At 69.8% G+C, this 57671-nt stretch carries 48 protein-coding genes and 1 riboswitch (1 of these 49 running past the window's edge); of the genes, 12 read left to right on the top strand and 36 right to left on the bottom strand.

Annotation, left to right across the window (positions count from 1 at the left end):
• The 11 genes from ACFVX4_RS31050 to ACFVX4_RS31000 form a co-directional block, all read right to left on the bottom strand.
• On the bottom strand, nucleotides 1-1819 hold the 5' portion of the coding sequence (locus ACFVX4_RS31050; RefSeq protein ID WP_389983504.1) for an MMPL family transporter. Its footprint begins 425 nt before the window's first position; the window shows 1819 of its 2244 coding nt (coding positions 1-1819); it begins with the start codon at nucleotides 1817-1819; its stop codon lies beyond the left edge, outside the window.
• Nucleotides 1820-2030: 211 nt separating this feature from the next.
• Nucleotides 2031-4151, bottom strand: a complete 2121-nt coding sequence (locus tag ACFVX4_RS31045; protein WP_389983501.1) for a phosphocholine-specific phospholipase C — start codon at nucleotides 4149-4151, stop codon at nucleotides 2031-2033.
• A 204-nt stretch (nucleotides 4152-4355) separates the two neighbouring features.
• Nucleotides 4356-5864 (bottom strand): Asp-tRNA(Asn)/Glu-tRNA(Gln) amidotransferase subunit GatB, encoded by a 1509-nt coding sequence (gatB, locus tag ACFVX4_RS31040; protein WP_266426874.1) that lies wholly within the window; start codon nucleotides 5862-5864, stop codon nucleotides 4356-4358.
• A 15-nt stretch (nucleotides 5865-5879) separates the two neighbouring features.
• Complete coding sequence (locus ACFVX4_RS31035) at nucleotides 5880-6119, bottom strand: hypothetical protein (RefSeq protein ID WP_124716236.1); 240 nt, start codon at nucleotides 6117-6119, stop codon at nucleotides 5880-5882.
• Nucleotides 6116-7618 (bottom strand): Asp-tRNA(Asn)/Glu-tRNA(Gln) amidotransferase subunit GatA, encoded by a 1503-nt coding sequence (gene gatA / locus ACFVX4_RS31030; RefSeq protein WP_266426870.1) that lies wholly within the window; start codon nucleotides 7616-7618, stop codon nucleotides 6116-6118. Before gatA ends, ACFVX4_RS31035 begins: the two co-directional genes overlap by 4 nt.
• 5 nt (nucleotides 7619-7623) lie before the next feature.
• Nucleotides 7624-7920 (bottom strand): Asp-tRNA(Asn)/Glu-tRNA(Gln) amidotransferase subunit GatC, encoded by a 297-nt coding sequence (gene gatC, locus ACFVX4_RS31025; protein WP_015036350.1) that lies wholly within the window; start codon nucleotides 7918-7920, stop codon nucleotides 7624-7626.
• A 204-nt stretch (nucleotides 7921-8124) separates the two neighbouring features.
• Nucleotides 8125-10284 carry a putative bifunctional diguanylate cyclase/phosphodiesterase gene (locus ACFVX4_RS31020; RefSeq protein ID WP_389983496.1) on the bottom strand — a complete coding sequence of 720 codons (2160 nt, stop codon included), beginning with the start codon at nucleotides 10282-10284 and terminating at the stop codon, nucleotides 8125-8127.
• A 343-nt stretch (nucleotides 10285-10627) separates the two neighbouring features.
• Nucleotides 10628-12820, bottom strand: a complete 2193-nt coding sequence (gene ligA, locus ACFVX4_RS31015) for an NAD-dependent DNA ligase LigA (RefSeq protein WP_389983493.1) — start codon at nucleotides 12818-12820, stop codon at nucleotides 10628-10630.
• Between the two features lie 30 nt (nucleotides 12821-12850).
• Nucleotides 12851-13876 (bottom strand): methionine synthase, encoded by a 1026-nt coding sequence (locus tag ACFVX4_RS31010; RefSeq protein ID WP_389983490.1) that lies wholly within the window; start codon nucleotides 13874-13876, stop codon nucleotides 12851-12853.
• A gap of 91 nt (nucleotides 13877-13967) precedes the next feature.
• Nucleotides 13968-14657, bottom strand: a complete 690-nt coding sequence (locus ACFVX4_RS31005; protein ID WP_389983487.1) for an SDR family oxidoreductase — start codon at nucleotides 14655-14657, stop codon at nucleotides 13968-13970.
• A 28-nt stretch (nucleotides 14658-14685) separates the two neighbouring features.
• Complete coding sequence (locus tag ACFVX4_RS31000; RefSeq protein WP_389983484.1) at nucleotides 14686-15225, bottom strand: TIGR00730 family Rossman fold protein; 540 nt, start codon at nucleotides 15223-15225, stop codon at nucleotides 14686-14688.
• 100 nt (nucleotides 15226-15325) lie between these two features.
• Here ACFVX4_RS31000 and ACFVX4_RS30995 point away from each other — a divergent pair, with 100 nt between their 5' ends.
• Nucleotides 15326-15661, top strand: a complete 336-nt coding sequence (locus ACFVX4_RS30995) for a DUF427 domain-containing protein (protein ID WP_389983481.1) — start codon at nucleotides 15326-15328, stop codon at nucleotides 15659-15661.
• 94 nt (nucleotides 15662-15755) lie between these two features.
• Complete coding sequence (locus tag ACFVX4_RS30990; RefSeq protein WP_389983478.1) at nucleotides 15756-16556, top strand: alpha/beta fold hydrolase; 801 nt, start codon at nucleotides 15756-15758, stop codon at nucleotides 16554-16556.
• Between the two features lie 89 nt (nucleotides 16557-16645).
• On the opposite strand, the gene ACFVX4_RS30985 is transcribed toward ACFVX4_RS30990, so the two are convergent.
• The 3 genes from ACFVX4_RS30985 to ACFVX4_RS30975 form a co-directional block, all read right to left on the bottom strand.
• Nucleotides 16646-17380: a M48 family metallopeptidase gene (locus ACFVX4_RS30985; protein ID WP_389983475.1), complete on the bottom strand. Its 735-nt coding sequence runs from the start codon at nucleotides 17378-17380 to the stop codon at nucleotides 16646-16648.
• Nucleotides 17381-17428: 48 nt separating this feature from the next.
• The gene (locus ACFVX4_RS30980; protein ID WP_389983472.1) at nucleotides 17429-20986 is read right to left on the bottom strand and encodes a type I restriction endonuclease subunit R; all 3558 of its coding nucleotides are present in this window, start codon (nucleotides 20984-20986) and stop codon (nucleotides 17429-17431) included.
• Between the two features lie 126 nt (nucleotides 20987-21112).
• Entirely contained in the window at nucleotides 21113-21601 is a 489-nt protein-coding gene (locus ACFVX4_RS30975; RefSeq protein WP_389983470.1) for an ATP-binding protein, read from the bottom strand.
• Between the two features lie 307 nt (nucleotides 21602-21908).
• On the opposite strand from ACFVX4_RS30975, the gene ACFVX4_RS30970 reads away from it, so the two are divergent.
• A complete protein-coding gene (locus ACFVX4_RS30970; RefSeq protein ID WP_389983467.1) occupies nucleotides 21909-22763 on the top strand; it encodes a helix-turn-helix domain-containing protein in 855 nt (284 codons plus the stop codon).
• A gap of 12 nt (nucleotides 22764-22775) precedes the next feature.
• Entirely contained in the window at nucleotides 22776-22961 is a 186-nt protein-coding gene (locus ACFVX4_RS30965; protein WP_389983464.1) for a DUF397 domain-containing protein, read from the top strand.
• An 18-nt stretch (nucleotides 22962-22979) separates the two neighbouring features.
• On the opposite strand, the gene ACFVX4_RS30960 is transcribed toward ACFVX4_RS30965, so the two are convergent.
• The 5 genes from ACFVX4_RS30960 to mnmA all read right to left on the bottom strand — a co-directional run bounded on the left by ACFVX4_RS30960 (nucleotide 22980) and on the right by mnmA (nucleotide 30268).
• Nucleotides 22980-23768, bottom strand: coding sequence for a hypothetical protein (locus ACFVX4_RS30960; protein ID WP_389983461.1), 789 nt, complete (start codon nucleotides 23766-23768; stop codon nucleotides 22980-22982).
• 412 nt (nucleotides 23769-24180) lie between these two features.
• Entirely contained in the window at nucleotides 24181-26775 is a 2595-nt protein-coding gene (locus tag ACFVX4_RS30955) for an N-6 DNA methylase (protein WP_389983458.1), read from the bottom strand.
• Between the two features lie 109 nt (nucleotides 26776-26884).
• Nucleotides 26885-27715 carry an RloB family protein gene (locus tag ACFVX4_RS30950; protein WP_389983455.1) on the bottom strand — a complete coding sequence of 277 codons (831 nt, stop codon included), beginning with the start codon at nucleotides 27713-27715 and terminating at the stop codon, nucleotides 26885-26887.
• Nucleotides 27712-28980 carry an ATP/GTP-binding protein gene (locus ACFVX4_RS30945; protein ID WP_389983452.1) on the bottom strand — a complete coding sequence of 423 codons (1269 nt, stop codon included), beginning with the start codon at nucleotides 28978-28980 and terminating at the stop codon, nucleotides 27712-27714. Before ACFVX4_RS30945 ends, ACFVX4_RS30950 begins: the two co-directional genes overlap by 4 nt.
• A 154-nt stretch (nucleotides 28981-29134) precedes the next feature.
• The gene (mnmA, locus tag ACFVX4_RS30940) at nucleotides 29135-30268 is read right to left on the bottom strand and encodes a tRNA 2-thiouridine(34) synthase MnmA (RefSeq protein WP_389983449.1); all 1134 of its coding nucleotides are present in this window, start codon (nucleotides 30266-30268) and stop codon (nucleotides 29135-29137) included.
• A 61-nt stretch (nucleotides 30269-30329) separates the two neighbouring features.
• Here mnmA and ACFVX4_RS30935 point away from each other — a divergent pair, with 61 nt between their 5' ends.
• On the top strand, nucleotides 30330-31010 hold the full coding sequence (locus tag ACFVX4_RS30935) for an N-acetylmuramoyl-L-alanine amidase (protein WP_389983447.1): 681 nt from the start codon (nucleotides 30330-30332) through the stop codon (nucleotides 31008-31010).
• A 36-nt stretch (nucleotides 31011-31046) separates the two neighbouring features.
• On the opposite strand, the gene ACFVX4_RS30930 is transcribed toward ACFVX4_RS30935, so the two are convergent.
• From ACFVX4_RS30930 to ACFVX4_RS30920, 3 genes are all read right to left on the bottom strand, one after another.
• The gene (locus tag ACFVX4_RS30930) at nucleotides 31047-32216 is read right to left on the bottom strand and encodes a cysteine desulfurase family protein (protein WP_389983444.1); all 1170 of its coding nucleotides are present in this window, start codon (nucleotides 32214-32216) and stop codon (nucleotides 31047-31049) included.
• Between the two features lie 84 nt (nucleotides 32217-32300).
• The gene (locus ACFVX4_RS30925; protein WP_389983441.1) at nucleotides 32301-32651 is read right to left on the bottom strand and encodes a DUF4190 domain-containing protein; all 351 of its coding nucleotides are present in this window, start codon (nucleotides 32649-32651) and stop codon (nucleotides 32301-32303) included.
• Between the two features lie 61 nt (nucleotides 32652-32712).
• Nucleotides 32713-32874, bottom strand: coding sequence for a hypothetical protein (locus ACFVX4_RS30920; protein WP_389983438.1), 162 nt, complete (start codon nucleotides 32872-32874; stop codon nucleotides 32713-32715).
• Between the two features lie 117 nt (nucleotides 32875-32991).
• Between ACFVX4_RS30920 and ACFVX4_RS30915 the strand changes: the two genes are divergently transcribed.
• A complete protein-coding gene (locus ACFVX4_RS30915) occupies nucleotides 32992-33669 on the top strand; it encodes a TetR family transcriptional regulator (protein WP_389983435.1) in 678 nt (225 codons plus the stop codon).
• Here the strand turns inward: ACFVX4_RS30915 and ACFVX4_RS30910 are convergent.
• From ACFVX4_RS30910 to ACFVX4_RS30860, 11 genes are all read right to left on the bottom strand, one after another.
• A complete protein-coding gene (locus tag ACFVX4_RS30910; protein WP_389983432.1) occupies nucleotides 33630-34691 on the bottom strand; it encodes a helix-turn-helix transcriptional regulator in 1062 nt (353 codons plus the stop codon). The two genes, ACFVX4_RS30915 and ACFVX4_RS30910, sit on opposite strands and share 40 nt — an antisense overlap.
• Nucleotides 34692-34741: 50 nt before the next feature.
• Entirely contained in the window at nucleotides 34742-35608 is an 867-nt protein-coding gene (locus ACFVX4_RS30905; protein WP_389983429.1) for a thioesterase family protein, read from the bottom strand.
• 65 nt (nucleotides 35609-35673) lie between these two features.
• Nucleotides 35674-36345 carry a trimeric intracellular cation channel family protein gene (locus ACFVX4_RS30900; protein ID WP_389983426.1) on the bottom strand — a complete coding sequence of 224 codons (672 nt, stop codon included), beginning with the start codon at nucleotides 36343-36345 and terminating at the stop codon, nucleotides 35674-35676.
• Between the two features lie 18 nt (nucleotides 36346-36363).
• A complete protein-coding gene (locus ACFVX4_RS30895; protein ID WP_389983554.1) occupies nucleotides 36364-37593 on the bottom strand; it encodes an ABC transporter ATP-binding protein in 1230 nt (409 codons plus the stop codon).
• A gap of 35 nt (nucleotides 37594-37628) precedes the next feature.
• Complete coding sequence (locus tag ACFVX4_RS30890) at nucleotides 37629-38729, bottom strand: ABC transporter ATP-binding protein (RefSeq protein WP_389983423.1); 1101 nt, start codon at nucleotides 38727-38729, stop codon at nucleotides 37629-37631.
• A complete protein-coding gene (locus ACFVX4_RS30885) occupies nucleotides 38726-39727 on the bottom strand; it encodes an ABC transporter permease (protein ID WP_266431288.1) in 1002 nt (333 codons plus the stop codon). Before ACFVX4_RS30885 ends, ACFVX4_RS30890 begins: the two co-directional genes overlap by 4 nt.
• A 144-nt stretch (nucleotides 39728-39871) precedes the next feature.
• Nucleotides 39872-41641 (bottom strand): ABC transporter substrate-binding protein, encoded by a 1770-nt coding sequence (locus ACFVX4_RS30880; protein WP_389983420.1) that lies wholly within the window; start codon nucleotides 41639-41641, stop codon nucleotides 39872-39874.
• Between the two features lie 95 nt (nucleotides 41642-41736).
• Nucleotides 41737-42741, bottom strand: a complete 1005-nt coding sequence (locus tag ACFVX4_RS30875; protein WP_389983417.1) for an ABC transporter permease — start codon at nucleotides 42739-42741, stop codon at nucleotides 41737-41739.
• Nucleotides 42742-43179: 438 nt separating this feature from the next.
• Entirely contained in the window at nucleotides 43180-43959 is a 780-nt protein-coding gene (locus tag ACFVX4_RS30870) for an enhanced serine sensitivity protein SseB C-terminal domain-containing protein (RefSeq protein WP_266426816.1), read from the bottom strand.
• 178 nt (nucleotides 43960-44137) lie between these two features.
• A complete protein-coding gene (locus ACFVX4_RS30865) occupies nucleotides 44138-44908 on the bottom strand; it encodes an enhanced serine sensitivity protein SseB (protein ID WP_389983414.1) in 771 nt (256 codons plus the stop codon).
• A 70-nt stretch (nucleotides 44909-44978) separates the two neighbouring features.
• Nucleotides 44979-45671: an AAA family ATPase gene (locus ACFVX4_RS30860; protein WP_389983411.1), complete on the bottom strand. Its 693-nt coding sequence runs from the start codon at nucleotides 45669-45671 to the stop codon at nucleotides 44979-44981.
• 159 nt (nucleotides 45672-45830) lie between these two features.
• A riboswitch (glycine riboswitch) is annotated at nucleotides 45831-45928 on the top strand.
• 140 nt (nucleotides 45929-46068) lie between these two features.
• Here ACFVX4_RS30860 and gcvT point away from each other — a divergent pair.
• The 4 genes from gcvT (at nucleotide 46069) to ACFVX4_RS30840 (ending at nucleotide 50481) form a co-directional block, all read left to right on the top strand.
• Nucleotides 46069-47196, top strand: coding sequence for a glycine cleavage system aminomethyltransferase GcvT (gene gcvT / locus ACFVX4_RS30855; protein ID WP_385334593.1), 1128 nt, complete (start codon nucleotides 46069-46071; stop codon nucleotides 47194-47196).
• Nucleotides 47197-47288: 92 nt separating this feature from the next.
• Nucleotides 47289-47666 carry a glycine cleavage system protein GcvH gene (gene gcvH / locus ACFVX4_RS30850; RefSeq protein ID WP_266357740.1) on the top strand — a complete coding sequence of 126 codons (378 nt, stop codon included), beginning with the start codon at nucleotides 47289-47291 and terminating at the stop codon, nucleotides 47664-47666.
• Nucleotides 47667-47686: 20 nt separating this feature from the next.
• The gene (gene glyA / locus ACFVX4_RS30845; protein ID WP_389983407.1) at nucleotides 47687-48946 is read left to right on the top strand and encodes a serine hydroxymethyltransferase; all 1260 of its coding nucleotides are present in this window, start codon (nucleotides 47687-47689) and stop codon (nucleotides 48944-48946) included.
• Between the two features lie 152 nt (nucleotides 48947-49098).
• A complete protein-coding gene (locus ACFVX4_RS30840) occupies nucleotides 49099-50481 on the top strand; it encodes an L-serine ammonia-lyase (protein WP_389983405.1) in 1383 nt (460 codons plus the stop codon).
• 257 nt (nucleotides 50482-50738) lie between these two features.
• Here the strand turns inward: ACFVX4_RS30840 and ACFVX4_RS30835 are convergent, their stop codons facing one another.
• On the bottom strand, nucleotides 50739-51764 hold the full coding sequence (locus ACFVX4_RS30835) for an Lrp/AsnC family transcriptional regulator (protein WP_389983402.1): 1026 nt from the start codon (nucleotides 51762-51764) through the stop codon (nucleotides 50739-50741).
• A 206-nt stretch (nucleotides 51765-51970) separates the two neighbouring features.
• Here ACFVX4_RS30835 and ACFVX4_RS30830 point away from each other — a divergent pair, with 206 nt between their 5' ends.
• Together ACFVX4_RS30830 and ACFVX4_RS30825 are read left to right on the top strand one after the other, a co-directional pair.
• A complete protein-coding gene (locus ACFVX4_RS30830) occupies nucleotides 51971-53302 on the top strand; it encodes an MFS transporter (protein ID WP_389983399.1) in 1332 nt (443 codons plus the stop codon).
• Nucleotides 53299-54528 (top strand): amidohydrolase, encoded by a 1230-nt coding sequence (locus tag ACFVX4_RS30825; RefSeq protein WP_389983396.1) that lies wholly within the window; start codon nucleotides 53299-53301, stop codon nucleotides 54526-54528. Before ACFVX4_RS30830 ends, ACFVX4_RS30825 begins: the two co-directional genes overlap by 4 nt.
• Before the next feature lie 174 nt (nucleotides 54529-54702).
• Here ACFVX4_RS30825 and ACFVX4_RS30820 read toward each other — a convergent pair whose 3' ends face one another.
• Nucleotides 54703-55578 carry a hypothetical protein gene (locus tag ACFVX4_RS30820; RefSeq protein ID WP_389983393.1) on the bottom strand — a complete coding sequence of 292 codons (876 nt, stop codon included), beginning with the start codon at nucleotides 55576-55578 and terminating at the stop codon, nucleotides 54703-54705.
• A gap of 281 nt (nucleotides 55579-55859) precedes the next feature.
• The gene (locus tag ACFVX4_RS30815) at nucleotides 55860-57152 is read right to left on the bottom strand and encodes a cytochrome P450 (RefSeq protein ID WP_389983390.1); all 1293 of its coding nucleotides are present in this window, start codon (nucleotides 57150-57152) and stop codon (nucleotides 55860-55862) included.
• Nucleotides 57153-57671: the final 519 nt, after the last annotated feature.

Here is a 57671-nt window from a genome sequence, read left to right as displayed (position 1 = left end):
CCTGGTAGTCCATGGACAGTCCGAAGAGCACGGACACCATGATCACCGGCAGGAACGGTTCGATGGGCCCCGAGCTGCCCAGCCCCAGCAGTTCGCTCCCCCACCCCCACTGGAAGATCGCGACGACGACCCCGAACGAGGAGGCGACGGCGGCCACATTCATCACCGCGGCCTTCAGCGGAATGCCGATCGACCGGAAGGCCAGCAGCAGAAGCAGACAGCCGAGCCCTATGACCACGCCGACGAAGAGCGGGAGTTTGCCGATGATGATCCGGGCGAAGTCGTCGTAGCTGGCGGTCACTCCCCCGACATGGGCCCGGAGCGAGGTGTTCTGCTCGGCCCGCGGCAGGACGTCCGTACGCAGCCGGTCGACGAGCGCGCTGGTCTCCTGGGACTGCGGCGACGACTTCGGTACGACGGTGACGAAGGCCGTGTCGCCGCTGTTGTTGTACGTGACCGGGCCGACCGAGGCCACGCCCTCGGTGGACCGCAGGGTGGCGGGCAGGCCGTCCATCGCGAGCCGGTCGTCCGCGCCGTCCAGCTGCGCGGCGATCGTCAGCGGCCCGTTGACGCCGGGGCCGAATCCGTCGGCCAGCAGGTCGTACGCCTGCCGGGTGGTCGACGAGGAGGGGTTGTTGCCCTGGTCGGAGCTGCCCAGATGCAGGGAGAAGGTGGGCAGCGCCAGTACCAGCATCACCACGGCGGCCAGCGCCCCGAGCAGCTTGGGGTGGCGTTCGACGAAGGCGGACCAGCGGGCGGCGAAGCCCGTGGGCGATTCGGGCCGCGGGCCGTGCTCGGCGAGCCGTCTGCGCTCGCGCCGGCTCAGCGCCCGCGTGCCGATGAAGGACAGCAGAGCGGGGAGCAGGGTCACGGAGGCGGCCACGGTCAGGACGACGGTGAGCGAGGCGGCGATCGCCACACCGTTGAGGAAGCCGAGCCGCAGGATCAGCATGCCGAGCAGCGCGATGCAGACGGTGGCCCCGGCGAAGACGACGGCGCGGCCGGTCGTCGCGACGGCGTTCTGCGCGGCCTCGGTGACCGACAGGCCCCGGCGCAGTCCTCTGCGGTGTCGGGTGACGATGAACAGCGCGTAGTCGATGCCGACGCCGAGCCCGATCAGCATGCCCAGCATGGGTGCGAAGTCGGCGACGGTCATCACATGGCCGAGCAGCACGGTGCCCGCGTAGGCGGTGCCGACGGAGACGAGCGCGGTGGCGATGGGCAGCATGCTGGCGGCGAGCGAGCCGAAGGCGAGGAACAGGACGACCGCCGCGACGAGGACCCCGACGGCCTCGCTGAGGTGGGCGGAGGGCGCTTCGGTGAGGGCGACGGCGGGGCCGCCCAGTTCCACCTGGAGATGGTCTCCGGCGGCCGCCTTGGCGGTGTCGGCGACGGCCCTGGCCTGCTGCACCGGGATGTCGTCGACCTGCTGGTCGAAGGTGATCGTGGCGTAGGCGGTGTGTCCGTCGCCGCTGATCTGTGCGGTGCCGGACACCCCGTACGGTCCGGTGACCGCGCCGACCCCGGGCAGTTCCTCGACCGCGTGCAGGGTCCGGGTCATCGTCTGCCGGACGTCGGCGGCCCGCACGGTGGAGTCGGAGGTGTGCCAGACGATGGTGTCGGTGTCACCGCCGAGATCCGTGAAGCCGCTCCTGAGGAGCTCGGCGGCACGGCCGGACTCCGTGCCGGGCACCTCGTAGTCATTGGAGTACGCGGAACCCGCGAAGCCCGCCGCGGTGGCCGCGCCGCCGAGGGCGAACAGCCAGACGAGGACGGCGATGAGTCGGTGCCTGATGCACCAGCGGGCAATGGCAGCCAACGGACGTGCTCCCTGCTGGTTCGTGGTCCTTTGCCGGCATAAAACACGAATTACCCGCAGGGAACGCATGACCTGAGAACCGTCACTCTGGCAGCCGAACGTGATCCTTTGTCCCTTTCGTGGCCTTACTCACAGTGGCCTCCGGAATGTGGCTTGCGGCGGGGCGCCGCGCCGTACGACGATCCACGGCGCCCCACCGCCCGGACCCGGGTCAGCCCGAGACGCTCGCCCGGCCGTTCTCGATGTGCCCCATCAGCCGGCGCCGGAAGGCGGTGTCCCCGTCGACGGTGACGTCCAGGTCGTACCAGCCGTGTGCGTCGGCCGCCGAGTGCACCACGGTGCGGCTGCGCCCCGGCTTGACCTTGACGGTCCTGGTCCAGTCCCGCAGGTCCGCCTCGTCGACGTATCCCAGCGGCCGCACGGTGAAGGTGAGCGTCGTCCGCCCCGTGTTGCGCAGCGTGAGGTGCAGATCGCGCTCACGGGCGTCGACCCGCGACGCGACCTCGGCCGGGGCACCGTCCTTCGCGGACCCGGCGAACTCGCGGCGGAAGCCGTTCGGCCCCGTCACCGTGAACCGGTACGCCGCCCCGGTGACGGGCACCGTCCACTGCGCCGTGCCCTTCACGTCCCGGTGCTGCGGTACGGGGAACTCGCCGGCGTACGGATACAGCGCGAAGTGCGCCGACGAGCGCCCCGTGTTGCTGAGGGCCACCCGCACCGCGCCGTCCACCAGTTTCGCCTGCGCGTCCGGCTGGTACGGCAGCGCGCGGGCCGGGCGCGCGCCCGGCTCCTGCACGGGCATGTGCTGGACGAGCGGCGGCTTCGGCGACCAGCGGCCGCTGAACGGCGGAATGGCTCCCGGCTGCTCCACCTCGGGCCGGCGACGCCCGCGCGAGAAGTCGAAGGCGGAGGTCAGGTCGCCGGTGACGGTGCGCCGCCAGTCGCCGATGTTCGGTTCCTTCACCCCGGTCCAGCGCTCCAGGAAGCGGATCACGGAGGTGTGGTCGAAGACCTCGGAACAGACGTAACCGCCGATGGTCCACGGCGACACGACGAGCATCGGCACCCGCATGCCGAGACCGGTGGGCTTGCCCTCCCACTGCTCCTCGGTCACCTCGGGCGAGGCGACCGGCGGCGGCACGTGGTCGAAGAAACCGTCGTTCTCGTCGTAGTTGATGATGACGGCGGTGTGCCGCCACACGTCGGGGTGCTTGCCCAGCGCGTCCAGGACCTTGTAGACGATCGTCGCGCTGTGGATCGGCGAGGAGACGCTCGGGTGCTCGGAGTCGACGGCGGAGGGCACCAGGTAGGAGACCTCCGGCAGCGTGCCCGCCGCCACGTCCTTGGCGAACTCGTCGGCCAGCGTTCCGGTCTCCACCCGGCGCAACGCCCGCTCGAAGAGGCTGCGTTCGGCCTTGTTCAGAGTGGCGACGCCCTCCTCCAGCAGGCCGAACAGCCGCTCCCGCTCGGCTGCGTCCGCGTCCCGCACGGCGGAGTAGAACGACTCCATGTACGTGTGCCCGCCGGTCTTCGCCAGCGCCTTGCGGGCGATGGCCTTGAAGGTGGCGAAGAACTCGATCTGGTTGTCGGTGAAGTTCTCCCACTCGGTGTACGTGCGCCAGCTGCGTCCGGCCCTCTCCAGCCGCTCCGCGTACGTGCCCCAGTCGTAGCCCGGGTGGGTGCCCTCGTCGTACGCGTCGTTGCTGACGGCCCGCTTGCCGTTCGGCTCGTTGCCCGTCTTCCCGCTCCACAGGTGGTTGCGGTTGGGGCTGGTCGAGGAGTGGATGGAGGAGTGGTAGGCGTCGCAGACCGTGAAGGTGTCGGCCAGTTCGTAGTGCAGCGGGATGTCACGGCGGTCGTAGTACGCCATGGTGGCGGCCGTCTTCGCGGTCACCCAGCCGTTCATCCACCCACCGGCCCACGCCTTGCCGCCGCCGCTCCAGGAGTGGTCGAGCGCACCGATGTACTGGAGGTCCTTCTTCTGCGTCTCGGCAGCGCCGCGCACCGGGAACGGCAGCACGGAGGTGCCCAACGGTGCGGGCTGCTCGAAGACCGGCTTGCCCGAGGGCAGCTCGACGGCGTTGCGGTCACCGAAGCCGCGTACGCCCCGGAGCGTCCCGAAGTAGTGGTCGAAGGAACGGTTCTCCTGCATCAGGATCACCACATGTTTGATGGCTCCGAGCCCGTCACGGCCTCCGGACGCCGCCGAGTGTGCCGGCTGCGCGGCTATCGCGGCCTGCAGCGAAGGCGGCAGCAGCGACCCCGCCGCCGCGGCGCCGAGCGCACCGCCACCGAGCGCGAAGAGCCGTCGCCGTGAAATGTCCGTGGTCAAGTTGAGCCTCCCGAGTCCTGTCGTACAGCCGGGAAGCTAATCAAGCCGGGTGGCGCGGGGAAGGATTCCGGACGGCTCGGCGGTGAACGTCCAAGAGGTCGTGCGGGAAGTCCAAGGGGCGGCGCACCCGGCTCACGGGTGCGCCGCCCCTTTTTGGACGCGCGGGAAGCGCCCGACCGTACGGGACGGCCGGGCTCCTCGGGATCAGCCCTCGACGCCGAGCTTCTCCAGGATCAGCTCACGCACCCGGGCGGCGTCCGCCTGGCCCCGGGTGGCCTTCATGACCGCGCCGACGAGCGCGCCCGCCGCCGCGACCTTGCCGCCGCGGATCTTGTCCGCGATGGCCGCGTTGGCCGCGATGGCCTCGTCGACGGCCGTGGACAGCGCGCCCTCGTCGGAGACGACCTTCAGGCCGCGCTTCTCGACGACGGTGTCCGGGTCGCCCTCGCCCGCGAGGACGCCCTCGATGACCTGGCGGGCCAGCTTGTCGTTGAGGTCGCCCGAGGTGACGAGCTCGGCCACCCTGGCGACCTGCACCGGGGTGATCGGCAGCTCGTCGAGGCCGCGGCCGGTCTCGTTGGCGTTACGGGCCAGCTCGCCCATCCACCACTTGCGGGCCTGGTCCGAAGGGGCCCCCGCGTCGGTCGTGGCGACGATCAGGTCGACCGCGCCGGCGTTGAGGATGGACTGCATGTCGTGCTCGGAGACACCCCACTCCTCCTTGAGCCGCGCCCGGCGCAGCCGCGGCAGCTCGGGGAGGCCCTTGCGCAGTTCCTCGACCCACTCGCGGGCCGGGGCGACCGGTACCAGGTCGGGCTCGGGGAAGTAGCGGTAGTCCTCGGCGTTGTCCTTGATGCGGCCGGCCGTGGTCGAGCCGTCCTCCTCGTGGAAGTGCCGGGTCTCCTGCACGATCGTGCCGCCGGAGGACAGCACGGCCGCGTGCCGCTGGATCTCGAAGCGGGCGGCACGCTCGACGGAACGCAGCGAGTTCACGTTCTTCGTCTCGGAGCGCGTACCGAACGTCTCGGTGCCGTTGGGGCGCAGCGACAGGTTGACGTCGCAGCGCATCTGGCCCATCTCCATGCGGGCCTCCGAGACGCCGAGCGCCTTGATGAGCTCGCGGAGCTCGGCGACGTACGCCTTGGCCACCTCGGGTGCGCGTGCGCCCGCGCCCTCGATCGGCTTGGTGACGATCTCGATGAGCGGGATGCCCGCGCGGTTGTAGTCGAGCAGGGAGTGGGACGCGCCGTGGATACGGCCGGTGGCACCGCCGACGTGGGTCGACTTGCCGGTGTCCTCCTCCATGTGGGCGCGCTCGATCTGCACCCGGAAGATCTCCCCGTCCTCCAACTGGACGTCCAGATAGCCGTTGTAGGCGATCGGCTCGTCGTACTGGGAGGTCTGGAAGTTCTTCGGCATGTCCGGATAGAAGTAGTTCTTCCGGGCGAAGCGGCACCACTCGGCGATCTCGCAGTTCAGCGCGAGACCGATCTTGATGGCGGACTCGACGCCGATCTCGTTGACGACCGGCAGGGCGCCGGGCAGGCCGAGACAGACCGGGCAGGTCTGGGAGTTGGCGTCCTGCTTGAGCTCGGTGGAGCAGCCGCAGAACATCTTGGTCTTGGTGCCGAGCTCGACATGGACCTCCAGGCCCATGACGGGGTCGTAGGACGCGAGCGCGTCCTCGTACGACACCAGGTCGATGACAGTCACGGTGAAACTTCCCTCTCAGCCCAGCAGTACGTCGTCATCGCCGAGGCGCTTGAGCTCGCGCAGCAGCAGGGCGACACCGGTGGCGATGGCGGCGGCGGAGACAACGGCGTCGATCAGTCGGAGCGTGTCGTGCTCATAGCGTGCCTTCTTGGCCTGCTTGAGCACGCTGACCGCTCCGAAGGCGGTGGTGCCGATGGACAGGTACGTACCGGTCTTGGACTTCTTGAAGCCCTTGGCCTTGGTCAGTGCGCTCACAACGACGGAGCCTCCTCCAGCAGCGGGTGACCCCACTTTTCCACGAAGGCGGCCTCGACGGCGGCTCCGACCTTGTAGAGACGGTCGTCCTTCATGGCGGGGGCGATGATCTGCAGCCCGACCGGCAGGCCGTCCTCGGGTGCCAGGCCGCAGGGCAGCGACATGGCGGAGTTGCCCGCGAGGTTGGTCGGGATGGTGCACAGGTCCGCGAGGTACATCGCCATCGGGTCGTCGGCGCGCTCGCCGATCGGGAAGGCGGTGGTGGGCGTCGTCGGGGAGACGATGACGTCCACCTGCTCGAAGGCCTTCTCGAAGTCCTGCGTGATCAGGGTGCGGACCTTCTGCGCCGAGCCGTAGTACGCGTCGTAGTAGCCGGAGCTGAGTGCGTACGTACCGAGGATGACGCGGCGCTTGACCTCGTCGCCGAAGCCGGCCTCGCGGGTGAGCGCGGTGACGTCCTCGGCGGACCTCGTGCCGTCGTCGCCGACGCGCAGCCCGTAACGCATGGCGTCGAAGCGGGCCAGGTTGGAGGAGCACTCGGACGGCGCGATCAGGTAGTACGCCGACAGGGCCAGGTCGAAGGACGGGCAGTCCAGCTCGACGATCGTGGCGCCGAGCGACTTCAGCAGCTCGACCGACTCGTTGAAGCGCTGGACGACTCCGGCCTGGTAGCCCTCACCGGAGAACTGCTTGACGACACCGACGCGCATGCCCTCGACGCTGCCGTTGCGCGCGGCCTCGACGACCGGCGGGACCGGGGCGTCGATGGACGTCGAGTCCATCGGGTCGTGCCCGGCGATCGCCTCGTGCAGCAGGGCCGCGTCCAGGACGGTACGGGCGCAGGGCCCGCCCTGGTCCAGGGAGCTGGAGAAGGCCACCATGCCGTAGCGGGAGACGCCGCCGTAGGTGGGCTTGACGCCGACGGTGCCGGTGACGGCGGCGGGCTGGCGGATGGAGCCGCCGGTGTCCGTGCCGATGGCGAGCGGGGCCTCGTACGACGCGAGCGCGGCTGACGAGCCGCCGCCGGAGCCGCCCGGGATGCGGGTGAGGTCCCACGGGTTGCCGGTCGGGCCGTAGGCGCTGTTCTCGGTGGAGGACCCCATGGCGAACTCGTCCATGTTGGTCTTGCCGAGGATGACGACGTCGGCGGCCTTCAGCCGCTTGGTGAGGGTCGCGTCGTACGGCGGGATCCAGCCTTCGAGGATCTTGGAACCGACGGTGGTCGGCATGTCCTCGGTGGTGAAGATGTCCTTGAGCGCGAGCGGGACGCCGGCCAGCGGGCCGAGCTTCTCGCCGGCCGCCTTCTTCGCGTCGACGGCGCGGGCCTGCGCGAGCGCGCCCTCGCGGTCGACGTGCAGGAAGGCGTGGACCTTCTCGTCGACCGCGTCGATCCTGGCCAGGTGGGCCTCGGTGACCTGGACCGCCGTGAGTTCGCCGGAGGCGATCTTCGCGGCGATCTCGGCGGCGGTGAGCTTGATGATGGTGCTGTTGTCCGTCATGGCTGTTAGTCCTCCCCCAGGATCTGCGGCACCTTGAAACGCTGCTGCTCCTGGGCCGGGGCGCCGGAGAGCGCCTGCTCGGGGGTGAGCGACGGACGGACCTCGTCCGCGCGCATGACGTTGGTCAGCGGCAGCGGGTGGGAGGTCGGCGGTACGTCTTGGTCGGCGACCTCGGAGACGCGGGCGACCGCGCCGATGATGTCGTCGAGCTGACCGGCGAAGTGATCGAGCTCTTCGCCCTTCAGCTCCAGACGCGCCAGCCGGGCGAGGTGGGCGACCTCCTCGCGCGTGATGCCAGGCATGCAGCGATCCTCAGGGGTTGGTGTGTGGTTTTGGCCCAATCCTATGGTGTCGCCCGCCACCGCTCCCGCCACCCGGGCGAACGCCCTGGTCGGACGAGGATTTCCGGCTGCTCGGGCCGTTCCCGGCCCCGCCCCGCCCCTGAGTCGTCCCTCGCGTCCGAGGACGGAGAGGCCACCGGGCGCGGGGCCGGTGGCCTCTTCGGCTCAAGTCGTCGCGGGCCGCGAATTGACCGCCCGGCCGGGGGGCCGCTGCTCCAGCTCCGGTGACGTACCGGCCGCTGCCGCCGCGGCGGCGGCCGCGGCCGCCAGCTCGGCCGGCCGCCGCCAGCCGTGCTCGCCCCGTGCCCGGAGCCAGGCCGTGGTCTCCTGTGGCGGCATCGCGGCGGCGACCAGCCATCCCTGCACCGCATCGCAGCGCAGATCCCGCAGCCGCTCCCAGGTCTCGTCGTCCTCGACCCCTTCCGCGACGACCAGCAGGCCGAGCGAGTGGGCCAGGTCGATCGTGCAGCGGACGATCTCCGCGTCCTCGTTGTCCACGGCCAGCCGGGCCACGAACGAGCGGTCGATCTTCAGCTCGCTGACCGGCAGCCGTCGCAGATGGACGAGCGAGGAGTACCCCGTACCGAAGTCGTCGAGGGACATCTTCACACCGTGCCCGGTCAGTCCGGCGAGCGTGTCGGCGGCGCGCTGCGGGTCCTCCAGCAGCACGTGTTCCGTTATTTCCAGCTGCAGTGCCCCGGCCGGGACGCCGTGCCGGGCGAGGCGGGCCGCGACACCACCCGCGAACCCGGGGGTGTGGACGTCGCGCGGGGAGACGTTGACCGCGACCGGGACGAACAGGCCCTGTGCCCGCCACCGGGCGACCTGGGCCAGCGCCGTCTCCAGGACGTACTCCGTGAGGTGCGGCATGAGGCCGGACGACTCGGCGATGGCGATGAACTCGTCCGGGGGGACCCTGCCGCGTTCCGGATGCACCCAGCGCACCAGGGCTTCGAGGCCGGCCACCTGGCCGTCGAAGCGGACCTTCGGCTGGTAGTGGAGCTCGACCTCGCCGGCGTCCAGCGCGCGGCGCAGATCGCCCAGGAGCCCGAGCCGGTCCGGAGTGTTGCTGTCCCGCTTCGACTCGTAGACCTCGACGCCCGTACGGTCGCGCTTGGCCTGGTACATCGCCACGTCCGCACGCCTGAGCAGCCCTTCGGCGTCCAGCGCGTGGTCGGGGTAGACGGCGACTCCGGCGCTGGCCTCCAGCACCAGGGTCAGACCGTCGAGGTCCAGCGGGGAGGACAGCTCGGCGACGAGGTGGCGGGCGACCCGCTGGGCGCTGGTGGTGGAGTCGGCGGTCGGCAGGAGCACCGCGAACTCGTCGCCGCCGAGCCGCGCGGCCTCCGCCCCCCGGGGCAGTGCGAGTCTGAGACGTTCCGCTATCTGCAACAGCAGCCGGTCCCCCGCCAGATGGCCGAGGGTGTCGTTGACCGCGCGGAACCGGTCGAGGTCGATCAGGACCAGAGCGGATCTCGCACCGGCGGATTCGGCGTCCTCCAGAGCCGTCCAGGTGCGCTCCAGCAGCCACTGCCGGTTGGGCAGTCCGGTCAGCGGGTCGCGCAGCTGCTCCTCGGCCCGCGCCCGTGCGATCCAGAGGGCGGAGTCCAGGGCGATCAGCGGGACCGCGAAGAGCGGCAGAAGCAGGGGGGTGGCCATCGCGACGACGCAGATCAGCGGTGCGATGGCGAGCAGGGCGACCGCGACGAGGCCCTGGCGCAGCAGGGCGGTGCGGGCGATGGTCGGCAGCCCGCCGCTCTGGGGTGCCCGTGCGTACCACAGCAGGACCCGGGTGACCAGGAGGTAGGTGGAGGCGGCCAGGAGGACCTCCGGGACGGCGGCGATGCCCCAGTCGAGTGGCTGCCAGGGTGATTCGACGGTCTGCACCTCGCCGAACGCGGCGAGGACCAGGGCCGCCGCGCCTATCCCCAGGATGTCCACCGCGCCGTGCAGGAGCCCCTGCCACCAGCGGTGTCTGCGGGCGACGCCGACGAGGACCACGACGACCAGACTGACCAGTCCGGCGGGCACCCAGCCGTAGAGCATCAGCACGGCCAGGGTGAGAGAGGCCCCGGAACCGGTCCCTCCCCACCAGCGGTCGCGTCCGAGCGCGACGAGATGACCGACGATGATCCCGGTCAGGACGGCGAGGGACCAGCCGGCTCTGCCGTCGGGGAAGAGCGCGTGTCCTTCGCTCACGGTCCGGTAGAAACCGGTCGCGATCTGAACAACGGCGATCGCGATGACAACGGCACCCACTTTTGGCGTGAGGCCGACGAAACCTTGCAGCCGCGACACCGGTGCGGCGCTCTCGGTCGGTTTCATTCCGTCCCTCTCACAGCCGGCGATGCCGATGTCACCTGATGGTTCCGTTCCATGCCGCCACGACCCGGTTTGCCACCCCGCGGCCGGGCACGGCAGGTGCACGTCTCAACAGTAGGCCGCGGAAGGCTTCTACGGGCAGCGCTCTGACGCTCTTGCCCGAATGCGGACCGACCATCCGTCAGCATCTGCTATGCGCCGATCGGGTGAACCGGCCGCAGGGCGAAAACATTGCCCCCGTCTGCCCCCTTACACCCCCTATCCGCCTCCTTGTTCGCCGCTCGCCCACCGGCCTGTCCCGGTCGACGCCCCGCCCCGATCCATCGGTCCGTGACAGGGATCTGTCCTATTCCGTCGGTTCTTCGATCGGCACAGCCGCCTCGCGCGCCACATCCGGACCCTGATCGAGCAGTACGGCGAAGCCGTCCTCGTCCAGCACCGGCACCTTCAGCTGCATGGCCTTTTCGTACTTCGAACCGGGGTTGTCACCGACGACCACGAAGGAGGTCTTCTTCGAAACGGAACCTGTCACCTTCGCTCCACGGCTCTGGAGCGCCTCTTTCGCGCCATCCCTGGTGTGGCCGGTCAGCGTGCCGGTGACGACGACGGTCAGCCCTTCGAGCGGGCGCGGCCCCTCGCCCTCGCCCGTACCCACGTCCTCCATCCGGACCCCGGCCTCGCGCCACTTGCGCAGGATCTCCCGGTGCCAGTCCTCGGCGAGCCACTGCTTCACCGATGCGGCGATGATGTCCCCGACCCTGTCGGCCTCGATCAGCTCCTGTTCGGTCGCCTCGTCGATCCGGTCCATGGAGCGGAACTGACGGGCCAGTTCCGCGGCGGCGACCGGGCCCACATGACGGATGGACAGCCCAGTCAGGATCCGGGCGAGCGGTGCCTCCTTGGCCGCGGCGATGGCGTCGAGCATGGCGAGGGCGTTCTTCTTCGGCTCGCCCTGCTGGTTGGCGAAGACCCAGGCGGTCTTCTCCTCGCCGGTCTTCGGATCGCGCTTGGGCAGTCCGCTGTCCTGGTCCCGGACATAGGCCCGGATCGGCAGCAACTCCTCGACGGTCAGCCCGAAGAGATCGCCCTCGTCGCGCAGCGGCGGATCGGCGGGCTCCAGCGGCTTGGTGAGGGCCGCGGCGGCGACATAGCCGAAGTGGTCGATGTCGAGGCACTTGCGGCCCGCGAGATAGGCGATGCGCTCCCGCAGCTGGGCGGGGCAGGACCGCGCGTTGGGGCAGCGGACATCGACGTCCGCCTCCTTCATGGGCTTCAGTTCCGTGCCGCACTCGGGGCATTCGGCCGGCATGACGAACGCCCGCTCGGTGCCGTCGCGGAGGTCGACGACCGGGCCGAGGATCTCCGGGATCACGTCGCCCGCCTTGCGGAGCACCACCGTGTCCCCGATGAGGACGCCCTTCGCCTTCACCACGTTCTGGTTGTGCAGGGTGGCGAACTCCACCTCGGAGCCTGCCACTTCGACCGGCTCGACCTGGGCGTACGGCGTGACCCGGCCGGTCCGGCCGACACCGACCCGGATGTTGACCAGCTTGGCGTTGACCTCCTCCGGGGCGTACTTCCAGGCAATCGCCCAGCGCGGCGCGCGCGAGGTGGAGCCGAGCCGGCCCTGGAGCGGGATCTCGTCGAGCTTGACGACCACGCCGTCGATCTCGTGCTCCACGGAGTGCCGGTTCTCGCCGAAGTACCTGATGAACTCCCGTACCCCGTCGAGGGAATCCACCACCTTGTTGTACTTGGCGGTGGGCAGACCCCATTCGCGCAGCAGCTCGTAGGCGTGCGAGAGGCAGTCGATGTCGAAGCCCTCGCGGGCGCCGATGCCGTGCACCACCATGTGCAGCGGGCGGGTGCGGGTGACCTTCGGGTCCTTCTGGCGCAGTGAACCCGCCGCCGCGTTGCGCGGATTGGCGAACGGCTTGTCGTCGGCCTCGACGAGCCGGGCGTTGAGCTCCTCGAAGGCCTCCATCGGGAAGAAGACCTCGCCGCGGATCTCGACCAGCGCCGGGATCCGGTCGCCCTTCAGCCGGTGCGGGATCTCGGCGATCGTACGGACATTGGGGGTGATGTCCTCGCCGGTGCGGCCGTCGCCGCGGGTGGCGGCCCGGGTCAGCCGCCCGTGCTCATAGGTGAGGTTGACCGCCAGGCCGTCGACCTTCGGCTCGCACAGGAAGTGGTAGTCGGTGGTGCCGACCTCCTTGGCGATCCGCTCGCCCCAGGCGGCCAGCTCCAGGTCGTCGAAGGCGTTGTCCAGCGAGAGCATCCGCTCGCGGTGCTCGACGGAGGTGAATTCCGTCCGGTACGGGCCCGCGACCTTCTGCGTCGGCGAATCCGGCGTACGCAGCTGCGGGTAGGTCTCCTCCAGCGCCTCCAGCTCGCGCATCAGCCGGTCGAACTCGGCGTCGCTGACGACCGGCTGGTCGTTCACGTAGTACCGGAAGCGGTGCTCCTCGACCTGCTCGGCCAGGAGCGCGTGCTGCTCCTGGACCTGTGCGGGCACGCCCGTCTGCTGTTCGCCGGCCATCGTCTCGTCCTCCCGTTACCCGTTGCCCCGTTACTCAGGGTTGTCTGCGAGCGATCTCGCGGCCCGAGCGCAGTGGGCGAGCGCGGCGCGCGCGTACGCGGGCGAGGCACCCGCGAGCCCGCACGACGGGGTGATCACCACGGACTCCGTAAGAGTCCCCGGATTCAGCCCCAGCCTGCGCCACAGCGTCCTGACACCCATGACGCTACCGCCCGGGTCCGACAATCCGCCCGAGGCCGGGTCGGTGCCCGGCACCACCCCGAGGAAGAGCTGGGTGCCGCCTTCGACGGCCTCCCCGATCGCTTCCTCCTCACGCTCGGTGAGCAACGAGAAATCGAAGGAGATACCGTCGGCCCCGGCCCGGCGCAGCAGCGCGAACGGCACTTCGGGCGCGCAGGTGTGCACGACCGTCGCCGCGTCCCCGCCCGCCGCCAGGACGTCGCGCAGGGTGCCCTCCACGACCTGGCGGTCCACGGCCCGGTAGGTGCGGTAGCCGCTGGCCGTCCCGATCCGCCCGCGCAGTACGCCGGTCAGCGACGGCTCGTCGAGCTGGAGGATCACCTCGGCGCCGGGCACCCTGCGGCGCACCTCCGCGAGGTGGGCGCGCAGCCCCTCCGCCAGTGAGCCCGCCAGGTCACGACAGGCCCCCGGGTCGCCGAGTGCGGCCTCACCGCCCCGGCGTTCCAGTGCGGCGGCCAGCGTCCAGGGGCCGACGGCCTGGACCTTGAGCGGTCCCTCGTACCCCTGGGTGAACTCCTCCAGGGCGTCGAGGTCCTCCCCGAGCCAGGACCTGGCCCGGCGGGTGTCGCGTCCGGGCCGGTCGCTGATCCGCCAGCCGCTGGGCTCGACATGGCCGTACAGGTCGACGAGCAGCCCGATGGTCCGCCCGATCATGTCCGCACCGGGCCCGCGGGCGGGCAGTTCCGCCAGATACGGCAGGCCCTCGCCGTCCCCGAAGGAGCCGGTGACGGTCTTCGCCGCCTCCCGTGCGTCTCCCCCGGGCATGGACCCGATTCCGGTGGCCGGACAACCGCTGAACTTGCTCTTCTCGCTCACACGGGAAGCCTAGGCGGTGACCGCGCGGCGCCGACGCGCCGAGGGCGGTCGGTGGCCGGGGGCCCGGCCGGTATCGGCGGACCTGCGGCGGTCAGCGTCCGGGGCGCACCGTCAGGTCGTTGACCTCGGCGTCGCGCGGCAGGTCGATGGCCATCAGGATCGTGGTGGCCATCGACTCCGGGTCGATCCAGCGGGAGGCGTCGTACTCCTTGCCCTCCTGCTGGTGGACCTTGGCCTGCATCGGGCTGGCGGTACGCCCCGGGTAGACCGAGGTCACGCGGACGCCGTTGGCGTGCTCCTCGTGGCGCAGCGAGTCGGCGAGGGCCTTCAGACCGTGCTTGCTCGCGGCGTACGCGCTCCACTCGGCGTGCGCGGCGAGGCCGGCGCCCGAGTTCACGAAGAGCACATGGCCCTGGGCGACGCGCAGTTGCGGCAGGAGGAGCCGGGTGATCTCGGCGGGCGCGACCAGGTTGGCGTTGAGCTGGAAGTGCCAGGCCTTGGGCGTGAGGTCACCGACCTTGCCGAGCTCCACGACGCCCGCGATGTGCAGCAGCGAGTCGACCCGCTCCGGCATCGCCTGCTGGGCGAACGCCCACGAGAGCCGGTCCGGATTGGAGAGATCACCGACGAGCGTGCGGGCGCCGGGGTGGAGCGCGGCCAGCTCCTTGGCACGGCCCGCGTCGCGGGCGAGCAGCACGGTCTCGTCACCGCGCTCCAGTAGACGGCGGGTGACAGCGGCTCCGATGCCGGAGCCTGCACCGGTGATGACATGAGTGGACATGCCCCCATGATCGCACCCCGCCGCCCCGTCACCGCAGGCCGGACCACTCCTCCAGGTAGGCCAGGGCGCCCACGCCGTCCTTGGCGAAGAACACCAGGTCGGTCAGCGGGACGGGCAGGAAGCCCTCGTCCTCCATGCGCTGGAACTGCTGGCGCAGCCCGTCGTAGAAGCCCGCCGTGTTGAGCAGGACCACCGGCTTGTCGTGCTTGCCGTGCTTCTTCAGCTCCAGGATCTCGGTCGCCTCGTCGAGCGTCCCGGTGCCTCCCACCATGATCACGACCGCGTCGGCCTTCGCCAGGAGCAGCGCCTTGCGCTCGGCGAGATCACGCGCGATCACCATCTCGTCCGCATTGGCCCGCGCCTTGGCCGCCAGGAAGTCCACCGACACCCCCACCAGCCGCCCGCCCGACTCCTGGACCCCGTCGGCGACGACCTTCATCAGCCCGCTCTCCGAGCCTCCCCAGACCAGGGTGTGGCCGCCCTTGCCGAGCAGCTCGGCGAATTCGCGGGCGGGCCGGGTGTAGCGCTCGTCGAGGTCGGCGGCGGAGAGAAAAACACAGATCTTCATGGAGCAACCGTAAAGGCCACCACCGACACGACCGGCCACCGCGGAGGAACGGGGGGAAGGAACCGGGAAGAAACCGACCCACGATTCGGCTGTACCCGACATGACCTCCTCACCAGGACACCTCATCACGGTCGAGCCCGGCACCGAGCATGTGCGTGTGGTCCGCGACGGACAGGTGCTCGCCGAGAGCCGGCGCCCGCTCGTCCTGCGCGAGACGGGCTGTCCGGTCCGCTACTACCTGCCGCCCGAGGACGTCCGTACGGACCTCCTGACCGCTTCGGACACGCACACCCACTGCCCGTTCAAGGGCGATGCCTCCTACTGGTCGCTGACGGACGCGGCCGATCTCGTCTGGGCGTATCCGGATCCCAAGCCCGAAGTCGCCGCGATCAAGGACCACTTCTGCTTCTACGACACCGAGACAGTCACCGACTGATCGTCAGGAGCGCCCCCGAGCTGGGAGTTTGAAGAACTTCAAAAAACTTCGGCTGGAGCGATGAGTTTCTCCGGGCCCGGCGGTCCACCCTCGCATGGACAAGATTCTCTCCCGCGACGGCAGCATGATCGCGTACCGGCACCGGGGTGAAGGGCCGCCGGTCATCCTGGTGGGCGGCTCGCTGGGCACGGCGGCGACCGAGGCGCCGCTGGCGCGCCTGCTGGCGCCGCAGTTCCACGTCGTCACGTACGACAGGCGCGGACGCGGCTCCAGCGGCGACAGCGGCCCGTACGCGGTGGAACGCGAGATCGATGACCTGGCCGCGCTCGTCACCGCGGTGGGCGGCCGGGCCTCGGTGTTCGGCATGGGAGCCGGCGGGGCACTCGCACTGGAGGCGCAGGCCGCCGGGCTCCCCGTGGACCTGCTGGCGGTGTACGAACCGCCGTACACGCCGAGCGCCGCGGGCCTGCGGTACAAGGCGTGCTGCACCTCCCGCCTGCACCGGCTGCTGTCCACCGGGGACCGCGCGGGAGCCGTCGAGCTGTTCCTGTCCGTGACGGGCGTGCCGGCCGACATGATCGCCCAGATGCGCCGCGCCCCGATGTGGAGCGACCTGGTGGCGATGGCGCACACCCTCGCGTACGACGACGCGATCCTCGGCAACGGCGCGGTCCCGGCCGCACGGTTCGCCTCCGTCACGGCGCGCACCCTGGTGATCTGCGGCGGCTCCAGCCCCACCCCCGCCCGCCAGTCCACCCGCGCCCTCGCGGAGACCCTCCCCCGCGCCCGCCACCGCACCCTGACGGGCCAGACCCGCGAACTGGCACCCCAGGCGGTGGCCCCGGTCCTCACGGAGTTCTTCGCCAGGGACCTGTACGCCCGCCAGGCCTCCTGAGTCCACGGCCCGCCCCGCGCGACCACGCCCGTACAGGGGTCGGACGTGGCCGCGCGGGGCATCACGATGCCGTCTTCACCCGAGGTGTCTCATCGCGCAGCCCCACGCCACAGCTCCGGCTCCGCCTCGGCGAACTGCTTCTCCCGCGCATCCGCGTCCGGCAGGACAAGCCGCATCTCTCGCCGGAACGCCGCGCCGTGACCGGCCGCGCGCAGGTGGCAGAGTTCGTGGACCAGGACGAGATCCACCAAGGACGGCGGCAACTGCAACACCGCCCAGTGAACCGTGATCGCACCATCCTGGCGCAGGGCCCCCCACCTCGGCCCGAGATCACATGCCTCAACCTGTGGTGCCGGCAGCCCGACGCGGGACGCGTACGAGGGCAGCCGCCCGGAGAGCCATCGGCTGCCGCACACCTCGTACCACTGGGCGATCCGGCGTGCGCCTTCATCGGCCGTGTGCGGCCGGGGCAGCTCCAGCCACCCCCGGTGCAGCCTCACGCGGCCGACTTCTCCCGGGGGCAGGAGCTTCAGCCGGTGCCGTCGCCCCAGATAGGTGAAGCCGGTGCCTCCGACGAGTTCCTTGACCGGCTCGTCCGGTCTGGTCCGCCTGCGCCGCACCTCGCGCGCCAGGCGCGGCAGCCGGGTCCGTACGGCCTGCGCGACCGCGGCCGGGTCGGCGTCCGGTGGTACGGCGAACAGCACATCCCCGTCATCGTCGACCTCGATGCCCAGGGTGCGGCGCCGGGGCCGTACGACGACCTGCCACGTCCACTCCCCGGGCACGGGGAGTGCCGCGATCGCCTGCTGGACGGGAGTACTCACGGGGCATTCCTACCACCCGACAACACGGATTCCCTGGGCGCCCCGTGCTCAGCGCCCGTTCTGTTCCCCGTACCGCAGGAAGTCGTCACGGCGCTCGACGGCCAGTTCCACCAGAAGCCCGGCGAGCGGGCCGGTGTCCTCCCAGTCCAGGGAGACGTGCGTCTCCAGACTGACACGAAGTTGCTTGCGGACCCGGTCCCTGGTGTCCGTCAGGTGCACGATGTCCGGTGAGCGCACGTGGCCGGCGATCTCCACGGTGAGGGCACGGGCGGCTGCCATCAGGTCGGCACCCGGCGGGGTCAGTGCACCTTCCTCCAGCTCCTGTACGAGCAGTCCGTGGACCGGCCGCTCGGTCAACGGGTCGAGTCCACTGCCGGCCCCGGCGTCCTCGGCCTCGTTCGTGTTCATGTCGCCGACCAGCTGGGTGAGCTCGGCGGCGGCCTTCTCGAAGTCGTCCTGCATCTGCTGCAAGATCTCGTCGAGACGTCGGCTGAAGCGGGTGTAGCGGGCCCGGTCGGAGCCGATCTCGGCCGCGATGCGTACCTTGACCGAACTGGACATGTACGAGACCCGGGTACGCGCATCACTGTTGGCGTTGACCCGCTCCATGAAATCCGAGGCGGTGAGCTCGATGGGCGGGACTCGCTGCTCAATGTTCGTCACCTTCAGATGCCGTGCCATCAGCTGCCTGATCTTGGCACCGTAGCGGCGCGGGCTGAAGTCGTCACGCCCGTCGAGGTAGCGGCGACGGGCCAGGTACTGGACCTCCCCGAGGAGCCCGGCGAACGCCTCGTACTTCAAGGCCTCAGGTCGTGGCAGTACGGCGTTGAGGGCGGTGAGGAAGTCGCGTGCGAGCTCGTCGAAATCGGCGCGCAGCAGTGGGTCCTCTAGAGCGGCCAGCAGGTCCTCGCGCTGTTCCTCCACCTTGAGGGAGGTGATGCCCACCCGGTCCAGGAAATCGGAGACGCGGGTACGCAGATCTGCGAGCAGGGCATCGGCCGCAACGTCGGCCTGGAGCAGCAGACGGTCCCGGACCGGCTGGTCGCCCGTGAACGTCTTCTTGTCGAGGTGGTCGACGGATGTGTCGTAGCCGTACAGCTCGCGCAGGTGCGCCTTGTCGTACTCCCCGAGCGAGCGCGCGAGTTCCGGGCCGATCCCGATGAAGTCGACGACCTGGCCCCAACGCTTGTCCCGGTACGGCCGGTTGGTACGGGCGACCGCCTGGAGCAGCCCCGCGCCGGACAGCGCGCGATCGAGGTAGAGCACCTGCTCGACGGGGGCGTCGAAGCCGGTGAGCAGCATCGACTGCACGACCAGGAAGGCCATGGGCGCCTCGCCCGGTTCCTCCTGCTCGGCCACCGGCGGGTCCGGCTGCTGGCCGTCCGGGTGCCAGACCTCCCCCGTTCCGCCAGGCGTGCCCAGTCCGGAAGCCGAGGTCCCGTGGGCGGACACTTTCCACGCGGGGTCCTCGGCAGCGGCGAGCGGGTCGCCGATGCCCTTCTGGAAGCGCTCGATGTAGTCGTCCTGCAGGGACTTGGAGGTCCAGCACTTCCATGCCTCGGGGTCCTTGCGCCCGCTGTTCGGCTGGGCCTCGGAGATCACCACGGCGGCCTCGATGGACCTGAGCAGGTCCCGGTGAGCGACCAGGTCCAGCAGCTCACGTTCCTCCCCTTCGACCTCGAAGGCTGCCATCGGGTCATGGACGAGTTCCGGGTCGAGGGCGTCGATCTGCTCCACCAGGCGGTTCCGTGCCGCGAGGAGGGCGTCCCTGTATCGGACCGCCGCGAGCCGGGAAACAGCAGCGAGCTGGGCGCCGAAGCGGTCGGGCAGCGCGTTCCGCGCCCAGTGCCGCAGCATGTAGTCGGCCTTCGCCTCGATCACGGAGGGCGCTTCGAGGATCTCCTTGCGCCGCGCGAACTTCTCCAGGACGCGCTCGCGCTGTACGGGGTCTGCGGGCACCTTCTCGTCGAACTCGGCATCCAGCGCCGCCTTCTCGATCACTTCCAGCGGGACGCTGTACGCCTCGTAGCGCACCGGGACCACGGCCCCGTCCCGCTCGGCGTCGCGCAGGGTGTAGAGGTCGGCGAAGGGGCCGAAGATGTCCTCGGTGGTCTTCCGGTCGCCACTGAGGATCGGGGTTCCGGTGAAGCCGACCATCATGGCGTTCGGCAGCATGGCGCGCAGTCGCGCGTGCTGCCACTGGTCCTGGCCCCTATGGGCCTCGTCGATCAGGACGACGATGTCCGGGCTCGGGTTCTGAACGCGGTTGTACAGATAGCCTTCGCCGTCGTCTCCTCCAGGAAGTTTCTCCTCGCGGCCGTCGTACTCCGAGTCATCCCTGCGTGCCTTCTGCAACGTGACGAGGACGAGGTCGGGCACGTCCACCGCGAGGTAGCCGCGCGCCTGCGCCACGCTGGAGGCCCGGTAGATCTTCTGGTTGCTCGCAGCGAGGCTCCCCCGGATCTGCTTCTCCAGGTCGAGCCGGTCCGTCACCACGACGACCTTGTGTTCCTTGAGACCGGGTGTACTGCGGAGATGGCGTACGAGGAAGGCCATGGTGAGGCTCTTCCCGGAGCCCTGGGTGTGCCAGACGACTCCGCCCCGCTGATCGACCGGCTCACCGGCGTCGATCTTCCTGCGCCGTTCCAGCAGGCGCTGGGCCAGTTTGTGCACGGCCTTGAACTGCGGGTAGCGGCCGATGATCTTGACGGTACGCTGGCCGCTCCCGGCCTGGGTGGTGAAATCCCGGACCAGGGACAGCAGATGTGCCGGTCTCAGCACACCGGCCACCAGGATGTCCTGGTCGCTCAGCGCGGTGCCGATGCTCCTGCCGGTCTCCTCGCGTACCTGCTCCTCGGTGGCGGGCAGGGTGGTCCGCCAGGGCGCGAAGCGCAGCGGGTCGGCGGTGACGGTGCCGAGCTCGGCGTGGTCCCGGTCCGTTCCGATCAGCACCTGGGCGAAGCGTACGAACTCCGCGACGGGCGCCGGCGCGTCCACGCCCGCGTAGCCGATGACCTGCTCGACGGCCGCGTCCAGCGCCGCGCGCTGTTCCTGCCGGGCGGACACCAAAGGCGCCTTGCACTCGATGACGACCCAGGGCAGACCGTTGATGAACAGGACGATGTCCGGGATGACGGGTTCGGCATTCTTGCGTTCCACCCGGAACTGCGAAACGGCGAGGAAGTCGTTGCCGTTCTCGAACTCACCGTCCCAGTCGACGAGTTTGATGTGTTCGGGCTTGCCTTTGGTCCAGCCGGGGACGGTCTGGGAGTGGATCCCCTTACGCAGGAGATCGGTCGCGTCCAGGTTGCCCGCGACGCCCCTTCCCGGGCTTCCGAATCCCGGCGCCGTGCCCTGGACCCGGGCGAGGAGGTGATTCAGCTGGGCGTCGGACAGCCAGGTCCTGCCGTGGGGGCCAGGGTTGATGCGGGCCACCGCGTCCCGGAACCGTTGTGCGTAGACGACCTGCTCGAAGCTCGTCCGCCCGGAAGGGCCCGGCTCGGTCACTGTGCCGTGCGGAGGGCCGCCTTCGAGGTGCGTCCACCCCATGGCGGTCAGCTGCCTGGTCAGCGGCTTCTCGGTCTTGTCGTACTCCGGCTGCCCCATGCCTGGTCTCCCCGCGCGCCCGTCACCGTACGTCCCACCCGCACCCGTATGGGTGTACGCGGAACTCTACCGGCGGGCGCCGGATCGACCAGGGCGGACGGCGGGGCCGCCGAGCGGGGGCGGCGGTCAGCTGGTGAGCGCCAGCTCGAACCAGATGGTCTTGCCGCCCGAGCCCAACTCTCCGTCCCCTATGGCGCATCCGCCCCAGCGGTCGGCGACGAGTTCGAGGATGGCCATGCCCCGCCCTGCTTCGGCCTCCGGGCCGACGGCCGGCCTGTAGGGCTTGGGCAGATCCGGGCTCAGGTCCCAGACGCTGACTCTGAGCACGGGGTGCAGCCACTGGAGCCGCACACCGGCGGGACCCTGGGCGTGCCGCACGGAGTTGGTGGTCAGCTCGGAGGTCAACAGCTCTGCGCGGTAGCTGAGTTCGGTCAGTTCATGCGCCCCGAGGACGGCCCGGAGGGTGGTGCGGGCAATGCGGGGGCCGCGCGGGTCGCGGGGGAAGACGAGTTCGTAGCTCCAGGGGTCGGCGAAGGGGATGGGAGTGGGGTGGAGCGCGTACGGGGTGTCGTCGTACGGGGCGTGCGGGGCGTAGGGGGTGGGCTCGGTCCTCACGGGCACCTCCTGGGGTGCGAGTGGATGGGTGAGTGGGTGAAGTGGGCGTGCGCCAGGGTGGGTTGCGGCTGTTGCGCCGCGAGCGACGGTGGCAATGCCGGTCCGGGGCCTGCCTTCCGGGTGGGCAGCGTGGATCGGTGCGCTTCCGTCGATAACGGTGAGCGAGTGGCGCACACCAGAGAGTAGAGGTCGACCCCATAACGGTGCTACCAAGTCACTCCGAAGGGTTAACTTCCCGGTTTCGGTGGACCGCGACGTTTCCGCCGGAAACACTGTGCGCGGGTCCAGCAGAGAACGAGGACGACACATGGCACCACGACATGCCCCCACCATCCTTCAGCGCCGATTCGGCATCGAGTTGAGGCGGCTCCGAGAAGCAGCTGGCATGACGGCCCCAGAGGCCGCGGGTCTATTGGGGACCGATCGGACGGTCATCTCCAATGTGGAGGCTGGGCGGTTCGGTATCAGCGAGGAGCGCCTGCGGCGCCTGGGCAGCATCTACGAATGCGACGAACCAGATTTGATCGACGCACTGGCGGGACTGACAGGTGGACGCAGGGCGGGCTGGTGGGAGGAGTACCGGGGCAAGATCCCGCCAGGCTTTCTGGATGTGTCAGCCCTGGAGAACTATGCAGTTCGCCTGCGCACGGTCCAGACTGCGCATCTGCCCGGCCTGTTCCACACAGAAGACCACGCACGCGCCATCTTCGAACTCTTCGTCCCGTCGCTGCCCCGTCTCGAAGTCGAACTACGGGTGGCGCACCGCATGGCCCGCCAGTCCGTGATCATGGGGGATCAAGAGATCCCGTACTCCGGTGTGATCCACGAAGCCGCAATCAGGATGCAGCTCGGAGGCCGCAGCGCTGCGCGCGCCCAACTGCTACACCTGCTGGATGCCGGCGAGCGCGCCAACGTAGCGCTTCAGGTCATCCCGTTCACGGCGGGCGGTTACCCGCTCCTCGGCGACTCTTCCGTCCTGTACGCGGAGGCCCCCAATCACCATCTGGACACGGTACAGATGGACTCACCGACCGGGGCGGTGTTCATCGACTCCCCCACGCAGCTGGCCAACTTCCGCACCAAACTGGACTTGGTCGAGAAGGTGGCGTTGACTCCTTCCGAGTCCAGGGACTTTATCCACGCCGTCGCCAAGGAGCTGTAAGTGGTGTCTCACGTGTCCGACCTGCGCTGGGTGAAGTCGTCGTTCTCCGACGCAGGGGGGAACAACTGCGTTGAGGTTGCCGCGGTGGAGGACGAGGGCATTGCACTTCGGGAAAGCGACAGCCCCGGTACCGTCCTGATAATTAGCCAGTCCGCGCTGCGCGCCCTCTTGTTCGCAGTTAAGAGCCGGGACACCTGACGCGTCACTGGACGCTTGTCACCCAGCCAACAGGTCCTCAACCGCGGAAGCCTGCAGCACCCGAATTTTGCCGATCTGCTGCTTCGCACTCTCGACTGAGCGGCTGGCCACTTGCCACGCCTCGGTGATGCGGCGCTGCTTCTCGAGGTTGACACGGGGAAAGGGAACCCCCGCGAGGAGCTTTGAGTTGATCGTGTACAGGCCGGAGCTAGTCGTGCAACGCGTACGCCAGTAACTGCGGACCACCGAGGCATTGAGCCACAGCGCAGCGAACTCAGGAAGCACGTCGTCGAACCTGAGGCGGAAAAGGTGGTTCTGGTAAAGCAGCCCACTCGACGTTTCGTCAACGACTGCAGCTCTGCCGATCTGTTCGGGATTCGCGTGCCCCTCCACGACGAGCACATCGCCCTGTACCAGCTCGTAACGAGGACGATCACGTTCCTGACCCTCCAGGACAGCAATGTCGTCGGCATCGATCCAACCTTTGCGTACGTTCGCCACGCGCAAGTAGCCCACGGCGTTACGGCGAGGCGCCCGGTGCGCTCCGAGCGTGACGCCTGCTTGACATTCGGTAGCCACATCGTCCAGCACTACGAGCTTGTCCACGCACTGCTGGAGAAGTGACTCGCTCAGGCCGGAAAGCAGGGCGGCACGTTTGTCCGCCTGCTTCTGCAGAGCCCCGATCCGCCGCTCGAAGGCGGCGTGCACGGCGACGATCCGGCGCTGTTCCGCCAGAGGAACCTTGGGAACCTCAAGCCTCTGAATGTCAGTCTTCGAGATCTTGTACTGGCCGCTGGTACCCCTCATGACGGAGTCAATCTGTCGGCGCAGTGCAGCCGATGACAAGGCAATTCCCAAGAACCTTGAATCCAATCGATCCGGATCTGGGGCAAGACGGAATACCAGGTCCGGCAGGAGAAGCCTCGGCCGCACGCTGCCAACGGAGCACGCAACGCCCACGAGCGCTTTCACTCCGTTCGCCCGGGACATCAGGACATCCCCGGGCTTGACCTCGAACGTCGGACGTGGGGCCAGCGGGGCCGGAAGCCGCTTTGCTTCTGTTGCCACAAATTTCCCGGACGTGACAGCACTGAGCCGCAGGACGCCCCATTCATCGGGCGCAGGAGGCGCCGCATCACAGACAGGGCTCCACCCCGTCTCCACCTTTCTCAGGAGGCCTTTCAGGGGAACTGTGACTCGCCCGACAACCGATCCCTCGCTACCGCGCATACCCCAGCTCCTCCAGCCACTTCCCCAGCTCGCCCGCAGCCCCGTCGCTCTCCGTCTCCAAGTTGGTCAGCGACACCGCGTACTTCTCCACCCAGTTCCGGAACGCCGCCACCAGCTCGCGCCTCCGCCCAGCCGTAGCCGAGTCCAGGCGCCCGGACAGGTCCGCGTCCAGGGCCTCCAGCACCACCCGCTCCGGGCCGCCCTCCTCAGCCAGCACCACGTCCCGTGCGGCCCGCAGCTGGCGTAGGAACACCTCGTCCAGGGCCTTCCGCTTCTTCCTGGCCGCAGCCAGGGCTCTCTTGCACGCGGCGGCGTCGCGGGTCAGCGCGGCGATCTCCTCCGCCGAGGCCACCGGAGCGGCGTCCTCCTCCGGCTCGGCGCCGTCCACACCCTCCGCAGCCCCGTCCGCGTCCTCGTCCCCCTCCGCCGGCCCCTTCGCCTCGGCCAGCGCCTCCAGCGCCGTCTTGTACGCCACGTCTGCCTCGGTGACCGCCGTGTCCGCCACCGCCACCGCGTCCAGGAACTCCGGGATCAGTACGCGCACGACCGGCTGGTCCATGGCGCGGCGGCGGTCGACCGCCGTAACCGTCGTCTTGCGGGTCGTGGTGTCGTCGTCGGGGATCACAGGCTCGACGATCGCCTCGACCGAGTCGACCCAGCCGGTCAGCACCCGCTCGAACCCGCCCGCCGCCAGCGCCTTCATGTCGTAGCGGTTGGTGGCCCACCAGTCGGCGATGATGCCGGCCGTGGTGAACTCGTCGATCACGCCGACGGCGCCGATGTCCCGCTTGAACGAGTCCAGGAGCCCACTCCGCAGCTTCATCAGCTCACGGTCGGCCGCGAGCCCCGCGAAGAGCGGCGCGTGGGCCTTCCACCACGTGGCGTACACCTCGTCCAGCTCCGACTTCTTCTTCTCCGCCAGCCACGGGATGCGGGCCGCCGTCGCGTCGGGGCCCTCCGGCAGGAAATCGTAGTAGTCCGGGTCGTCGTCCCGTACGGCGAACAGCTCCGTCGCGTCCACGCCGAACGAGCGGAACAGCTCGGCTCGGTCTGCTACCTCGGTCACCGGAACGCCGCCGTACAAATGCGCTCGTACGTCCTGGGGTTCGGCGGGCGGCGAGTTGTCCACCCAGCGGCGGATGTTGAGATTGGCCTCGGCAGCCTGCAGGTCCTCGACCTCGACCTCACGCGAGTACCGGGGGATCTGACGCCACTGCTGGTACGTGGTGACGATCTTCTCGACGTGTTCCGGGCGGAGTTCGTTCTGGTTCCGGCCCGCCGTGAAGTCCCGGTCGGCGTTGATGAACAGAACCTTGCCCACCCGCTTGGCACGCTTGCGGTGCGGGCGGCGGAGCACCAGCACACAGGCCGGGATGCCCGTCCCGTAGAACAGGTTCGGGCCGAGGCCGATGACCGCCTCGATACAGTCGTCCTTGAGGAGCTGCTCGCGGATGTCTCGTTCCTTACCACCCCGGAACAGCACCCCGTGCGGCATGACGATCGCCGCGACGCCCTCCTCCTCCAGCACGGCCACCATGTGCTGGACGAACATGAGGTCGGCCTTCTTGCCGCCCTCCGGCGCCCAGTGCTTCATCCGCTTCCCGTGGTTCTTGTCGGCCTCGGCGACCAGGGAGGCGTCGTAGTTCAGGGAGAACGGCGGGTTGGAAAGGACCTTGGTGAACCGGCGCAGTTGCGTGGTGCCCGGCTGGAAGTGCAGCGGTTCGGTGAGGGTGTCACCGTGCTGGAGGTCGAACTCCCGGATGCCGTGCAGCACCATGTTCATGCTGGCCATGGACCAGGAGGGGCCGTTCTTGTCCTGGCCGTTGACCGAGAGGTGCGTCGGGTTCTCGCCGTGCTCCTCCACGTGCTCGCGGGCCGCGATCAGCATGCCGCCGGAGCCGGCACACGGGTCGTAGACGGACTCCTGGGCCTTCGGGTCGACGAGCCGGACCATCATGCGTACGACAGCGCGCGGGGTGTAGAACTCCCCGCCCTTCTGCCCGGCCGAGTCGGCGAACTCCCCCAGCAGGAATTCGTAGGCCGCGCCCAGCATGTCGGGGAACTCGAAGTCCTCGTTGCGCAGCCGGTAGAGCGTGAAGTGGCGGATCAGCTGGGACAGTTCGGCATCGGTGAAGCGGGGCTTCGTACCGACGACCTCGTTGAAGCTGATGTGTGTGGTCACACCGGCGAGGCGGTCGTTGCCCTCGCTGAGCGCCACCATCGCCTGGTCGAGCCGCTCGCCGACCTGGCTGGTGAGGGTCTGGATGCCAGGCGCGGGGTTCTCCGGGTGCTCCAGGTCGCGGTGGGGCCCCTTCCACCAGCGTGCCCGGGGCGGCACGTAGAAGACCTGGGTGTACGAGTCCTTGTCGTTGGCCCGCCGCAGCGCCTTCGTCTCGTCCTTCGTACGCTCCAGGGCCTCGCGGTACACCCGGTCCCACTCGGGCTGGAACTCGTCCGAGGCACGCTTCAGGAAGAGCATCCCGAAGATGTAGTCCCGGTACTCGGAGGCGTCCATCCGACCGCGCAGGATGTCGGCGGCCGAATACAGGTGCCGTTCGAGCTCGGGCAGGGTGATTCTGGCCACGCGCCATTCCTTCGTACGTACGGTGAGGGGATCGGGATGCTCAGGGAAGCGTAGACGTCCCGTGGATCCGGTGCGGACCGATGACCGGATTGGGCGACATCCCGAGTGATCAGGCGTCCACGATTTCGAGACTCACCAGCAGCCGCCAGACATCGGTGGACGGGTCACGGTCGAGGACCGGGCAGTCGGCGGCGTGGCCCGAGTGCGGGATCAGTGGATCGGGGCGCTCGGGAGCACCTTCCCACTGGTAGCGGTCCTTCCGGGTGGACTTCGCCTTGCATCTGTCGTGCTCGCACTGGGCGACCAGGCTCCGCGCATGGCTGACGGCGGCGGACTCCTTCTCCTCCAGGGCCGTGCGACGCCCGTCCTTGACGCTCTTGTCGTTCCGTTTGTCGAAGTTCTTGAAGGCCGGGTCCGCCTGCCGCAGCGCGTCCACCACGTGTTCGCTGCTGCCGCTGCGCTTGCCACCGAACGCCTGGAAATGGAGCAGCAGCCACAGGTCGAACGAGGGGTGCGAGAAGCAGACCTCGGTGCCCTGCTCGGCCGCCAGCTCCAGGGCCTCGGGGATGTCGTGGTGCTGATCCCGGTCGAAGAGGGCCCAGGCCTCGTCCTCCTCTGCCTTGGCCTGAACCTGGGCGACCACCCTGGCCGGGGTCAGTCCGTTCTTGGCGTACACCGGCTGGATCCGGAACCGTCGTCCGCCGGTGAGGCTGCCGTCCCCGAATCGTTCGTTCAGGTAGTTGAGGTAGTCCGGCTCGGTGGACTCGCCCTCGCAGCCGACATAGAGCACCCGTTGCGCCCGCGTATCGGCGGGAGGCGGTGGCGCGGGGGCCACGAGGGGCTTCTCCTCGCCCTTGCGGCTCTTACGCTTCCGCCGGGGCGGCTCGTCCGCCTGCCCTTCGGTACCGTGCTGTCCCTGCTGCCCACCCCGCGTACTCACGCTGTTGCCTTCTCCTCCTGCCAGGACAGTTCGCGGGCGATCTCCCCCGCGCTGACTCGGGGCACTCCGCCGTAGCGCCCGCGCAGATAGCCACGCTCCAGGTTCTCGCCGTCCTTCGGGTGGGCGGCGGTCAGCGGATAGATCTCCGTCGCGCCCGACCGGTCCTTGGACGCGATCCAGACCTGGTCGCGGGCGAGCGGTCGGTCCAGCACTTCGCTGCCGAGGAGGGTGGCGTCGTGCGTGGTGAAGATCAGCTGCGCGTTGCGCGGGTTGGCCTTCGGGTCCTGGAAGATCCGCACGACCTCAGCCGCCAGCGTCGGGTGCAAGGAGGAGTCCAGCTCGTCCACGAGCAGCACCGCCCCCTTGTCGAGCACGGTGAACATCGGCCCGAGGAAGGCGAACCAGGCGTGCGTGCCGAAAGACTCCTCGGTGAGGAAGTCCAGCGGGGTATCGGTTCCGTCCCCCGTGCGGTGCCGCAGCCTGACCGCCCCGGTATCCGGGTCGACTTCCATGCCGGTGACGCCGAGATCGGCGGCGGCCAGCAGATGCAGGACCCGCTCGCGGTATCCGTCCTTCGCGTTCTGCTCGATGAGGTCCAGGGTCCACCTGGTGCGGTGCCCGACGTCCTCGCCGGGTGTCACGAGCCACAGGTTGTCCAGGAACCACCGATGCAGTGCGGAGAGTTGGGGGTCGTTCAGCGTGGCGGCGGTGGACAGGAACAGGGCGTCCTCGCGGGTGACGGACACCAGGAGCTCGCGATTGCCCTTGAAGCCCCCGCCCTCGAAGACGAACTCCCCGCCCTCCGAATCGGGACGGTCCGCTTCCCGGTCGAACCAGGTCTCCCGCTTGCCCCCGGGGTAGGCATGCAGCCATTCCGCCTCGACTCGCTCGTCCGAGAGCTCAAAGCCGTAGGTGAACCGGGTGCGGCTGCGGCCGAGGGTGAGGTCCACCTCGTAGAGGCTGGTCTCTTCCGCGGATTCCCGGTCGAGCTTGAAAGGTTCGCGGGGCACCCCTGGTGTCTTCGCCCAGTCCGCGAAGGACGTGCGGACAGCGGCGCGCATCTCGCGCAGTGCGCTGAGCATGTTGCTCTTGCCCGCTGCGTTGGCCCCGAAGACACCCAGCACCGGAAGCGCCGACACCTCGTGCCCGTCATGGCTCAGCCCGGTCGCACGCGCGCGGCTCTCCCCGGATTCCGAGCCGATCAACGACAGCTCGCACTCATCACGGATGGAGCGATGGTTGGCCACCCGGAAACGCAGCAGCACCCTCGGCCTCCCGACAGGACGGGGAGGCTGACCCCGTCGTACGTACACCACCTGCGGACGATCCGCAGGTGCAGCCTATGACGCCGTCCGCTGCCGTGCCAGCCCTGTCCTGTCCTGCCCTGCCCTGCCCCCTAGGCTCGGGCGCCCCGGTCGGTCAGACTGATGCTGCCGCAGCCGTCTCCCGCCGTACCGTCGTGGCGATCGTCGCCGAGCCGACCACCCGCGTCCCGTCGTACAGCACGACCGCCTGGCCGGGGGCCACGCCCCGTACCGGCTCGGTGAACGTGACGTTCAGCGTTCCGTCGACGAGTTCGGCCGTGACCTCGGTCTCGCCGCCGTGGGCGCGGAGCTGGGCGGTGTAGGTGCCGGGGGCGGTCGGGGCCGTGCCGCACCAGCGGGGCTTGATGGCGGTAAGGACGGTGACGTCGAGGGACTCGGCCGGGCCGACCGTCACCGTGTTGTTGACCGGAGAGATGTCCAGGACGTAGCGCGGCTTGCCGTCGGGGGCGGGGTGGCCGATGCGCAGGCCCTTGCGCTGGCCGATGGTGAAGCCGAAGGCGCCCTCGTGGGTGCCGACCTTCGCGCCCGACTCGTCGACGATGTCGCCCTCGGCGGTGCCGAGGCGGCTTGCCAGGAAGCCCTGGGTGTCGCCGTCGGCGATGAAGCAGATGTCGTGGCTGTCGGGCTTCTTGGCGACGGCGAGGCCCCGACGCTCGGCCTCGGCGCGGATCTCGTCCTTGGTGGTGAGGGTGTCACCGAGCGGGAACATCGCGTGGGCGAGCTGCTTCTCGTCCAGGACACCGAGGACGTACGACTGGTCCTTGGCCATGTCGGAGGCGCGGTGCAGCTCGCGGCTGCCGTCCTCGTTCAGGACGACGGTGGCGTAGTGGCCGGTGCAGACCGCGTCGAAGCCGAGCGCGAGGGCCTTGTCGAGGAGTGCGGCGAACTTGATCTTCTCGTTGCAGCGCAGGCACGGGTTGGGCGTGCGGCCCGCCTCGTACTCGGCGATGAAGTCGTCCACGACGTCCTCGCGGAAGCGTTCCGCCAGGTCCCAGACGTAGAACGGGATGCCGATGACGTCCGCCGCGCGGCGGGCGTCGCGGGAGTCCTCGATCGTGCAACAGCCGCGCGCCCCGGTACGGAAGGACTGCGGGTTGGCGGAGAGGGCGAGGTGCACACCGGTCACGTCGTGGCCCGCCTCGGCGGCGCGGGCCGCGGCGACGGCGGAGTCGACACCGCCCGACATGGCGGCGAGCACACGGAGGGGGCGCTGGGAAGTCTCAGTCATAGCCCCACCAGAGTACGGGGCGCCGGGAACCGAACGCTCTCGGATATGCGTTGTGGCTCACATGGGGACCAAGGGGACATCGGGCGCCAAGAGCTCCGGGGGCGCGAAGTCCGGGCACGGCATCAGCCGGCGCGGGCTGCTGATCGGTGCCGCGGTCACGGCCGCGGGCACCGCCGCGCTGGCGCGGGAGGAGCTGAAGCACGCCTGGTGGCGGCTGCCAGGGGTGGACAAGCCCCGCAAGCCCGGCGAGGTGGATTACGCGCGGGCCCAGTGGATATCGGCCTCGTCGGCCAACTGGCGGAAGGCCGACCGCCCCGACGACTACACCATCGACCGGGTTGTCATCCATGTCACCCAGGGCAGCTACCAGGGCGCGGTGAAGGTCTTCCAGGACCCGGGGCACGGAGCGGCGGCGCACTACGTGGTGCGCAAGGACGGCCATGTGACGCAGATGATCCGTGAGCTGGATGTGGCGTTCCACGCGGGGAACAGGTCGTTCAACGAGCGAAGCGTCGGCATAGAGCACGAGGGCTTCGTGGACCGGCCGCAGGACTTCACGGCGGCGATGTACGGGGCCTCTGCGCGGCTCACGGCCGCGATCTGCGGGCGGTACGGGATGCCGGTGGACCGGGAGCACATCATCGGGCATGTGGAGGTGCCGGGCACGGACCACACCGATCCGGGCAAGCACTGGGACTGGGACCGGTATCTGAAGCTGGTCCGCGCGGCGGACACGCGCTGACGGCACGATCGCCGGACGGGCCCGGATCCACCGGTTTCAGCTGAGTCCCGCCGTGCGCGCCCGCTCCACCGCCGGTCCGATCGCGCGGGCCACCTCGTCGATGTCCTGCTTGGTGGACGTGTGGCCGAGCGAGAAGCGCAGGGTGCCCCGGGCCAGGTCCGGGTCGGTGCCGGTGGCCAGCAGCACGTGGCTCGGCTGGGCGATCCCGGCGGTGCAGGCGGAGCCGGTGGAGCATTCGATGCCCTGGGCGTCCAGCAGCAGGAGCAGGGAATCGCCCTCGCAGCCGGGGAACGTGAAGTGGGCGTTGGCGGGGAGCCGGCCGCCGGGGTCCGGATCGCCGCCGAGCACGGCGTCGGGCACGGCCGCCAGCACGTCCGCGACCAACTCGTCGCGGAGCCCGCCGATCTCGCGGGCGAACTCCTCGCGCCCGGCGGCGGCCAGCCGCCCTGCGAGGGCGAAGGCGGCGATGGCGGGCACATCGAGGGTGCCCGAGCGGACGTGCCGCTCCTGGCCGCCGCCATGGAGCACGGGTACGGGGGTGTGTTCGCGGCCGAGCAGGAGCGCGCCGATGCCGAACGGTCCGCCGATCTTGTGCGCGCTGACCGTCATCGCGGCCAGCCCGGACCGGGCGAAGTCGACTTTCAGCTGCCCGAACGCCTGCACCGCGTCCGCATGCATCGGCACATCGAACTCACCGGCCACGGCGGCCAGTTCGCGTACCGGCATGATGGTGCCGATCTCATTGTTGGCCCACATCACGGTGACCAGCGCGACGTCGCCGGGGTCGCGGAGGATCGCCTCGCGCAGGACGTCCGGGTGGACGCGTCCGTGCCGGTCGACGGGGAGGTATTCGACGTTCGCGCCCTCGTGCTCGGCGAGCCAGTCGACGGCGTCCAGCACCGCGTGGTGCTCGACGGGGCTGGCCAGCACCCGGGTGCGGCGGGGGTCGGCATCGCGGCGGGCCCAGTACAGGCCCTTCACGGCGAGGTTGTCGGCCTCGGTGCCGCCGGAGGTGAAGACCACCTCGCTGGGGCGTGCCCCGAGGGCATCGGCGAGGGTCTCTCTCGACTCCTCGACGGTACGGCGGGCCCGGCGCCCGGCGGCGTGCAGTGAGGACGCGTTACCGGTGGCGGCGAGCTGGGCGGTCATCGCCTCGATCGCTTCAGGAAGCATCGGCGTGGTCGCGGCGTGGTCGAGGTATGCCATGGTGGGCTCGATTCTACGAGCCCCGGCGGGGCGTACGGCGGGCGCATCGCGGCCCGGTCCCCGCGCACCGGTCACGGCACCCGGTCAGCCTGCGAAGTTCCAGGAGATGGTGCCGGATCCGGTGACCAGGAAGGCCAGCACCACGAGGTCGGCAATGCCGAGTGCGAGCCCCAGGTAGGCACGGCCCCGGCGGGAGGTGGAACGGACCAGGGCGATGGTCGCCATGACGATCGCGGCCGGGCCGAGCAGGATGTTCATCACCAGCAGACCGACGAGCCCGAGCACGAACGAGGCGACGGCCAGCCCGTCGGCATCCCGGGCCCGGCCCCCGCGACTGTCGGTCCGGGTCTCGGCGGTGGCCACGGGCGAGGGGCCGGGCTCGGCGGCAGGCCTGTCGTCCGCTGTGCGGCAGTGGACCGATGCGGTGAGTGTCATGGTGCGGGCTCCTTCGAAACTGTGGTCGGGACGACGGTCGAGCCGGTGATCAAGGCGGCGGTCAGCGCGAACGGCGCTGCGCGCAGGCCCGCTCCCGCACGGCGAAGATCAGCAGCCAGCAGCCGATCACGGCAGCGAGCGCGAAGGTCAGCGGCAGCGGAATCTGGACCACCGCTCCGAGCACGACCCCGAGCAGGAGCAGGGCGGCGACGAGGACGACCATGTTCAGCCTTTCTGCGAGCTCTCCAGGAGCATTTGAGAGTACGACTGTTCACTGACTTGTCAGTCTAGACCCGTTCGGCGCTTCCCCACCCCGGAGAACAGTTGTTTACTGAATGGCATGAGTCACACCGTCGGCATCCGCCAGACCCAGAAGCTGAGAACCCGTCAGGCGCTGCTGGATGCCGCGCTCGGACTCCTGGAGCACCAGAGCCTCAGCAGCCTCGGGCTGCGCGAGGTGACCCGGGCCGCGGGGGTCACGCCCACCGCCTTCTACCGGCACTTCGACGACACGGCTGCGCTCGGTGTGGCGCTCGTCGAGGAGGCACTGGGCAGCCTGCACGGCATGATCGGCGCGACGCTCGCCGAGACCGGTGACAGCGAGGAACGCCTGGACCGCAGCGTCGAGCTGACCTTGCGTCATGTATGCGAGCAGCCGGCCCACTTCCGCTTCATCGCCCGCGAACAGCACGGCGGCGTCGGCCCGGTCCGCGAGGCCATAGCGGCCCAACTGCGGCTCTTCGCCGAGGAGATGGCGGCAGCCATCGCCGAGGAACCGCAGTCCCGGGGCTGGAGCGAGGAGGACCTGCTGATGCTGGGCGGCCTCTATGTCGACCTCATGGTGATCACCACGTCGGCGCTGCTGGACGCGGGACCGGACGGTGAGCAGGAGGTGGCCCGGGTGGCCCGCCGCCGGCTGAGACTGATCAGCCTCGGCAGGCTGCACTGGCTGGACGACACGAGCGACACCGGTACCCCTCAGGGCCTGTCCGACCCTGATCCGCCGGGCGGGCCCTGAGGCGCGCCCGCCTCCCCGTACAGCGCCACGACCGCCGCCGCGTGGCGGAGCAGGATCTCCCGTGCCTCGGGCGGCGAGAGCACTTCGACGTGCGGGCCGAAGGAGAGCAGTGCGCGGGCCCACTCGACCGAGTCGACGGCCAGCTCGGCCCGCAGCCACTCCCCGTGCTCCCCGTACCCCTCGCCCGGCACCCGGCCACGGCGCCCCTCCCGCCCCTCCTGCCCCTCGGGCCGCGGCTCCCCCGTCAGCGCGCCGCCGTGCAGGCGTACGAACAGATCGAGCCGGGAACGGTGCACACGCACCCGCAGCCGTACCCGCCCGGGCCGTTCCTCGACCTGCTTGCGCAGCGCGTCCCACAGGTCCGCGAGCTCCGCCCCGGGCCGGCGCACGACCGGTTCGTCCGTGCGGGTGGCCCGCCGCACCCGGTCGGCCCTGAAGAGCCTGGGTACCCCGTCCCGGTCCGCGACCAGGTACCAGACGCCCGCCTTCACGACGAGGCCGTACGGATCGACGGTGTAGGTGCGCGGGTCACTCGTACCGCTGTGGCGGTAGCTCAGCCGCAACCGCCGGTCGGCGAAGACGGCATCGTGCAGTTCGGCCACATCGACGGCCGGCTGCGGGCCGCTCATCCAGCGCACCGGGTCGACCAGGATCCGTCTGCTGGTCAGTTCGGCGGCGGGCCGGTGCGGTTCGGGCAGGGCGGCCATCACCTTGCGCAGCGCGGACCCGAGCGCCGCGTCGAGGCCGAGCGCGGCATGGGCGCCCTCGGCGGCGAGGACGAAGAGGGCGCGCGCCTCGTCGGCGGTGAGCCCGGTGACATCCGTACGGAATCCCGGCAGCAGCGCGATGCCGCCGTGCCGCCCCCGCTCGGCGTAGACCGGGACGCCGGAGGCGGAGAGCGCCTCGATGTCCCGGTAGATGGTGCGTACGGAGACTTCGAAGCGCTCGGCGAGCTCGGTGGCGGGCACCAGGCCGCGGGTCTGGAGCAGCAGGAGGATGGAGAGCAGCCGGTCGGATTTCACCTCACCAGCTTCCCCCGGCCCCGCCCCTGCCCCGACCCCGGTCCCGGTCGTCAGGGGCGCGGTGCGCGCGCCAACTGGCGGGACTGGGCCACCAGCCGGTCCGCGCTGTCCCAGACGTCCGCGTCCTCCTCCAGGAAGCCGCCCGCGAGATTGCGGGTGGTGATGGAGACACGCAGCGGGCCGGGGGCGGGGCGGCAGCGGATGTGAGTGGTGAGCTCGATGGTCGGCGTCCAGCCCTTGAGGCCCAGCTCGAACGAGGTGGGCGGCAGTGCGTCGACGGCGAGCAGCAGCGAGAGCGGGTCGGCGTCGCGGCCGTCCGCGAGGCCGAACCAGCCGCGCATCTCGCCCTTGCCGGACGGCTGCCCGATGGCCCAGCCGATCGTCGCCGGGTCGAGCCTGATGTCGAGCCGTTCGGTGATGGCGGAGCTGCCGGGAATCGGGGCCGGGCCGTCGCTCGGGCCGAGGCAGTGCTCCAGCGGCGGGATGGCCGGCGGCTTCACCGATGTGCGGACCTCGCCGGAGAGGCCGTCCAGGTCGCCGTAGGTGGCGATGACCCGGATGCGCTCGACCTCGGTGCCGTCCTCCGCGTACTGGAAGAGGGACGCCTGGCCGGTGGAGAGCGTGCGGCCGGTACGGACGGTCTGGGTCCGGATGACCGCGGGGCCGGGGACGGACGCGGTGAGGTAGTGCGCGGAGACGGAGAAGGGATCCGGGTGCGGCAGGGCCTCGCCGAGCGCGCGGCCGAGCATGGCCAGCAGATAGCCGCCGTTGACGGCATGGATGATCGTCCATCCGGCGGAGAGCTCGGCGTCGTAGACGCCCTCTTCTCGAAGGGTGACGGCGGTGTCGCGGTCGAACTCGCTGTCCCCGATGGTCGCCGGTCCGGTCTGCGCCGCCTGCTCTGCTGCTTGTGCCATGCGGTGCACCGTACACCGATTGTATTACTGAGCGGTAGCTTTTTAGCTGGAATCACCACGCGGGCTCAGGTGGTCGCGGAGCTCTCCTCGGCCGTCGCGGACTTCCGGTTGTAGGCGCGCGGGGCCCGCCAGTGGTAGCGCATCGACAGCAGCCGCAGCACGAAGGCCGCGATCACGGCGGTGCCGCTGGTGAACGCGTTGAGCATCCCGAAGCGGATGCACAGGACGATCATCGTGGCGCCGACGATGGCGGGCACCGCGTACAGGTCGCGGTCCCAGCGCAGCAGTGAGGGCACCTCATTGGCCAGTACGTCACGCAGCACACCGCCGCCGACCGCGGTGGCGAGCCCCAGGGCCGCCGACGCGGTGAGGCCCAGGCCGTAGTCGTACGCCTTGACCGTGCCCGTGACGCAGAACAGCCCGAGACCCGCCGCGTCGAAGACATTGACGCCCACCTGGATCCGCTCGACGTGCGGGTGCAGGAAGAACACCAGGACGGCGGCGAGGAGCGGGGTGGTGAAGTAGCCGAGATCCGTGAACGCCGCGGGCGGGACCGCACCGATGACGATGTCACGGAACAGCCCCCCGCCCAGCGCGGTCACCTCGGCGAGCACCGCGATGCCGAAGACATCGAAGTTCTTGCGTACGGCGAGCAGAGCGCCGGAGATCGCGAAGACGAAGATTCCGACGATGTCGAGCGCATGCTGGACGGAGGGCGTGAACAGTTCGTTGAGCACCGGGCAATTGTGCCGGTACTACTCCTTCGGGCTGTCCTCCGGCGTATCGGGCGAGGCGGTGCCGCCTTCGGCCGCGGTGCCGTCCGCCGCAGTCCCGTCGGCCGCTGCTTCGTCCGCCGCTGCTTCGTCGGCCCCGGGCTTGCGTACCTCGACGATCTCGATCGCCTCGCGCGCCGCCGCCGTCACCGTCTCGCCGGGCACCTGGTCGGGTGCGTTCTCCGGGTGGTGGCAGGCCACCTGGTGCCCGGTCTTCAGCGCGACCAGCGGCGGCTCCTGCGTCTTGCAGACCTCCGTCGCCTTCCAGCACCGGGTGTGGAAGCGGCAGCCGCTGGGCGGCGAGATCGGCGAGGGCACGTCGCCCTTGAGCAGGATCCGCTCGCTCTTGGCCGAACGGCGCTTCGGGTCCGGGATCGGAACCGCCGAGAGCAGCGCCTTCGTGTACGGGTGCATCGGCGCCTTGTAGAGCGACTCGCGGTCGGCCAGCTCCACGATCTTGCCGAGGTACATCACCGCGATCCGGTCCGAGACGTGCCGGACGACCGACAGGTCGTGGGCGATGATCACGTACGTCAGGCCGAGCTCGCTCTGGAGGTCGTCGAGCAGGTTCACCACCTGCGCCTGGATCGAGACGTCCAGCGCCGACACCGGCTCGTCCGCCACGACCAGCTTCGGGTTGAGCGCCAGCGCGCGGGCGATCCCGATGCGCTGACGCTGACCGCCGGAGAACTCGTGCGGGTAGCGGTTGTAGTGCTCGGGGTTCAGGCCCACGACCTCCAGCAGCCGCTGCACCTCCTTCTTGACGCCGCCGTCGGGCGTGACGCCCTGGAGCTTGAAGGGGGCGCCCACGATCGTGCCGATCGTGTGCCGGGGGTTCAGCGAGGAGTACGGGTCCTGGAAGATCATCTGCATGTCCCGGCGCATCGGGCGCATGCCGCCCACGCCGAGGTGCGTGATGTCCCTGCCCGCGAACTCGATCTTCCCCGCGGTGGGTTCGAGCAGCCGGGTGATCAGCCGGCCCATCGTCGACTTCCCGCAGCCGGACTCGCCGACGACCCCCAGGGTCTCGCCCGAGTGCACCTCGAAGTCGATCCCGTCGACGGCCTTCACGGCACCGGCGTTGCGCTGCAGCAGCCCCTTCTTGATGGGGAAGTGCTTCTGCAGCCCGGTCACCTTGAGCAGCACCTCGCGGGAGGCGGTGTCACCGGCCGGCGCGCCGTGCCCGGCAGACCTCTGCGCGGGAACGTCCACGCCCTTGTCCTCGCTCGTCACGGCCTTGTCCTCGCTCACAGCTTGGGCGCAATCTCTTCGGTCCAGATACGCTCCCGCTGCTCCTGCGACATGTGGCAGGCCGCCCAGTGCCGGCTGCCGACCTCCTGCAGCTCGGGCCGTACGGTGCGGGTGACGTCGTCCTTGGGCACGTCCGCGTACGGGCAGCGCGGGTTGAAGGCGCAGCCCGAGGGGATGTTGATGAGCGACGGCGGGGAACCCTTGACCGGGATGAGCCGGTCGGTCTGGTCGCGGTCGAGGCGCGGCATCGAGCCCAGCAGACCCCAGGTGTAGGGGTGCCGGGGCTCGTAGAACACCTTCTCGGCCGGTCCGCGCTCGACGCAGCGCCCGCCGTACATCACCAGGATGTCGTCGGCGAGCTCGGCGACGACGCCCAGGTCGTGGGTGATGATGATGACCGCGGAGCCGAACTCCTTCTGCAGGTCCCGGATCAGGTCGAGGATCTGTGCCTGGACCGTCACGTCCAGCGCGGTCGTCGGCTCGTCGGCGATCAGCAGCTCGGGGTTGTTGACCAGCGACATGGCGATCATCGCGCGCTGGCGCATGCCGCCGGAGAACTCGTGCGGGTAGCTGTCGACGCGCTTGTCGGGCTGCGGGATGCCGACCCGGTCGAGCATCTCGACCGCCCGCTTGCGAGCGGTCTTCTTGTCGACGCTGTGATGGACCCGGTACGCCTCCACGATCTGCTTGCCGATCGTGTAGTACGGGTGCAGCGCGGACAGCGGGTCCTGGAAGATCATGGCCATGTCGCGGCCGCGCAGCTTGCGCACCTCGTCGGGGTCGGCGGACAGCAGCTCCTTGCCGTCCAGCCAGATCTCGCCGGAGACCTGCGCCTTGCGCTTGCCGTACTGGCCGGCGGTGTGCAGGCCCATGATGCCCAGCGAGGTAACGGACTTGCCGGAGCCGGACTCGCCGACGATACCGAGGGTCTTGCCCTTCTCCAGCTGGAAGTTGAGCCCGTCGACGGACTTGACCAGGCCGTCGTCGGTCGGGAAGTGCACCTTGAGGTCGCGCACTTCGAGGAAGGCGGTGGGAGCGGGCGAGCCGGCCGGGGACGGTTCGCCCAGCGCGGCACCGCTCTTGTTCAGTTCGGTCATCCCAGCCTCACTCGCGGGTCGATGACGGCGTACATGATGTCGACGACGAGGTTGGCGACGGCGATCGCGAGGGCCGCGAACAGAGTGACGCCGAGAATCACCGGCAGGTCCTTGTTGCTGATGGCCTGGACCGCGGCGAGCCCGAGTCCGGGCAGGTTGAACGTGGACTCGGTGAGGACGGCGCCACCGAGGAGCACGCCGATGTCGAGGCCGAAGACGGTGAGGATCGGCGTCATCGCGGAACGCAGCGCGTGCCGGGTGATGACGGTGCCCTCGCCGAGCCCCTTGGCGCGGGCGGTACGGATGTAGTCCTCGCCGAGCACTTCGAGCATGGTGGCCCTGGTGAGCCGGGCGTACATCGCCGCGTTCAGGAAGGCGAGCACGATCCACGGCAGGATCAGCGTCTGGAACCAGGTGCCGATGCCGTCGTCCGTGGAGAGGTTGTCGGCGATGTGCACCCAGCCGAAGTTGTGTACGAACAGGCCCATCGCGACCATGCCGGTGAAGAAGATCGGCAGCGAGACACCGGCGAGGGCCGTGGTCATCGCGGCACGGTCCCAGATGCTGCCGCGCCGGAGCGCGGACACCACACCGGTGGCGACGCCGCCGAGGAGCCACAGGACGCAGGCGCCCGCGGCGAGCGCGCCGGTGACCGGCAGCGCGTCCTTGAGGGTGGTCCAGACCGGTACTTCGGTACGGAAGGAGTAGCCGAAGCAGGGCGCGGCGCAGTGGGTGACGTCGGCACCGTTCGCGTAGTCGCGCCCCATCGGGATGCCCTTGACGAAGTCCCAGAACTGGACGAGGAGGGGGTCGTCGAGACCCAGTTTGATCCGGATGCCCTGGAGCTGCTCGACACCCGTGGCCTTGCCGGCGAAGAGGACTGCGACGTCCTGACCCGCCCACTTGGGCAGCATGAAGAAGATGGTGAACGTCGCGAGCAGTACGACGAGCACCATGATGACTACGGCGAACAGGCGCCGGATGAGATAAGCAAGCACTGTGTGCGGCCCGGCGGTGGCCGGGAACCCCTTGTGGGGGCTCCCGGCCATCGCCCCGGCCCTCACCTGCCCTTCGGACTGGCGGGTTTCGGCGGCGGAGGAGCAGTCAACCGGGTTGACTGCAAATGCTGTTGACTACAGCGACTACTTGACGACGCCGAGCGAGACGTAGTCGTAACGGCCGCTGTAGGCGTCGGACATGTAGACGTTCGTCAGTCGGTCGCCGCGCCAGGTGATGTTCTTCTCGTAGATGAAGGGCATCCAGTCGGCCTGGTCGAGGATCCGCTTGTCGAGCGCCTTGTAGATCTCGCCGGCCTTGACCGGGTCGGTCTCCGCGATCGCGTTGTCGAAGAGCTTGTCGATCTGCGGGTCCTTGAGCTGCGACTCGTTGTAGTTACCGGTTTCCGCGAGGAACCGGCTGTCCCACAGCGGCTGGCCGAAGCCCTGGCCGGACGGGAAGTCCGGGCCCCAGCCGCTCATCGTCATGCCGTAGCCGCGCTTCTTCACGACGGACGGCGAGCCGGTGATGCTGGACGCCTCGGCGCCGTCGAGCGGGTCGACCTCGACCTTGATGCCGACCTTGCCGAGCTGCTCCTGGAGCGCCTCGGCGGTGTCGACCTCGCCCGGGTTGTTGTTACGGGCGGTGAGCTTGGTGGAGAAGCCGGTCGGGTGGCCGCACTGCTTCAGCTCGTCCTTGGCCTTGGCCACGTCCGGCTTGCCCTTGCGGGCGAGGACGCCGTACGGGTCGTAGTCGCTGTGGCCCTTGATGGAGGTCGGCAGCGTGCTGTTGGCGATCTCGCCACCGGCGATCTCGCCACCGCGGGTCTGCTGGAGGCCGGCGAAGTCCGTGGCGTAGAAGACGGCCTTGCGGCAGTGGACGTCGTCCAGCGGCTTCGCCGTGTGGACGAGCGCGACGTAGCGGACGAAGGACGTCAGCATGTTGTCGACGCTGGCCTTGTGGTCCTGGACGGCGGTGACGCGGCCGGACTGGGTCATGCCGGTGCCGTTGAGGTCGACGTCGTAGTCGCCCTCCATCAGCTTCTTGTCGTTCTCCTCCAGGTTGGCGGAGATCGTCACGGTGACCTTGTCCGGGAGCGCGGCGCGGATCGGGTCGGAGGCCTTCTGCCACTTGTCGTTGCGGACGAGCACGATGTTCTTGCCCGGCTTGTACGACTCGAACTTGTACGGGCCGGCGGAGAACGGGCGCTGGGTGTACTTCGCCCCGGTGTCCTTCGACGCCTTCACGGGCGAGCCGGACGGCATGGCGAGGAACTGCTCGAAGTCACCGTTGGGCTTGGGCAGCTTGAAGATGATGGTGTTGTCGTCGGGCGTCTCGATCGTCTTGAGACCGAGCTTGTCCGCGGACTTGTCCTTGTAGGGGCCCTTGTACTCGCCCTTGGGGTCCAGCGTCTGCTTCAGGTACTGCGGGCCACCGGTGATGGTGTCCGTCGCCCAGATGCGCTCGATGCCGTACTTGACGTCCTTGGAGGTCAGCTTGGAGCCGTCCTCCCAGGTCAGGCCATCACGCAGCTTGTACGTGTAGGTCTTGCCGCCGTCCGTGATCTCACCGGGGCCGGTGGCCAGGTCACCGACCAGCTTGGTGGAACCGGCGCCCGGCTTGGTGTCGTACGAGACCAACTGGCGGGTGTAGAAGCGCATGAAGTCCCAGGCCATGCCGTAGTAGGCACGCTGGGGGTCGGCGGAGTCGAGGTCCTGCTTGCCGATCATCTTCAGCGTTCCACCCTTTTTGGTGGACGGGTTGGCGACCTTGTTGAACGCCGCGTTGAAGCCGGCGCCCTTCGACTTGCCGCCGCCTTCGCTGTCGCCGCCGCCGCACGCCGAGGTGGTCATCAGCGCCGCGACCACGAGGGCCGCACCAGCGGTGAGCCGTCGTTTCGAGGTAACTGTGGACATTTTCTCGCAACCTCCGAGATCGCGGTCCCAGGCCGTTGCTTGCCGGAGAACCATGGGAAAAGCCACCTGACGATGCGGCAGGGGCAAGTCGTGGGCTATCGGGTCCCCTTGGGGTCCAGGGCATCGCGCAGCCCGTCCCCGAAGAGGTTGAAGGCCAGCACGGTGATGAAGATCGTCACGCCGGGGAAGACCATGAACATCGGGTCGTGCTCGTACGTTTCCAGCGCGTCCCGCAGCATCCCGCCCCAGGAGGCGGTGGGCGGCCGGACACCTGCACCGAGGAAGCTGAGGGCCGCTTCGGTGAGGATGTTGGTGGGGATCATGAGCGTCGCGTAGACGGTGATCGGCGCGACCAGGTTGGGCAGCAGTTCACGGAAGAGGATGTGGGTCCGTCCGCCGCCGAGGCTGCGCGCCGCCTCCACGTACTCGCGCTCGCGCAGGGAGAGCGTCTGACCCCGGACGATGCGTCCCACGTACGGCCAGCCGAAGAAGCCGATGACGGCGACGAGTACGGCGATGCGTACGCCGCTGCCGGTCAGGCCGAGCAGATCGTCGGGCAGGACCGAGACCAGGGAGATGATGAAGAGGAGCTGCGGGAAGGACAGCAGCACGTCCATGACCCGGCTGATCACCGCGTCCACCCAGCCGCCGAAGTATCCGGCGATGATCCCGAAGAGGGTGCCGAGGGCGACGGCGACCAGGGCCGCCAGGAAGGCCACGAGCAGCGAGATCCGGGCGCCGTAGACGATCCGGCTGAAGATGTCGCGGCCCTTGTTGGGCTCGACGCCGAAGAGGTAGTCGCCGCTCACGCCACCGAGGTCGCCCGTGGGGAGATTGGTCAGCGGGTCGAGCATGTCCTGGTGGAAATCGTTCGGCGGATGCCCCAGCAGGCCGACGATGAGTGGCGCGAAGACCGCCACCACGATCAGGACGAGGACAACGATGCCACCCGTCAGAGCGACCTTGTCCTGCTTGAGGCGGTTCCAGGCGATCTGCTTGAGGGAGCGCCCCTCGACCTTCTTCACCCCGGAGTCGACTGCGGGACCGCCGGCCGCGATCGGATCCGCTTCCGTGGTCGGCTCGTGCAGTGGTGCCGTCATCGTGGCAAGGACCCCTCTCAACCGGCGGTGGCCGGGCCGAACTGGCCGCTGTGGCGGCACGATCAGTCAGTCGTACGCAGAGGCGGCAAGACGCCCTTGCTGCGGGAGTCTTCATTGCCGTCACTACAGGTAGCCATACCGACAGGCGAATGGATGCCTAACCGTGATGCGGTCCTGGGTGTTCCGTTATCCGGACGGAAGTGAACGCCCCCCGAACACAGGTCAGTTGAGGTGGAAGGGGGCACGCGCGCAGATTCGCGACGCTTTCACCACCAGACATACCCAGCACGGAAATCTCGGACACATGTGGCCGGTTACGGCACGGGGCAGGTGAACGCGCGCCGACATTCGGGGAGTTGATGACTTATGGCCGCGTTAGGGAATTCCGGAACGCACACCCGCATTCCGGACTCCGGGGGGCGAACAGTCCCGGAAGGGTCAGTACGCGCCCTGCGGCGGGTAGCCGTAGCCCGCGACGGGGGCCGCAGGGGCATGCGCCTCGCGGTCGTAGAACGGGCGGGCGTTGGCGCGCAGCCACATCGCGACCGGGTCGTACTCGTCGGACATCGCGACGGTGGAGACGGGCAGCCCGTCCGGGACGGCGGAGATCGACTGCTGCATCATCGCACGCGCCGCGTCCACCGAGGGCGGGCTGGTGTCGTAGAGGTCGAGACCGATGGTGAGGTACGGGACCCCGAGCGCGGGCTGCACCCAGGCGCGGCGCAGCGAGCGGATGGCCGGGGTGTGGTGGGCGTTCTGCGTGAGCAGGGCGTAGAACTGCGGGATCTCGATGGCCGGTTCGGTGAGCCGGAGCGGGCCCGCGGGCATCCGGTCGAGACCGGTGGCGATCCGGCGCAGGTCCAGCCAGGGGATGCCGACGCCGCCGCCCGGGGCGTGCGGGTTGAGCCAGATGCCCCAGCGGTCGGGGAAGAGTGCGCGGGCGATGTCCAGGCCGCCGACCAGCTCATGGGCGCGGTTCCAGCCGCTGGCGGAGAGCTCCTGGGCGGAGGTCACACAGGGGGCGTAGCCGAGGCCGTCGACCTCCATGTTCCCGTACTGGGCGTCGGGCGAGCCCGCCTGGCCGTGCCAGAGGAGCATCCAGATCCGGCCGTTCACGAGGGCCTGCAGCAGTGCCTCGTACGCGTCGTAGCGTCCGGGCGTCACTTGGCGCAGCATGTGCTCGACCTGCCCGGCCGCCGCGGTGCCTGACGCACTCACCTGGTCCCGCCCCTCTTCGATCCACTGTGTCGGCCGGCCGCTCCCGGGCACACGGGTGCGGCATGATGCCGAGGCACCAGCCATGAAACCAGCTTATGCGCCGGTCCTGACACCGACTTGACGCCATGGGTCGAAGCGGTGCTCCACGCCGGTGCCCGCCGCGGGCGCCGCGCCGGGGCTACTGGCCCGCCCGCTGGTAGAACGGCTGGATCTTCTCCCGTATCCAGTCGCCGACCGGGTCCTGTGCCACATCGAGCAGGACGAGATTGACCACCCAGGGCACCTCGACCCGGCCCAGAGCACGGCCGAGGGCGTCCATCGGGGCATTGCGCCCCGCGCCTTCCCAGGTGGAGAACTCGACGCCGATGAAGAGGACGGGGTCGCCGCCCTCGATGCTGGCCAGCGCCCGGCGGGCGGAGAGCACGACACCGCTCTCCTCGAACTCCCCGGCCGCCGCGGCGAGGAAGTCGACGGGCTCCTCCCTCCAGTCCGGTTCGTACAGCCGGACCCTGCCGCCGCTGGCCGGCCCGTCCAGCGGGGTGCGTCCGGCCCGGCAGAGCTCGGCCACGGCGGGGGGCGGCAGCGGCATCCCGACCGCGCCGCCCGGGTTCACGGCCATGCCGAGCTGCGGCGGCAGCCCTCGGGCGAAGTCGCGGGCGGGCGCGACGGTGAAGGACATCTGGGTACCGACGCAGGTGAGGAACTGCTGTTCGGAGCTGAACACGGGGACGTACGGAGCGCCCTCGATCTCCATCGTCGGCAGGTCCAGGTCCGCCGAGTCGGGTCCGCCGCCATTGGGCAGGGGCACCCAGACATGGCTGCGTCCGAGCACCTCGACGAGCCGTCCGCCCGCCTCCGGGATGCCCACCGAGGCCATCAGCACTTCTTCGAGCTCATTGGCCGGCCATCCGCCCTGCGGATGGGACTGGACCTGTGCCGGAACGTCCACTGCTTCCCCTTCTCGCCCAAGCTTTCCGGCAGAAGATTAACGCCCGCCCCGACGGCTGCCCCGGCCCCGGCTACCCGGCCCCGAGCCGCCCGTCCGCGAAGGTGATCCGGCCGAGCCTCCCCGCCGCCTCCCGGTCCAGCAGCACCGCCGAGGCGCAGCCGGGCGGCAGCAGGCCCGTCTCGGCCGCCCTCAGCAGCCTGCCCACCGCCCTGCGGTGCCGGGCGAAGGCGTATCCCGATACGCCGCGTCCGCGCTCGCGCTGGCCCTCCCTGGCCGTCTGCGGCGTGACGTCGAGCAGAACGAGGTGCAGGACCCGGCCCCGGCGCCGCGCGTCACGGGCCAGCCAGCCGCGCACCCATGCCTGTGTTCCGCAGTCGTGGACGACGGCGGACTCCCCGGAACGCAGCACCCGCCAGAGCCCCCAGTAGTGGGCGGCGCGGACGAGCGGGCGGTAGAGGGCGTAGGGAAGTAAGCGGGGCATGACCCGCGCCCAGCGGTCACGGGTGTCCTGGGAGTCGATGGCGTGGGCCGTCGTCACCGCCCGCCGGATGAGCGTCGACTTGCCGCTGCCGGGCAGCCCGGAGACCACCACCACGTCACCGGCCGCGAAGCGCAGGCCGCGCGGGCTGCGCCCGGACCGCTCCCGGAGATCCCGCACGACGGGCGCGTGCGCGCCTGGCGCCTCCCTCACCGGAGCCCCCGGCTGTGCGGGCATCGCGCCGTGCGCGACCCCCGCGGTCGTCGCGTACCGCTGCAACGTCATCGCCCTCCCCCTGTCGGCTCACCCCACGTATGCCCCTGAAGTGTAAAGAAAAGGTAATGCGGCACAACCGTCCACGCCGCTGATTTCCGGTGGGGGACCGAGGCCCCACTCCGGCGCGATGCGTGCGATGATGACCCGGCCAACTGCATAAAGGCCGTTCGAATCCGCGCGGGAGAGTTCCGGTCACTGCATGTGCCGGGCGCCGAAGGAGCAAGTTCCTCCCTTGAATCTCTCAGGCCCCGTACCGCGTGGATGAGGCAGATCTGAAAAGCGGGCCGCTGCGCGGCTCCACCCAAGGTGCAAGCCGAACCCTTCCGGGGCTCTCGGCGAACCTCTCAGGTTCCGATGACAGATGGGGAGGGATCGTCCTCGTCGTCATGCCCTGGGAGCCATATCCATGAGCACCGCCCCCCGTCTCACCGCCCTCGATGCCCTGCATCGCTCGCTGGGCGCCACGATGACCGACTTCGCGGGCTGGGACATGCCGCTGCGCTACGCCAGTGAGCGCGACGAGCACAACGCCGTGCGCACGAAGGCCGGCCTCTTCGACCTCTCGCACATGGGCGAGATCACCGTCACCGGCCCCGGGGCCGTGGCGCTCCTGAACTTCGCGCTGGTCGGCAACATCGGCACCGTCTCCGTGGGCCGCGCGCGCTACACCATGATCTGCGCCGAGGACGGCGGCATCCTGGACGACCTGATCGTCTACCGGCTCGGCGAGACGGAGTACATGGTCGTCGCCAACGCGGGCAACGCCCAGATCGTGCTGGACGCGCTGACCGCGCGGGCCGAGGGCTTCGACGCCGAGGTCCGCGACGACCGCGACGCGTACGCGCTGCTCGCCGTCCAGGGTCCCGAGTCCCCCGCGATCCTCGCCGCCGTCACCGACGCCGACCTGGACGGCCTGAAGTACTACGCCGGACTGCCCGGCACGGTCGCCGGGGTCCCCGCGCTGATCGCCCGTACCGGCTACACCGGTGAGGACGGCTTCGAGCTGTTCGTCGCCCCCGTCCACGCCGAGCAGCTGTGGAAGGCGCTGACCGAGGCGGGCGCCTCCCGGGGCCTGATCCCGTGCGGGCTCTCCTGCCGCGACACGCTGCGCCTGGAGGCGGGCATGCCGCTGTACGGACACGAGCTGACCACGGCACTGACCCCGTTCGACGCCGGTCTCGGCCGGGTCGTGAAGTTCGAGAAGGAGGGCGACTTCGTCGGCCGCAAGGCCCTTGAGGCCGCCGCCGAGCGTGCCGAGACCGCTCCGCCGCGCAAGCTGGTCGGGCTGGTCGCCGAGGGCCGCCGGGTGCCGCGCGCCGGCTTCTCCGTCGTCGCCGTGGGCGGGACCGGCGCCGAGGTCATCGGCGAGGTCACCTCGGGCGCCCCGTCGCCCACTCTGGGCAAGCCGATCGCCATGGCGTACGTGGACGCCGCGCACGCCACGCCCGGCACCGCAGGCGTCGGGGTGGACATCCGGGGCACCCACGAGCCGTACGAGGTCGTGGCGCTGCCGTTCTACAAGCGCCAGAAGTGACGTCGGCGCCCCCGAAGAAGTGACGCAGTCGCGTCTCACACCGTAAGACCACCGTTCATCAGCACTCCCCCGCGTACAGGAGAATTCAGGTCATGAGCAACCCCCAGCAGCTGCGTTACAGCAAGGAGCACGAGTGGCTGTCGGCCGTCGAGGACGGTGTGGCCACGATCGGTATCACCGAGTACGCGGCCAACGCGCTCGGCGACGTCGTCTACGCCCAGCTCCCCGAGGTCGGTGACACGGTGACCGCGGGCGAGACCTGTGGCGAGCTGGAGTCGACCAAGTCGGTGAGCGACCTGTACTCGCCGGTGACCGGAGAGGTCACCGCGGCGAACCAGGACGTCGTGGACGACCCGTCGCTGGTGAACTCCGCTCCCTTCGAGGGCGGCTGGCTGTTCAAGGTACGTATGGCGGAGGAGCCGAAGGACCTGCTCTCCGCCGACGAGTACACCGAGTTCTCCGGCAACTAAAGACCCAAAGGGACCACCTGATGTCGCTTCTCAACTCCTCCCTCCACGAGCTGGACCCGGACGTCGCCGCCGCTGTCGACGCCGAGCTCCACCGCCAGCAGTCCACCCTCGAAATGATCGCCTCGGAGAACTTCGCTCCGGTCGCGGTCATGGAGGCTCAGGGCTCCGTCCTCACCAACAAGTACGCCGAGGGCTACCCCGGCCGCCGCTACTACGGTGGCTGCGAGCACGTCGATGTCGTCGAGCAGATCGCCATCGACCGCATCAAGGCGCTGTTCGGCGCCGAGGCCGCGAACGTCCAGCCGCACTCCGGTGCGCAGGCCAACGCCGCCGCGATGTTCGCGCTGCTCAAGCCGGGCGACACGATCATGGGCCTGAGCCTCGCCCACGGCGGTCACCTGACCCACGGCATGAAGATCAACTTCTCCGGCAAGCTCTACAACGTGATCCCGTACCACGTCGACGAGACCGGCGTCGTGGACATGGCCGAGGTCGAGCGTCTGGCCAAGGAGTCCAAGCCGAAGCTGATCGTCGCCGGCTGGTCCGCGTACCCGCGTCAGCTGGACTTCGCCGCCTTCCGCCGCATCGCGGACGAGGTCGGCGCGTACCTGATGGTCGACATGGCGCACTTCGCCGGTCTGGTGGCCGCGGGTCTGCACCCCAACCCGGTGCCGCACGCCCACGTCGTCACGACCACCACGCACAAGACCCTCGGCGGTCCGCGCGGTGGCGTCATCCTGTCGACGCAGGAGCTCGCCAAGAAGATCAACTCGGCGGTCTTCCCTGGCCAGCAGGGCGGCCCGCTGGAGCACGTGATCGCGGCCAAGGCGGTCTCGTTCAAGGTCGCGGCGACCGAGGAGTTCAAGGAGCGCCAGCAGCGCACCCTGGACGGCGCCCGCATCCTCGCCGAGCGCCTGGTCCAGCCGGACGTCACCGAGGTCGGTGTCTCCGTGCTGTCCGGCGGTACGGACGTCCACCTGGTCCTCGTCGACCTGCGCAACTCCGAGCTGGACGGCCAGCAGGCCGAGGACCGGCTGCACGAGCTGGGCATCACGGTCAACCGGAACGCCATCCCGAACGACCCGCGGCCGCCGATGGTCACCTCGGGTCTGCGGATCGGTACGCCGGCCCTGGCGACCCGCGGTTTCCAGGCCGAGGACTTCACCGAGGTCGCGGAGATCATCGCCGCCGCGCTCAAGCCGTCCTACGACGCGGACGCGCTGAAGGCCCGCGTCGTCGCGCTGGCCGACAAGTTCCCGCTGTACCCCGGCCTCAAGTAGGTCACCCGCAGTTTGCACGTCGGGTGGGGGCACCGCGCACACTGAAGAGTGAGCACGGTGCCCCCGCCCTTGTCCCGCGCTCTTCGTACCCACCGGTCCGTCCCGCACCACCCGGCAGACGACGACGTCTACCAACCCTTGAGGAGTCACCCGTGGCCATCTCGGTCTTCGACCTGTTCTCGATCGGCATCGGCCCGTCCAGCTCCCATACGGTCGGCCCGATGCGCGCCGCCCGCATGTTCGCGCGCCGGCTGAAGAACGAGGGCCTGATCGCCCACACCGTCTCGATACGCGCCGAGCTGTACGGCTCGCTCGGTGCGACCGGTCACGGCCACGGCACCCCCAAGGCCGTCCTGCTCGGCCTGGAGGGCGAATCGCCCCGCACCGTCGACGTGGAGTCCGCCGACGAGCGGGTGGAGCAGATCCGCACCACGGGCCGGATCAACCTCCTCGGCATGCACGAGATCGACTTCGACGCCGACAAGCAGCTGATCCTGCACCGCCGCAAGGCCCTCCCGTACCACGCCAACGGCATGACGATCTTCGCCTTCGGCCGCGAGGGCGCCCTTCTCCTGGAGAAGACGTACTACTCGGTCGGCGGCGGCTTCGTCGTGGACGAGGACGCGGTGGGCGAGGACCGGATCGTGCTCGACGACACCGTGCTGAAGTACCCCTTCCGTACCGGCGACGAACTGCTTCGGCTCTCGAAGGACACCGGCCTGTCCATCTCCTCGCTGATGCTGGAGAACGAGCGGGCCTGGCGCACCGAGGACGAGATCCGCTCGGGTCTGCTGGACATCTGGCGGGTCATGCAGGCCTGCGTCTCGCGCGGCATGTCCCGCGAGGGCATCCTGCCCGGCGGTCTCAAGGTCCGCCGCCGCGCCGCGAACACCGCCCGCCAGCTGCGTGCCGAGGGCGACCCGCAGGCCCACGCGATGGAGTGGATCACCCTCTACGCGATGGCGGTCAACGAGGAGAACGCGGCGGGCGGCCGGGTCGTCACCGCGCCCACCAACGGCGCCGCGGGCATCATCCCGGCGGTGCTGCACTACTACATGAACTTCGCGGCCGGCGGCGCCACCGAGGCGGAGAAGGAGGACGGCGTCGTCCGCTTCCTCCTCGCCGCCGGGGCCATCGGCATGCTCTTCAAGGAGAACGCGTCCATCTCCGGCGCCGAGGTCGGCTGCCAGGGCGAGGTCGGCTCCGCCTGCTCCATGGCGGCGGGCGCCCTTGCCGAGGTCCTCGGTGGCACTCCCGAACAGGTCGAGAACGCCGCCGAGATCGGCATGGAACACAACCTCGGCCTGACCTGCGACCCGGTCGGCGGTCTCGTCCAGATCCCGTGCATCGAGCGCAACGGCATGGCCGCGGTGAAGGCGGTCACGGCGGCGAAGATGGCACTGCGCGGCGACGGCAGCCACAAGGTCTCCCTCGACAAGGTCATCAAGACCATGAAGGAGACCGGTGCGGACATGAGCGTGAAGTACAAGGAGACCGCGCGGGGCGGGCTCGCGGTGAACATCATCGAGTGCTGAGAAAATAGCCCTGATCAGGGTGCGGCTCCCGTTCCTCCGCACCCGCGATCTGACGGAACAGTGCCGGTACCGCGATCAGACAGGCCACCGATGCGATCGCCACCCACAGCGCCGGTGCATGGGGGGTCACGGAAGCGGTGAGCTGGATCGCCCGTGATCCGGGGCGGACAGCCTCGCCACCCGGGCCTCGACATCCGCCTCGGACGAGGCCGTCCGCTACAGGGTGCCCGTAGCACCGCCCGCCGCCCGCCGCCCGGTCAGTTCGGCCCGGCAAAGATCGACGCCGGCGGGATCAACGCGGTGCTCCGCCCCTCCGCATCGAGGATGTGGCCACCCCGCTTGTACGTCCGGAGGCTGACGAATCGGTCCGCGATGACGACGGACGGGAGCTCGCGGACCAGCGCGGCCTCGAAGGGCGCGATCTCGGCGGTACTGCGGAACCACATCGTCAGCAGCATGTTCGACGGTCCGGTGATCGCTTCCAGGACCCGGCACTTCGGAATTCTGCCGAGCACCTCGCCGGCCCGGTTCACCTCGTCCGGCGGCACCGAGATCATGAACGTGGTCGGGACGATCGGCCCGACCAGGGCGTTCGCGCCTTCACAGCGCAGGGCGATCCGGCCGGAATCGATCATCTTCCCTACGCGGCGCCGAGCAGTGGGTCCGGTCGTTCCGCACCGGTCGGCGAGGTCCGTCCAGGGCAGCCGCCCGTCGCGCGACAGCGCCTCGAGCAGAAGGCGGTCGAGATCGTCGGGCGAAGGACCCGACCTGCGAGGCGCCCCGGCCTGCGGCCGTGTCAGCAGGGCGGACTGCTGCAGGTCCAGCGCCTGCACCCGCCACCGCGACCCCTCCCGATAGGTCGCCAGCGCGACCAGCGTCGTCACAGAGACGATCCCGCCGATGGTCTCGATCCGTTCACTCAGCAGTCGGGCCAGGCCGTCGAGGCTCGGCGCGAAGGCGTCGACCAGGAAGTCCGCCCCGCCCGACGTCGCGGACACCGAGACCACGGCGGGCTCGGCGATCAGCGCTGCGACGACATCGCGCTTGGCCTGCGGCCTGCAACTGACAACCAGGAACGCCGCACACCCGTAGCGGACGAACGCCGGGCCCGGGCCGATCGCAATCCAGGCCAGGCCGCGCTCGGACAGCGCACTCCACTTTCTGGCCAACGTCTTCGGCGAGTGGCACAGCGCCCCGGCCAGCTCGGCCCAGTCAGCGCGAGGGTTCAGCTGGAGCGCATCGATGAGCGAGATGTCGAGTTCCGACCCGGGGCGAGTGTTCATATCGGGCAGTCTGGCGCCCCGTTGTGTCAAATATGGGCCAGTTGACGAATCGAGTGATGCGCGTCACCCACAGTGTGGAGCGGGCCGCCCAAGTAACCAGGTTCCCAACGCCATCGAAGTCGAGGTCAATGATGCGGACAAAGCCACCACAGCGGGAGCAAGCGGTCGCACAGCGGCACACTCCCGTCAAGGTGCTCCTGGGCTCGATGGCCCTCGTCGAGCTGCTGAGCGGCGTGACCCAGGGCTACCTCACGCCGCTCCTGCCCTCGCTCGGCAGCGCCCTGCGCATCACCGACGCGGGACAGACCCGGATCTACCTGCTGTCCCAGCTCGCCTTCGCCGTGTGGACGCCACTGCTCGCCAAACTCGGCGACACATACGGCCACCGCCTCTTCCTGCGGGTGTCCATCGCGCTCGTCACCGTCGGATCTCTGCTGATGGCGGCCTGGCCGAGCCAGCTCACGATCTCCGTCGGCGTCGTGCTCCAGGCCGCCGTCGTCGGCTTCATGCCCCTGCTCATCGGCATCCTGAGGCACCGGGCACCGGAGCACCGCCGCTCCGGGGTCGGCCTCCTCGTCGGCGCGCTGACCGCCTCGGTGGGCGTCGGCGGCGTCATCTCGGGCACGCTCAGCGAGCACTCCGCGGCCCTGGGTCTGTGGGTTGCGGTGCCGTTCGCGGTCCTGGCCGTCATCGCGGGCCTGCTGCTCCCGGACGGGGCTCCGCCCACCGGCGAGCGCCTGTCGCTGCGAGCGTTCGCGCTGCTGGCGCTCGGCCTCGTCGGCGTGGTGGCCGCGCTCTCTCTCGGCGGCAGCTGGGGCTGGACCTCGGCCCGCACGGTCGGCTCGCTGGCCGGGGGGCTGCTCGCCCTGGCCGCCTGGATCGCTGTCGAGGCGCGAGCGGCGACCCCGCTCGTCAACCTGCGGATGCTGGTCAACCCACCCGTAGCCATCGTCTCGGGGGTCACGTTCTGCCTGGCGTTCTCCACCATCGGTTTCTTCGGCGCGAACGCCGTCTTCCTGGGCTCCTCGCCCGACAAGGCCGGGTTCGGTCTGGCCTACGGGCCGCAGGCGATCGCACTGGTCGCGCTCGCGCTCAACGTCTTCGCCCTCGGCAGTTCCCTCTCCACCGCGACGCTGCTGCGCAAGTTCGGCGAGCGCCACACGCTCGCGCTCTCCGGCGTCGTCATCGCCGCGTCGTTCCTGAGCCTGTTGGCGTGGCACCGGACGGCGCCGCAGTATCTCGCCGCGATCGCACTGCTCGGCCTCGGCTTCGGCGGTTACCAGGCCTCAACCCGCGCGCTGTGCGTCGAGTGCGTCCCGGAGAAGGAGACCGCCATGGCGGCGGGCATCAACGAGCTCGCGCTGTCGTTCGGCGCGGCAATCGGGGCGTCCGTCGTGGGCGCGATCATGTCGGCCCACCAGACCTCGGCGGGCGTGACCCTGCACACGTACACCTGGCTGTGGTCCGTATGCGCCGGTGTCGCGGTCGTCGGCGCGGGCTTGGGCCTGTGCTACCGCAAGCGGGAGGAGTCCCGGTGAGCGCCGAACACGCCGGCGTACCGGCCGACATCGCGGCCGCGATCGCGCATGCGGTCGACCGCTGGTCCGACGGGCTCGTAGAGCTCAGCCACAGCCTGCACCGGGAACCGGAACCGGCATTCGCGGAGCATCGGTCCTGCGCCAAGATCGCCGACCTCGTCACGGCCGCCGGGTTCGCCGTCGAGCGGGGCGTCGGCGGTCTGGACACGGCGTTCACCGCCACGCGCGGCACCGGCGACCTGACGATCGGCTTCTGCGCCGAGTACGACGCCCTGCCCGGGATCGGACACTCGTGCGGGCACAACGTCAACGGCGCCGCCGCGACCGGCGGCGCGCTGGCCCTGGCCGCAGTCGCCGACGAGCTGGGCATCCGCGTCAAGCTCATCGGCACGCCCGCGGAGGAAGCCGGAGGCGGCAAGGCGCTTCTCCTGCGGGCCGGGGTTTTCGACGATGTCGCCGCCGCGATGATGGTCCACGCCGGCGGGCAGGACGAGGTCGACGGTTCCTCACTGGCGATGGCCCAGTGGACCGCAAACTACACCGGTCGGCCCTCCCACGCCGCGACCGCGCCATGGGAGGGCGCGAACGCACTCGACGCGATCTCGGTGGCTTACCACGCAGTCGGGCTGTTGCGGCAGCAGCTCGAGCCGGGGCTGGTCGTCTCCTTCATCGTCACCGAGGGCGGGCAGGCGCCCAACGTCATTCCCGCGCATACGCAAGCGGCGGTGGAGATCCGGGCCGGCTCGGTGACCCGGCTGCGCCGGGCGCAGGCCCGGGTCCGGGCCTGCCTGGAGGCCGGCGCGCTCGCCACCGGGACGAAGCTGGAAATCACTCCGTGCGGGGAGGAGTTCGCCGACCTGCGGCAGGACGAGTTCATGACCGGCGCGTATGTCCGGGCGCTCAGGGCCCTGGGGCGCATCCCGGTGTCGCGCGCGGGTGAGCACATCGCGTCGACCGACATGGGCAACGTTTCACAAGTGCTGCCGGCGATCCACCCGACCATCGGCTACGAGGTCGGCGACGCCGCCCACCACACGGCCGAGTTCGCGGAGCATGGAGCGTCGCCCTCCGCCGACTCGGCGGTGCTCGACGGGGCTGCGGCAATGGCGCTGGCCGGAGCGGAGCTTGCACGCGATCCCGAGCAGCGGGCCCGGCTGCTCGACGGGGTGAAGGGGCGACTGAGCAGCGGCGGATCCCGATCCCGGTGTGGAATCGGACATCAGTAGTGCGACTGCCGATGGCTCGCCCAGCGGCCTGCATGCGTCAAAGTACAAGGAGACCGCGCGGGGCGGGCTCGCGGTGCACATCATCGAACGCCCCCGCACGCCCCCGCACGACAGGTTTCCCGCTCCTGCCCTCCTCCGTACTGGCGCCGGCCGCGCGACCGCGGGTGCCGCCCGTCACGGCGCCGGCCGGCCCCGCAATGTCACCCCGTACCTCGTGCGCAGGCGGGTGATCTCCCACCACGCCACGGCCGAGACCGAGGCCGGGCCGCCGATCAGGGCGCAGACCCGGACGAGCGGCGGGCCCGGCGGCATTCCGGCCATGGCCAGGTTGATCACCGCCAGCTCCCACACCAGCACACCGGTCAGCAGGGCCGGAAGCGCGGCGTGCACCTCGGAGGTGCCGAACACGGTGCGGACCACCGTCGCGGAGGCGAAGCAGACGAAGAACAGCATCCACACCACCGGAGCGAGCAGGGCGAGCCTGATGAGCGGCCCGAACAGGTAGTGATCGAAGTTCTGGCCGAGGAACACCTCCCCCACGAAGAGCAGGGGCACCGCCGTGAACGCGGCGAAGTACCACAGGGCCGAGCGCACGGCGGGGCGCAGCCGGGTCCGCATGCCCGGCCTCTCGGCCGGCGGTGCGATCCGGAACAGGACCAGGATCACCAGGGGCGTGGTGAGGAGCAGCAGCCACGGTGTGACGGCGAGCCGCAACGTGTACTGCTCCTGGATCTCCGCGAAGTCCGACGCCGTGCCGTAGACGACGAGGATCAGGAACGACGTGACCAGCGCGGCCCAGGCCCTGACCTTCTGCACGCGCGTCACCTGCGGGTCCAGGACGCGGCGGTGGGTGTGCGGAGGGAATCTCAGGTGCGCCTGCCTGCGGGCCGACCGGGCCAGCGGATAGGCCAGGACCGGCAGGAGCAGGGGCCAGAAGCAGAACAGGATCGCGGCCCACGCGCAGCCGTGGACGGGCAGCCGCCGCAGCAGTTCCATCAGCGGGGGCCAGTCGCCCTCGCGGAACTGCTGCCACAGCGAACGGGGCGGCATGTACGGGGGGTGGTGCGGAAATCCCGGCCCCGGCCCCGGGTACGGGTACGGGTACGGGTACGGGTACGGGTACGGATTCGGATGCGGCCCCGGGTACGGATGGGGGCCGGGCTGCGGCGGCACACCCGGTGGCGGTGACTGACCCCCGTTCGGCGGCCACGTCGGGCCGTACGGGTTCTGTCCCCCGAAAGTCACGCCGGTTTCCTTCCTACGAAGCGGGGTGGATGTGCTGCGGAACGGCCGCGAGGCAGGCGGGGCCCGCTTCAGCGCGGGAGCCCGCTTCAGCGCAGGTGCACCGGCAGCGATTCGATGCCGTACACGATGGACAGCTTGCGGAACGCCAGGTCCTGGGGCGGGACGGCGAGCCGCATCCCGGGGAACCGCCGGGCCAGGGCCGGGTAGGCCGTGCGCAGTTCCATCCGGGCCAGCTCGGCGCCGATGCAGCGGTGGATGCCGTGGCCGAAGGCGAGATGGCCGGCCGAGGGAGTGCGGTGCGGGTCGAAGCGCCCGTCGTCCGTGACGTACGCGGCATCGCGGTTGGCAGCACTCAGCGAGCAGAGCACCATGTCGCCCCGGGGAATGACCACTCCGCCTATCTCGATGTCCTCGCGGGCGAACCGGGGGAAGGCGATCTGCACCGCGGAGAGGTAGCGCAGCACCTCCTCGACGAAGGGGGCGGTCATGGCGTCGTCGTTGCGTATTCGCTCCAGGACGTCCCCGTTCTGCAGCAGCACGAGGGAGCCGAGGGCGATCGTGCTGGCGGTCGTCTCGAACCCGCCGGTGAGCACCCCGTCGGCGAGGCCCGCGAGTTCCTCGTCGTCGACGTTGTCGCCGTGCTCCCGCACGATCATGCCGAGCAGACCGTCGCCCGGCTTCCGGCGCTGTGCCTCGACGACGCCCCTGAAGTACTCCAGCGACTCCGACATCGCGCCGAAGGGCGCGGTCGTTCCGGCGAAGAGGTCGAAGCGGTCCATGGCGAGCTGCTGGAAGTCGTCACGGTCCTCGTACGGCACGCCGAGCAGCTCGCAGATCGTGAGGGAGGGGATCGGCAGTGCGAACTCCTGCACCAGGTCGACCGGGCCCCGGGCGGCTTCCATCGCGTCGAGGCGTTCCGCGACGATGGCATCGATCCTGGGGGTCAGACGCCGCAGCCGGCGCATCGTGAACTCCGGGGTCAGGATGCGGCGCAGTCGCGTGTGCACGGGAGGATCGTTGAACCCGAGTCCGCCGGGGCTCTGCTCGGCGGCCACCCCGGCGTTCGTCGCGAGGTGCGCGAAGTCGGTGCTGAATCCGTCGGCCGAGCCGAGGACGGCCTTCGACTCCTCGTAGCCGCTGACCACCCAGGCGTCCATGCCGAAGGGCAGCGAGACCTTGTGCACCGGCCGCTTCGCCCGGGTCCTGGCCAGTTTGTCCACCGGGTCGAGGCCGTCCCTGCGCAGCATCATCAGCAGGTCGTCGGGGAGCAGCCTGACCGTCGAGGACCCGATCCCGTACTTCTGGATCCTGGACAGGTAGCTGCGCCCGATCCGGGCGGTGATCCGAGAGCGGAACGTCGTAGTCAATCTGCACTCCATGAGTCGTCGCGCGGTCCGCACACACGGTGCGGACGTGAAACAGCTGTGCAGCAGGCGCGGATGTGGATAGTGGCCGGCGGCGACACGGCTTGTGCCAAACGGCATTCTGTCTCAGAGCGTGAGCAATCAGCGCCCCGGCGGCAGCAGATCCGTCCTGCGGCGATCGGACAGCCGCGGCCCGTGATCGTGCGCGCACCGTGCAGGAGCGCCTGAAGATCTGCCGGAGCCCGGCCACTCCGGAACGGCTCCCGGTCCGCCATGACCGGGTCAGGTGCTCCGTGTTCGGCTCTCCTTGCCCGCGCCGGACCCATCGGTGACTCTGTCACAGCCTCTCAACAGCACCATGGGCCCCAATTGCCTCCGGCCCCGGCAAGTTGATAGGCATAGCGAGACATTTGTTCGCTCAGCTCGGCAGGGGGACTGGATGAAGTTCGACATGGGGGCGCAGGTTCTGACGAATCTGTCGTCGAAGTCGCGTGGGTCGAGTGATGACCTGGGTACGTTGATTCGTCAGCTGTT

It is taken from the genome of Streptomyces sp. NPDC058240 (assembly GCF_042882135.1).
GTDB lineage: Bacteria > Actinomycetota > Actinomycetes > Streptomycetales > Streptomycetaceae > Streptomyces.
The sequence above is the reverse complement of the archived record's forward strand: the minus strand, read 5'-3'. Positions and strand labels throughout refer to the sequence as shown.

Bases quoted from the DNA above. Each gene is read 5' to 3' on its own strand.
- ACFVX4_RS30890 (WP_389983423.1), bottom strand. From the start codon at position 38,729: ATGACCGAACTGAACAAGAGCGGTGCCGCGCTGGGCGAACCGTCCCCG.
- ACFVX4_RS30920 (WP_389983438.1), bottom strand. From the start codon at position 32,874: ATGGTCGTCCTCGTCGCCGCCCTGCTCCTGCTCGGGGTCGTGCTCGGA.
- ACFVX4_RS30905 (WP_389983429.1), bottom strand. From the start codon at position 35,608: ATGGCACAAGCAGCAGAGCAGGCGGCGCAGACCGGACCGGCGACCATC.
- gcvH (WP_266357740.1), top strand. From the start codon at position 47,289: ATGAGCAACCCCCAGCAGCTGCGTTACAGCAAGGAGCACGAGTGGCTG.
- ACFVX4_RS30875 (WP_389983417.1), bottom strand. From the start codon at position 42,741: ATGACGGCACCACTGCACGAGCCGACCACGGAAGCGGATCCGATCGCG.
- ACFVX4_RS30835 (WP_389983402.1), bottom strand. From the start codon at position 51,764: ATGAACACTCGCCCCGGGTCGGAACTCGACATCTCGCTCATCGATGCG.
- ACFVX4_RS31005 (WP_389983487.1), bottom strand. From the start codon at position 14,657: ATGTCCACTCATGTCATCACCGGTGCAGGCTCCGGCATCGGAGCCGCT.
- mnmA (WP_389983449.1), bottom strand. From the start codon at position 30,268: ATGACTGAGACTTCCCAGCGCCCCCTCCGTGTGCTCGCCGCCATGTCG.
- ACFVX4_RS30970 (WP_389983467.1), top strand. From the start codon at position 21,909: ATGGCACCACGACATGCCCCCACCATCCTTCAGCGCCGATTCGGCATC.
- ACFVX4_RS30925 (WP_389983441.1), bottom strand. From the start codon at position 32,651: ATGACACTCACCGCATCGGTCCACTGCCGCACAGCGGACGACAGGCCT.
- ACFVX4_RS30820 (WP_389983393.1), bottom strand. From the start codon at position 55,578: ATGCCGCCCCGTTCGCTGTGGCAGCAGTTCCGCGAGGGCGACTGGCCC.
- ACFVX4_RS30960 (WP_389983461.1), bottom strand. From the start codon at position 23,768: ATGAGGGGTACCAGCGGCCAGTACAAGATCTCGAAGACTGACATTCAG.
- ACFVX4_RS30880 (WP_389983420.1), bottom strand. From the start codon at position 41,641: ATGTCCACAGTTACCTCGAAACGACGGCTCACCGCTGGTGCGGCCCTC.
- ACFVX4_RS30915 (WP_389983435.1), top strand. From the start codon at position 32,992: ATGAGTCACACCGTCGGCATCCGCCAGACCCAGAAGCTGAGAACCCGT.
- gatA (WP_266426870.1), bottom strand. From the start codon at position 7,618: ATGACGGACAACAGCACCATCATCAAGCTCACCGCCGCCGAGATCGCC.
- ACFVX4_RS30995 (WP_389983481.1), top strand. From the start codon at position 15,326: ATGACCTCCTCACCAGGACACCTCATCACGGTCGAGCCCGGCACCGAG.
- ACFVX4_RS30860 (WP_389983411.1), bottom strand. From the start codon at position 45,671: ATGACGTTGCAGCGGTACGCGACGACCGCGGGGGTCGCGCACGGCGCG.
- gatC (WP_015036350.1), bottom strand. From the start codon at position 7,920: ATGCCTGGCATCACGCGCGAGGAGGTCGCCCACCTCGCCCGGCTGGCG.
- ACFVX4_RS30815 (WP_389983390.1), bottom strand. From the start codon at position 57,152: ATGGAGTGCAGATTGACTACGACGTTCCGCTCTCGGATCACCGCCCGG.
- ACFVX4_RS30980 (WP_389983472.1), bottom strand. From the start codon at position 20,986: ATGGGGCAGCCGGAGTACGACAAGACCGAGAAGCCGCTGACCAGGCAG.
- glyA (WP_389983407.1), top strand. From the start codon at position 47,687: ATGTCGCTTCTCAACTCCTCCCTCCACGAGCTGGACCCGGACGTCGCC.
- gcvT (WP_385334593.1), top strand. From the start codon at position 46,069: ATGAGCACCGCCCCCCGTCTCACCGCCCTCGATGCCCTGCATCGCTCG.
- ACFVX4_RS30990 (WP_389983478.1), top strand. From the start codon at position 15,756: ATGGACAAGATTCTCTCCCGCGACGGCAGCATGATCGCGTACCGGCAC.
- ACFVX4_RS30830 (WP_389983399.1), top strand. From the start codon at position 51,971: ATGGCCCTCGTCGAGCTGCTGAGCGGCGTGACCCAGGGCTACCTCACG.
- ACFVX4_RS30930 (WP_389983444.1), bottom strand. From the start codon at position 32,216: ATGGCATACCTCGACCACGCCGCGACCACGCCGATGCTTCCTGAAGCG.
- ACFVX4_RS31020 (WP_389983496.1), bottom strand. From the start codon at position 10,284: ATGAAACCGACCGAGAGCGCCGCACCGGTGTCGCGGCTGCAAGGTTTC.
- ligA (WP_389983493.1), bottom strand. From the start codon at position 12,820: ATGGCCGGCGAACAGCAGACGGGCGTGCCCGCACAGGTCCAGGAGCAG.
- ACFVX4_RS30935 (WP_389983447.1), top strand. From the start codon at position 30,330: ATGGGGACCAAGGGGACATCGGGCGCCAAGAGCTCCGGGGGCGCGAAG.
- ACFVX4_RS31000 (WP_389983484.1), bottom strand. From the start codon at position 15,225: ATGAAGATCTGTGTTTTTCTCTCCGCCGCCGACCTCGACGAGCGCTAC.